The sequence below is a fragment of the Nonomuraea sp. NPDC050680 genome (assembly GCF_040654555.1).
Classification (GTDB): Bacteria; Actinomycetota; Actinomycetes; order Streptosporangiales; family Streptosporangiaceae; genus Nonomuraea.
Map to the genome: position 1 here is coordinate 55,988 of NZ_JBFAIF010000010.1, position 57,671 is coordinate 113,658.

General features: G+C 70.5%; 46 protein-coding genes (2 of these 46 running past the window's edge). 30 read left to right on the forward strand and 16 right to left on the reverse strand.

Annotated elements, in window-relative coordinates; all coding sequences use genetic code 11:
• Both AB0H88_RS29715 and AB0H88_RS29720 read left to right on the forward strand, forming a co-directional pair.
• A protein-coding gene (locus AB0H88_RS29715) for a serine/threonine-protein kinase (protein ID WP_357650114.1) crosses the window boundary here: on the forward strand, positions 1 to 381 show its 3' portion. It extends 2,556 nt beyond the left edge of the window; the window shows 381 of its 2,937 coding nt (coding positions 2,557–2,937); the start codon falls outside the window, past its left edge; it ends in the stop codon at positions 379 to 381.
• Positions 382 to 383: 2 nt separating this feature from the next.
• Positions 384 to 1,391 (forward strand): hypothetical protein, encoded by a 1,008-nt coding sequence (locus tag AB0H88_RS29720; protein WP_357650116.1) that lies wholly within the window; start codon positions 384 to 386, stop codon positions 1,389 to 1,391.
• Positions 1,392 to 1,470: 79 nt separating this feature from the next.
• On the opposite strand, the gene AB0H88_RS29725 is transcribed toward AB0H88_RS29720, so the two are convergent.
• Positions 1,471 to 3,774, reverse strand: coding sequence for a family 43 glycosylhydrolase (locus AB0H88_RS29725; RefSeq protein WP_357650118.1), 2,304 nt, complete (start codon positions 3,772 to 3,774; stop codon positions 1,471 to 1,473).
• Between the two features lie 117 nt (positions 3,775 to 3,891).
• Positions 3,892 to 5,055 carry a sugar diacid recognition domain-containing protein gene (locus AB0H88_RS29730; RefSeq protein WP_357650120.1) on the reverse strand — a complete coding sequence of 388 codons (1,164 nt, stop codon included), beginning with the start codon at positions 5,053 to 5,055 and terminating at the stop codon, positions 3,892 to 3,894.
• 254 nt (positions 5,056 to 5,309) lie between these two features.
• Between AB0H88_RS29730 and AB0H88_RS29735 the strand changes: the two genes are divergently transcribed.
• The 12 genes from AB0H88_RS29735 to clpB all read left to right on the forward strand — a co-directional run bounded on the left by AB0H88_RS29735 (position 5,310) and on the right by clpB (position 20,213).
• Complete coding sequence (locus AB0H88_RS29735; protein ID WP_357650122.1) at positions 5,310 to 6,095, forward strand: transporter substrate-binding domain-containing protein; 786 nt, start codon at positions 5,310 to 5,312, stop codon at positions 6,093 to 6,095.
• Positions 6,096 to 6,108: 13 nt separating this feature from the next.
• Positions 6,109 to 6,822: an amino acid ABC transporter permease gene (locus AB0H88_RS29740; protein ID WP_357650124.1), complete on the forward strand. Its 714-nt coding sequence runs from the start codon at positions 6,109 to 6,111 to the stop codon at positions 6,820 to 6,822.
• Positions 6,819 to 7,559 (forward strand): amino acid ABC transporter ATP-binding protein, encoded by a 741-nt coding sequence (locus AB0H88_RS29745; RefSeq protein WP_357650126.1) that lies wholly within the window; start codon positions 6,819 to 6,821, stop codon positions 7,557 to 7,559. Before AB0H88_RS29740 ends, AB0H88_RS29745 begins: the two co-directional genes overlap by 4 nt.
• Entirely contained in the window at positions 7,556 to 8,818 is a 1,263-nt protein-coding gene (locus tag AB0H88_RS29750) for an FAD-dependent oxidoreductase (protein WP_357650128.1), read from the forward strand. Before AB0H88_RS29745 ends, AB0H88_RS29750 begins: the two co-directional genes overlap by 4 nt.
• 227 nt (positions 8,819 to 9,045) lie before the next feature.
• Positions 9,046 to 9,864: an NAD(P)H-binding protein gene (locus tag AB0H88_RS29755; protein WP_357650130.1), complete on the forward strand. Its 819-nt coding sequence runs from the start codon at positions 9,046 to 9,048 to the stop codon at positions 9,862 to 9,864.
• Between the two features lie 573 nt (positions 9,865 to 10,437).
• The gene (locus tag AB0H88_RS29760; protein WP_357650132.1) at positions 10,438 to 13,206 is read left to right on the forward strand and encodes an AAA family ATPase; all 2,769 of its coding nucleotides are present in this window, start codon (positions 10,438 to 10,440) and stop codon (positions 13,204 to 13,206) included.
• Between the two features lie 142 nt (positions 13,207 to 13,348).
• Positions 13,349 to 13,825, forward strand: coding sequence for a general stress protein (locus AB0H88_RS29765; protein WP_357650134.1), 477 nt, complete (start codon positions 13,349 to 13,351; stop codon positions 13,823 to 13,825).
• Positions 13,826 to 13,862: 37 nt separating this feature from the next.
• Positions 13,863 to 15,761: a molecular chaperone DnaK gene (gene dnaK / locus AB0H88_RS29770; protein WP_357650136.1), complete on the forward strand. Its 1,899-nt coding sequence runs from the start codon at positions 13,863 to 13,865 to the stop codon at positions 15,759 to 15,761.
• 1 nt (position 15,762) lies between these two features.
• Positions 15,763 to 16,371 carry a nucleotide exchange factor GrpE gene (locus AB0H88_RS29775; RefSeq protein ID WP_357650138.1) on the forward strand — a complete coding sequence of 203 codons (609 nt, stop codon included), beginning with the start codon at positions 15,763 to 15,765 and terminating at the stop codon, positions 16,369 to 16,371.
• Positions 16,371 to 17,294 (forward strand): DnaJ C-terminal domain-containing protein, encoded by a 924-nt coding sequence (locus AB0H88_RS29780; protein WP_357650622.1) that lies wholly within the window; start codon positions 16,371 to 16,373, stop codon positions 17,292 to 17,294. The genes AB0H88_RS29775 and AB0H88_RS29780 overlap by 1 nt, the downstream gene beginning before the upstream one ends.
• Positions 17,291 to 17,584: a chaperone modulator CbpM gene (locus tag AB0H88_RS29785; RefSeq protein ID WP_357650140.1), complete on the forward strand. Its 294-nt coding sequence runs from the start codon at positions 17,291 to 17,293 to the stop codon at positions 17,582 to 17,584. The genes AB0H88_RS29780 and AB0H88_RS29785 overlap by 4 nt, the downstream gene beginning before the upstream one ends.
• Before the next feature lie 10 nt (positions 17,585 to 17,594).
• Positions 17,595 to 20,213 carry an ATP-dependent chaperone ClpB gene (gene clpB / locus AB0H88_RS29790; RefSeq protein ID WP_357650143.1) on the forward strand — a complete coding sequence of 873 codons (2,619 nt, stop codon included), beginning with the start codon at positions 17,595 to 17,597 and terminating at the stop codon, positions 20,211 to 20,213.
• A gap of 3 nt (positions 20,214 to 20,216) precedes the next feature.
• Here the strand turns inward: clpB and ppk2 are convergent, their stop codons facing one another.
• Both ppk2 and AB0H88_RS29800 read right to left on the reverse strand, forming a co-directional pair.
• A complete protein-coding gene (ppk2, locus tag AB0H88_RS29795) occupies positions 20,217 to 21,122 on the reverse strand; it encodes a polyphosphate kinase 2 (RefSeq protein WP_357650145.1) in 906 nt (301 codons plus the stop codon).
• Positions 21,123 to 21,315: 193 nt separating this feature from the next.
• Entirely contained in the window at positions 21,316 to 22,212 is an 897-nt protein-coding gene (locus AB0H88_RS29800; protein ID WP_357650147.1) for an acyl-CoA desaturase, read from the reverse strand.
• Between the two features lie 309 nt (positions 22,213 to 22,521).
• Between AB0H88_RS29800 and AB0H88_RS29805 the strand changes: the two genes are divergently transcribed.
• From AB0H88_RS29805 to AB0H88_RS29820, 4 genes are all read left to right on the forward strand, one after another.
• Complete coding sequence (locus tag AB0H88_RS29805) at positions 22,522 to 23,847, forward strand: cytochrome P450 (RefSeq protein WP_357650149.1); 1,326 nt, start codon at positions 22,522 to 22,524, stop codon at positions 23,845 to 23,847.
• 2 nt (positions 23,848 to 23,849) lie between these two features.
• Positions 23,850 to 25,490, forward strand: coding sequence for a peroxidase family protein (locus AB0H88_RS29810; RefSeq protein ID WP_357650151.1), 1,641 nt, complete (start codon positions 23,850 to 23,852; stop codon positions 25,488 to 25,490).
• An 80-nt stretch (positions 25,491 to 25,570) separates the two neighbouring features.
• Positions 25,571 to 27,709, forward strand: coding sequence for a hypothetical protein (locus tag AB0H88_RS29815; protein ID WP_357650153.1), 2,139 nt, complete (start codon positions 25,571 to 25,573; stop codon positions 27,707 to 27,709).
• Between the two features lie 210 nt (positions 27,710 to 27,919).
• Positions 27,920 to 28,159, forward strand: a complete 240-nt coding sequence (locus AB0H88_RS29820) for a hypothetical protein (protein ID WP_357650155.1) — start codon at positions 27,920 to 27,922, stop codon at positions 28,157 to 28,159.
• Between the two features lie 107 nt (positions 28,160 to 28,266).
• Here the strand turns inward: AB0H88_RS29820 and AB0H88_RS29825 are convergent, their stop codons facing one another.
• On the reverse strand, positions 28,267 to 29,730 hold the full coding sequence (locus tag AB0H88_RS29825; protein WP_357650157.1) for a flavin monoamine oxidase family protein: 1,464 nt from the start codon (positions 29,728 to 29,730) through the stop codon (positions 28,267 to 28,269).
• A 250-nt stretch (positions 29,731 to 29,980) separates the two neighbouring features.
• Between AB0H88_RS29825 and AB0H88_RS29830 the strand changes: the two genes are divergently transcribed.
• Both AB0H88_RS29830 and AB0H88_RS29835 read left to right on the forward strand, forming a co-directional pair.
• A complete protein-coding gene (locus AB0H88_RS29830; RefSeq protein ID WP_357650159.1) occupies positions 29,981 to 30,754 on the forward strand; it encodes a hypothetical protein in 774 nt (257 codons plus the stop codon).
• 8 nt (positions 30,755 to 30,762) lie between these two features.
• Positions 30,763 to 30,972: a hypothetical protein gene (locus AB0H88_RS29835; protein WP_357650161.1), complete on the forward strand. Its 210-nt coding sequence runs from the start codon at positions 30,763 to 30,765 to the stop codon at positions 30,970 to 30,972.
• 29 nt (positions 30,973 to 31,001) lie between these two features.
• Here the strand turns inward: AB0H88_RS29835 and AB0H88_RS29840 are convergent, their stop codons facing one another.
• The 5 genes from AB0H88_RS29840 to AB0H88_RS29860 form a co-directional block, all read right to left on the reverse strand.
• A complete protein-coding gene (locus tag AB0H88_RS29840; protein WP_357650163.1) occupies positions 31,002 to 31,607 on the reverse strand; it encodes a Chromate resistance protein ChrB in 606 nt (201 codons plus the stop codon).
• 76 nt (positions 31,608 to 31,683) lie between these two features.
• Positions 31,684 to 32,673, reverse strand: coding sequence for an NlpC/P60 family protein (locus AB0H88_RS29845; protein ID WP_357650165.1), 990 nt, complete (start codon positions 32,671 to 32,673; stop codon positions 31,684 to 31,686).
• Positions 32,674 to 32,957: 284 nt separating this feature from the next.
• Positions 32,958 to 33,371 (reverse strand): peptidase inhibitor family I36 protein, encoded by a 414-nt coding sequence (locus tag AB0H88_RS29850; protein WP_357650167.1) that lies wholly within the window; start codon positions 33,369 to 33,371, stop codon positions 32,958 to 32,960.
• 96 nt (positions 33,372 to 33,467) lie between these two features.
• Positions 33,468 to 33,641 carry a hypothetical protein gene (locus tag AB0H88_RS29855; protein ID WP_357650169.1) on the reverse strand — a complete coding sequence of 58 codons (174 nt, stop codon included), beginning with the start codon at positions 33,639 to 33,641 and terminating at the stop codon, positions 33,468 to 33,470.
• Positions 33,642 to 33,687: 46 nt separating this feature from the next.
• Positions 33,688 to 35,304: a serine/threonine-protein kinase gene (locus AB0H88_RS29860; protein ID WP_357650171.1), complete on the reverse strand. Its 1,617-nt coding sequence runs from the start codon at positions 35,302 to 35,304 to the stop codon at positions 33,688 to 33,690.
• Between the two features lie 182 nt (positions 35,305 to 35,486).
• Between AB0H88_RS29860 and AB0H88_RS29865 the strand changes: the two genes are divergently transcribed.
• The 5 genes from AB0H88_RS29865 to AB0H88_RS29885 all read left to right on the forward strand — a co-directional run bounded on the left by AB0H88_RS29865 (position 35,487) and on the right by AB0H88_RS29885 (position 41,004).
• Positions 35,487 to 37,262 (forward strand): PA14 domain-containing protein, encoded by a 1,776-nt coding sequence (locus AB0H88_RS29865; protein ID WP_357650173.1) that lies wholly within the window; start codon positions 35,487 to 35,489, stop codon positions 37,260 to 37,262.
• Positions 37,263 to 37,360: 98 nt separating this feature from the next.
• Complete coding sequence (locus tag AB0H88_RS29870) at positions 37,361 to 39,013, forward strand: AMP-binding protein (protein WP_357650175.1); 1,653 nt, start codon at positions 37,361 to 37,363, stop codon at positions 39,011 to 39,013.
• Complete coding sequence (locus tag AB0H88_RS29875; RefSeq protein WP_357650177.1) at positions 39,010 to 39,678, forward strand: nitroreductase family protein; 669 nt, start codon at positions 39,010 to 39,012, stop codon at positions 39,676 to 39,678. The genes AB0H88_RS29870 and AB0H88_RS29875 overlap by 4 nt, the downstream gene beginning before the upstream one ends.
• Positions 39,679 to 39,732: 54 nt before the next feature.
• On the forward strand, positions 39,733 to 40,242 hold the full coding sequence (locus AB0H88_RS29880) for a MarR family transcriptional regulator (RefSeq protein ID WP_357650179.1): 510 nt from the start codon (positions 39,733 to 39,735) through the stop codon (positions 40,240 to 40,242).
• A gap of 105 nt (positions 40,243 to 40,347) precedes the next feature.
• Positions 40,348 to 41,004, forward strand: a complete 657-nt coding sequence (locus tag AB0H88_RS29885; RefSeq protein ID WP_357650181.1) for a DUF4142 domain-containing protein — start codon at positions 40,348 to 40,350, stop codon at positions 41,002 to 41,004.
• 96 nt (positions 41,005 to 41,100) lie between these two features.
• Here the strand turns inward: AB0H88_RS29885 and AB0H88_RS29890 are convergent, their stop codons facing one another.
• Positions 41,101 to 41,637, reverse strand: a complete 537-nt coding sequence (locus AB0H88_RS29890) for an NUDIX hydrolase family protein (RefSeq protein ID WP_357650183.1) — start codon at positions 41,635 to 41,637, stop codon at positions 41,101 to 41,103.
• 110 nt (positions 41,638 to 41,747) lie between these two features.
• Between AB0H88_RS29890 and AB0H88_RS29895 the strand changes: the two genes are divergently transcribed.
• Positions 41,748 to 42,617 carry a phenylalanine 4-monooxygenase gene (locus tag AB0H88_RS29895; protein ID WP_357650185.1) on the forward strand — a complete coding sequence of 290 codons (870 nt, stop codon included), beginning with the start codon at positions 41,748 to 41,750 and terminating at the stop codon, positions 42,615 to 42,617.
• A gap of 54 nt (positions 42,618 to 42,671) precedes the next feature.
• On the opposite strand, the gene AB0H88_RS29900 is transcribed toward AB0H88_RS29895, so the two are convergent.
• From AB0H88_RS29900 to AB0H88_RS29915, 4 genes are all read right to left on the reverse strand, one after another.
• Positions 42,672 to 43,934 (reverse strand): M1 family metallopeptidase, encoded by a 1,263-nt coding sequence (locus AB0H88_RS29900; protein WP_357650187.1) that lies wholly within the window; start codon positions 43,932 to 43,934, stop codon positions 42,672 to 42,674.
• Complete coding sequence (locus AB0H88_RS29905) at positions 43,931 to 47,968, reverse strand: Pls/PosA family non-ribosomal peptide synthetase (RefSeq protein WP_357650189.1); 4,038 nt, start codon at positions 47,966 to 47,968, stop codon at positions 43,931 to 43,933. Before AB0H88_RS29905 ends, AB0H88_RS29900 begins: the two co-directional genes overlap by 4 nt.
• A gap of 217 nt (positions 47,969 to 48,185) precedes the next feature.
• On the reverse strand, positions 48,186 to 49,346 hold the full coding sequence (locus AB0H88_RS29910; RefSeq protein ID WP_357650191.1) for a cation:proton antiporter: 1,161 nt from the start codon (positions 49,344 to 49,346) through the stop codon (positions 48,186 to 48,188).
• An 8-nt stretch (positions 49,347 to 49,354) separates the two neighbouring features.
• The gene (locus AB0H88_RS29915; protein WP_357650193.1) at positions 49,355 to 49,837 is read right to left on the reverse strand and encodes a cation:proton antiporter regulatory subunit; all 483 of its coding nucleotides are present in this window, start codon (positions 49,835 to 49,837) and stop codon (positions 49,355 to 49,357) included.
• Positions 49,838 to 49,996: 159 nt separating this feature from the next.
• Between AB0H88_RS29915 and AB0H88_RS29920 the strand changes: the two genes are divergently transcribed.
• A complete protein-coding gene (locus AB0H88_RS29920) occupies positions 49,997 to 50,986 on the forward strand; it encodes a phosphotransferase (protein WP_357650195.1) in 990 nt (329 codons plus the stop codon).
• Positions 50,987 to 51,041: 55 nt separating this feature from the next.
• Here the strand turns inward: AB0H88_RS29920 and AB0H88_RS29925 are convergent, their stop codons facing one another.
• Positions 51,042 to 52,220 (reverse strand): cytochrome P450, encoded by a 1,179-nt coding sequence (locus AB0H88_RS29925; protein ID WP_357650197.1) that lies wholly within the window; start codon positions 52,218 to 52,220, stop codon positions 51,042 to 51,044.
• Between the two features lie 247 nt (positions 52,221 to 52,467).
• On the opposite strand from AB0H88_RS29925, the gene AB0H88_RS29930 reads away from it, so the two are divergent.
• The 3 genes from AB0H88_RS29930 to AB0H88_RS29940 form a co-directional block, all read left to right on the forward strand.
• Complete coding sequence (locus tag AB0H88_RS29930; RefSeq protein WP_357650624.1) at positions 52,468 to 54,459, forward strand: translation factor GTPase family protein; 1,992 nt, start codon at positions 52,468 to 52,470, stop codon at positions 54,457 to 54,459.
• A gap of 250 nt (positions 54,460 to 54,709) precedes the next feature.
• On the forward strand, positions 54,710 to 56,590 hold the full coding sequence (locus tag AB0H88_RS29935; RefSeq protein WP_357650199.1) for a potassium transporter TrkA: 1,881 nt from the start codon (positions 54,710 to 54,712) through the stop codon (positions 56,588 to 56,590).
• Between the two features lie 134 nt (positions 56,591 to 56,724).
• Positions 56,725 to 57,671, forward strand: the start of a protein-coding gene (locus AB0H88_RS29940; protein ID WP_357650201.1) for a CBM35 domain-containing protein. The gene runs 1,963 nt beyond the window's last position; 947 of the gene's 2,910 nt are visible here — the first part of the coding sequence; the start codon lies at positions 56,725 to 56,727; the stop codon falls past the right edge of the window.

Sequence of the window (57,671 nt, forward strand, 5' to 3'; positions counted from 1 at the left end):
TGGGACGGGCTCGGCCGCCGTCAGCTGGGGCGGCTGGCGCCGGGGCGCGGCGAGTTCGACACGGTCATGGCGATCGCCTTCCAGCCGGGCGGCGCCATCCTGGCCACCGGCGGGAGCAGCGGCCGCGTGCAGCTGTGGGACGTGGCGGCCCGTACCTCTCTGGGCGATCCGTTCAAGGCGCACGCAGGCGGGGTGCTGGCCCTGGGATTCTCCGCCGACGGCCGGCGACTGCACAGCATCGCGGCGGACGGCACCATCTACACCGTCCCCGTCGACCCCGCCCTGGCCGTGGCCCGGATCTGCGCCCGCGCGGGCGCCGACCTGACCCCGGCCGAGTGGGACAGGTTCATACCCGAGATCCCCTTCAGAGAGGTGTGCTGAGCATGGCGACCCTGAGGACCACCCCGCGGACGATCCTGTGGAAGCTGCTGCGCGACGACGGGATCATCGAGTCGATCGACATCACGCCGGCCCCGGTGATCTCCGGAGCGCCGCTGGCCGTCGAGGTCGCGACCGCCGGCGTACGCCGCCTCGACGGCCTCCTGTACGGCCCCGGCGGGGAGCGGGAGAGGCTCGCGTTCGAACACGTCGAGAGCGGCGAGCTCGGCGACCTGTGGCGGGCGGAGGCCGTGGTGAAGACCGTGGGAGTCTGGCGGGCGCGGGTCAGCGCGCGCGGTGACGCCGTGGAGGAGCCCTTCACGGTGGCGACCGACGACCAGGCGGGCGTGGTGACGCGGATCGACGGGTTCAGCCTGGCGCCCGATCCGGTGTCCGAGGGCGACGAGCTGACCTTCACCGGCGTCCTGCGAGCAGACGACGCGAGACTCGGCGCTCGGCCGATCCTGCTGGAGTTCCGCGCCGACCAGGAGTTCGCGTGGACCGAGATCACCCGTACGGAGACGGGGGAGGACGGGGAGTTCAGCGCGGTCGTCATCGCCCAGAACTCCGGCTTCTGGCGGGCGGAGTTCCCCGGTTCCGGGACGCTCGACTCCGGAAGGCCTGGCTCCGGGTCGCCCGGCACGGGGAGAGGCCTGTTCGCCGACGCTGAGGCGCTGCGCGGCTCGCGCAGCGCCCAGCAGCACTCGGAGGTGGAGAAAAAGGGCCTTTACCAGGTGTCTCACACGGTCAGCGGCCAGTCGGTCCCGAAGAACACGACCGTCCGGCACACCGGCACGGTACAGAAGCGCGACAGCGTCAACGACCCCTGGAGCACGCTCAACAACGAGACGGCCGAGCTGTTCTTCAAGGGATCCGGCACCAACCGCAAGAACGTCACCAAGGGCAAGGGCAGATACCTGATCAAGGCCAAGGCGGTGAGCAGCGGTGCGTGGGGGGTGAAGATCTCCAGCTCCGCGAACGAGTTCGCGGAGATCAGGGTGACCGTCAACTGAGTCCCTCGCTTACTGACACCCACCCAGGCGGCCCGGTGCAGCCACATCGGCCGCACCGGACCGTCACCGGCTGAGCGGATCAGTCGCGATAAGTCCTGACGTAGTCGAAGCGGGCCACGGCACCTGACTTGTTCATCGAGACCAGCCCGATCTTGAGTCGCTGCTTGGCCGGCAGCGTCCACACGCCGTTGTAGACCCAGTGCTCGCCATCCCTGCTGGTCGCCGCGCGCACCTCGGTCTCGCCGTGCGCGGTGTCGGCGTGGTGGGACAGCCGCAGCCACATCGTGTCAGCGGTTGGGCCGCCGAACATCGGGCCGTTGAAGACCGCGGTCGGCGGGGTGGTCGTCGGCCGCTCCCCTTCCTTGGCGAACTCGCTGAGCTGGACCACCGCCCCGTTGCCCCGCTGCAGCGGGACCACCGAGTGCACCATCTTGAAGTACCGGTCGTCATTCTCGTATAGCAGGATCCCGGCCTGCTGGCCCGATTGCGTGGGCGCGAAGTCGATCTTCGTCTCCACCGTGTAGTCGCCCTCCGGCGCATCCCGCAGCAGCACCGATGCGGTGTTGGTGCCTTGGTACAGCTCGGCGTTCTGGGTCGGCCAGGACAGCGCGCCGCCGGTCATGGTGACGCCGGCCGCCGGGCCGCGTACCCACTGCCAAGGCGAGCCGGGGACGGTGTCGCCGTCGAACTCGTCGCTGTAGGCGGGCAGCAACGGACCTGGCTGGGGGTCGGGCACCCGCTCGGTGACGGGGGTGTACAGCTTCGCGGCACCGACGTTGTCGGCATCGCCGCTGCCACGCGCGACCGCGCCGACCGAGCCGTGACGGGCCGCGGCCCTCGGCAGGCGGCGGGTCTGCTCGGCGACCGGGTCACCGAGCTGGTCGGCGCTCACCTTGACGGCCAGTTCGGTGCCGCGCAGCTCGGCCACCACGGTGTGCCAGGTGCCGAAGTCGAACCCGGCCGGCAGCGCCGTCACCGACCTGCCGCGGCTCCTGCCGCCGATCACCACGTCGGTGACCAGCGCGCGGCTGTCCCGGTCCAGCCAGGCCACGACGTTGTTCTCGCGGTTGGCATAGGCGAGGGTGAGGCCGGCGGCGCCGGCGGTGACGCGCAGGTCCGCCTGCGCTCGTACGTCGGCGGTGGGGGCCTTCTTCGTGGAGACCAGGTAGCCGGTGGCGTTTCCGGCATGGCTCGCGTACCCCCGCGCGTCCTGATCGGTCCGCACCGACCAGCCGCCCTCGGCCCGCCAGCCGGTCAGGGAGCCGTCGTTGAACGTGCCGCCGGCGGCGAAGGAGGTCACCGGCGCGGGCTGGGCGCCTTCGGACGGTCCGGCTCCGGCGCGTACCACCGGCCAGCCGTCGATCCAGTCCAGCCGGTCGATCAGCAGCGGGCGCTTGCTCAGGCCCGCGAGCCGCCCGCCGCCGATCGGCGGGAAATCGGGGTCGGCCGTCGAGATGCCGTGGTAGACGAGCCAGTCCTGGCCGGACAGGTCGGTCTGGAAGCCGCTGTGTCCCGGGCCGGCCCAGCGGTTGCCGTTGGCGCCTACCACGATGGCGCCCTTGCTGGTCAGGTCCATCAGGTTGACGCCCTCGTCGTCCACGAACGGGCCCGACGGGGTGGTGGCCCGGCCGACCTTGACCTGGTAGCCGCTGTAGGCGCCCTGGCAGCAGCCGGCGTCGGAGTAGAAGAGGTAGTAGAAGGCGTCATGCCGGACGACGTACGCGCCTTCCATCCGGCGCCCCCTGGCCACCTGGGTCGCCGCGCCTTCGATGCGGGTGGCGTCGGCGTTCATCTTCGCGACGCAGATGATGTCGTAGCTTCCCCAGTACATGTACGGGGTGCCGTCGATGTCGGTGAACTGCGCCTGGTCGATGTTGCCCGTGGGGCAGGCGGTCGAGGACGGCAGTACGTCACCAGCGTCGGTCCACGGCCCGGTCGGGGTCGGTGCCGTCGCCAGTCCGAGATCACCCCCGTTGGGGGACACCGAATAGTAGAGGTAGTACTTGCCGTTGATGTACCTGACGTCCGGCGCCCAGAGCCGTGCGGCGTTGTGCCAGGCGGGCTGGGTCTCCGGGGTGAAGACCTGCCCGGCGTACTCCCAACGCACCATGTCCTTGGAACGCAGGATCGGCAAGATCCGCTCGCCGTCCTCGCCCTTGCTGTTGAACACCGGGTTCTGGGTGCCGTAGGCGTACCAGAACCCGTCCTTGCCGTGGATCATCGTCGGGTCGGGGAAAGTGTCGACCACGCCCGCCGACACCGGGTTGGCGTACGTGCTCGGCGCCTGCGCCGCCGCTGGTGGGCCGATGACCAGCCCGGACAGCAGGACGGTGAGGCCGAGGGCCCGGCTGAGCCGCGACAAACGATCATGGGGTTGGGGCATGCCGCAGAGTCTGTCGACGCCGTATTTTTCCGTCAATAAACCGGAAAAATACGCATGACGCGGGCCGTAGCAGCGCGCAAGGCCGCCGGAGCGGAAACGTGATCCCGTCCGCCCCGCTCAGGGTTCTATCTGGTCGGCCACGCAGGCCAGGTACAGGGCCAGACGGGCTCGGTGATCGTCCGCCGGCCGGCCTGACAGCTGGGAGATCTTGTCCAGGCGGTAGAGCAGCGTGTTGCGGTGGATGTTCAGGGCGGCCGCGGCCCGGACCAGGTTGAAGCCGCTCTCGCAGTACGCGATGACGGTCTGGCGCAGCATCGGCCAGTCGGGGCGGGCTCTCAGCCCGGCGGTGGAGACGCCGGCGAAGCGCGAGCGCGCCCTGCGCGGCGCGGCGGCCAGCAGCTGGTGGACGCGCAGGTCTCCGATGGCGTGGACCTGGGCGTCGGCATGGACGCGCGGCCCGAGGCGCAGCGCCGTGGCCGCGTCCTCGTAGGAGTCGTGCAGCCCGGGGACCGAGTCGGCCGCGACGCCGAGGCCGATCCCGACCCGCAGCCCGATCCGCTGGCGGATGTGGCCGGCGAGCGGCAGGCAGAGCGATCGGAGGTCGGTCCCGGCGGGCAGGCGGGGGAGCGCGGCGAAACGGCTGGAGGTCATCGCGGCGACGAGGTCCTGGGAGCCGGAGAACGTCTCGCGGATGGCACGGAGCAGCATCGAGCGGATGCCTGATCCGTCGTGGCTGGGTGCGCCCTCCCCGACGTCGACGATCACCGCGGTCCGCTCGGCCCGCAGGTCGTAGCCGAGCTCGCCGGCCCGCGCGACGAGATCTTCAGGGTTGACCACGTCCGGGTCGAACCGCGCGATGTCGCGGAGCAGGTCCTCCACCGTCCGCTCCAGCAACAACCTGGAGCGCAGCCGCATCGACTCCTGCAGCATGATCTCCGTCTGCCGCTTGACCACCAGCCCGAAGCGCTGGACCCGGGCCGGGGAGCCGGTGATGCCGACCGTGCCCAGCGCCCGGCCGTCGATGATGATCGGCAGCGTGATGCCGGGCCGTACCCCCTGCAGCCGGCGGGCCTGTTCCGCGGAGTGCGCCGCGGACTTCAGGGTGCGCATGACCTCCACCGACGCCTCGTGGAAGGAGCCGATGCGGCGGGTGTCGCCGCTGCCGATGACCAGGCCGTCCGGATCGGTGATCAGCACGTTGAAGCCGATGATGTCGCTGGTGTCGCCGGCGATCCCCTGGGCGAGGGTGGGCGTGAGGACCGGTGGCCAGGGTTGGGACATGCACGCCACCTCCATCGTGCGAATCGTACGGCAAAGAAGCGAAATATCCCGCTAAGTATGAATTTATCGTCCAATGACGCTCGGGTGAAGCTCGTCTACGGTGGGCGCAATACGAGTTCTGGGGGACATATCGGAAAGAGGTCGCCATGAGTCGTAAAAGCGGCGTTATAGTCGCATTGATCGCGATTAACGTCCTTGCAGGGTGTGGATCCGACAAACCTGTCGCGAACTCCTACAACACCCTCGAACCTGGCGTGCTCAAGGTCGCCGTCCAGCCGTACATGCCCTACACCGCGGTCCGCGGCCAGGACCTCGTGGGCATCGACAGCGAGATCCTCCAGGCCGTCGCGAAGAAGCTGAACCTGCGGCTCGAACCTCAGGTCACCGACTTCAGCGGGATGCTCGGCAGCGTGCAGGCCCGCAGGGCCGACATCTCCATCGGCGGTATCGCGTGGACGAAGGAGCGGCAGACGCAGGGCCTGTTCACCGACCCGCCCTACTACTCGCCGCCGGCGATGGCGGTGCACGGCGACAAGCAGTACGCCACGGTCGCGAACCTCGAAGGACTCCCGCTCGGCACCGTGACCGGCTACGTCTGGGTGAAGTCGATCCAGGCCATCCCCGGGGCCGAACTGCACGCCTACCCCGACGCGCAGGGCGTGTTCAACGACCTGTCCGCCGGCCGTATCCAGGTGGGCTTCCTCGACCCGCTGCTGATCATCTATACCCAGCAGAAGCGCCCTGACATGCGGTTCAGCACCCGATACCTCACCGCTCCGACCGACGAGGAGGTGAAGAAGCAGGCGGCGTATGAGTATCTGCGGCCGTACATGACCAGCTTCTACATCCCCAAGGAGGAGCCCAAGCTGGAGCAGGCCGTCTCCCAGACGATCAGAGGCATGTACGCCAACGGCGAGATGGCCGCGCTGATCAAGAAGTACGGCGGCGACGCTCAGCAGTTCCTCAAGCCCTCACCGTGGATGGCCCAGCAGCGGCGCGGCGTCGATCGCCCGGCCGGCTGGCAGCCGCCCAGCCTGTAGACGGAGGCGCAACGTGTTCAAGGTTCCCTGGTCCGACTACACCGACACGCTCCTGCAGGGGTTGCTGCGCACCGTGGAGTACGCGGTGCTGGGCTTCGCGGGAGCGGTCGTGCTCGGGCTGCTTCTCGCGCTCATGCGGCTGAGCGGATCGCGCCTGGTGCGGTTGCCCGCGTCGATCTATACCGAGGTCTTCAAGAACATCCCGCTGCTGGCGATCATCTTCGTCACCTACTTCGGGCTGACCTCGATCGGCGTGCGGTTGGGCGCGATCGAGGCGGGCGCGCTCAGCCTGGTGGTCTTCTACGCCGCCTACCTGTCGGAGATCTTCCGGTCCGCGCTGGCCGGGGTGGACGGCGGCCAGCGGGAGAGCGCCCAGGCTCTGGGCATGAGCCCGCTCGGCACGTTCACCCACGTGATCTTTCCGCAGGCGCTCAGGCTCGCCCTGCCCGGCACCAACACGATGCTGGTGGACCTGCTGAAGTCCACCTCGCTGCTGGTGACGATCTCGGCGGCCGAGCTCATGACCCAGGCGCAGCTCATCACGTCGGACACCTTCAGGGCGCTGGAGGTCTACCTCGTCATCGCGGCGATCTACTTCGCGCTCTGCTATCCGCTGTCGCAGGCGTTGCTCTGGCTGGAGCGGCGGGTCAGGGCGGGCTCGCCGCTGCTCATGGGCAGGCGCCGCCGCCTGCGCAAGGCCCGCGCATTGCTGGGAGAGGGTTCATGACACCGCTCGTGAGGATCGACGGGCTGATCAAGTCCTTCGACGAGCGCCGGGTGCTCGATGAGGTCAGCCTGGAGGTACGGCCGGGCGACATCGTGAGCATCCTGGGCCAGAGCGGCGGTGGCAAGAGCACCCTGCTGCGCTGCGTCAACCTGCTGGAACGGCCCGACGCCGGCATCATCGAGCTGGCCGGCGAACGGATCCACCCGGCGGGTGGCGACCTGGCCAGGCTGCGCCAGCGCGTCGGCATGGTCTTCCAGCGCTTCCATCTCTTCCCTCACCTGACCGCGGTGGAGAACGTGGTGCTCGCGCAGATGAAGGCGGCCGGCATCGGCGAGGACGAGGCGGTGGCGACGGCCGTACAGCTCCTGCGCAGGGTGGGACTGTCGCACCGCGCGCTCGCCTTTCCCGAACAGATGTCGGGCGGCGAGCAGCAGCGGGTCGCCATCGCCAGGGCGCTCGCGCTCAAGCCCGCGGTGCTGCTGTTCGACGAACCCACCTCGGCCCTCGACCCCGAGTCGACCGGCGAGGTGCTGCGGGTCATGCGCACCCTGGCCGACGACGGCATGACCATGCTGATCGTCACCCACGAGGTGCCCTTCGCCAGGGAGATCTCCGACTGGGTGGCCTTCCTCGACCGGGGTCGCATCGTGGAGGAGGGTCCGCCGCAGAAGGTGCTCGACGACCCGCGGGAGACGCGGACGAAAGCCTTTCTCACCTCCTATGGGCCGATACGGTGAGCGCGCCGCCCGTGGTCGTGATCGGCGGCGGCGCCGTCGGCCTCTGCACGGCCTTCTACCTGCGGCGGCAGGGCGCGGAGGTGCACGTCGTGGACCGGGGTCCCGTCGGCGGCGGCTCCTCACGTGGCAACGCGGGCTGGGTCTGCCTGAGCCACTCAGCGCCGGTGCCCGCGCCCGGCGTCGTCCGGTACGCCGTCGCTTCGATCGGCCGTCCTGACTCTCCGCTGTACGTGCGGCCACAGCCGACGCTGGCGTTCGCCCACTGGCTGCTGAAGTTCCGGCGGAGCAGCACCAGAGAGGCGTTCCAGCGGGGCTACGCGGCTGTCGCCCGCTTCGCCGAGCCCGCCTTCGACCGGTACGGAGAGCTGGCGGCGGCCGGGGTCGACACGACCCTGACCAGACCTGGCCTGGTACACGCGTTCATCTCGATGGAGGAGGCCACGCGCTTCCACCGCACCCAGCGTGCCATGACATGGGCGGGGTACGACGTGCCCGACGAGATCCTCACTGGCAGGGACCTGCTGGACCTCGATCCCGCGCTCGGCGGCAAGGTCACGGCGGGCTACCGCGTGCGCGGGGAGGGCGTGCTCGACCCGACGGCCTTCGTCGAGTCGCTCGCCGCCCACCTGCGCAAGGCCGGGGTGAGCATCACCGAGCACGCGGCCGTGCGGGGGTTCCGCATGCGCCGCGGTCAGGTGGCCGCGCTGCGCATGTCCGAGGGCGATCTCGACTGCTCCGCCGTGGTGGTGGCCGCCGGGTCCTGGTCGGCGGATCTGCTGCGCGGCCTCGGTATGCGGATGCCGCTCCAGGCGGGCAAGGGCTACAGCTTCTCGGTCCACCTCGACCCCGCCCCTGAGCACCCCATGTACCTCGGGGACAAGCATGTCGCGGTCTCGCCCATCGCGGGGAGCACCCGCATCGCCGGGACGATGGAGCTCAGCGGCAACAACCGGCGTCTCGACTGGCGGCGCGTGGTGGCCATCGCCCGTGCCAGCCGCGACTACCTCGGCCCGTGGTACGACACCCCCGACGACCTGATGGCGCTCATCCGCGACCCCTGGGTGGGTGGGCGGCCCATGCTCCCCGACGGGTTGCCGGTGCTCGACCAGGTCCCTGGCACCCCCAACGCCTACGCGGCCACCGGGCACGGGATGCTCGGCATCACACTCGCCCCGGCGAGCGGCCGAGCGATGGCCGACTACGTCGTCACCGGCCGTCGCCCGGCCGAGCTCGGGGCCTTCCGCGGCGACCGACGATAGGGCACGCACCCACCCGAAGGTTCATTCAATTAATTGATTGAGTAGTATGTGAGGCATGTCGCCAGAGGAACGGCGGCCGGACGAGCGCAGGCAGGGAGTGCAGGGGGCGCGGGAGCGCGTCCTCGCCGCGGCCGTCGCCGAGTGACCCACTGTCACCTGAGACCCGGCAGGTCCAGCAGACCCAGCTCGTCAAACTGCTCACCGAGGATTAGAGGAGACCCCACACCATGGTCACGGTTGTTTTCGGCGCTCGGGGGAGCGTCGGCCGCCATGTCGCCGCAGGTCTGACCGCTTCGAGCGTGCCGGTCCGGCTGACGAGCAGGACGCCGGACACCTCCCACATAGCAGCGGATCTGGATGTGCCGGAAACGTTGCCCGCCGCGCTGGAAGGCGCCTCGCAGGTCTTTCTCTATGCCAAACCCGCGGGCATCGCCGATTTCGTGGCGGCTGCGCGTTCGGCCGGAGTGCGGCGGGTGGTGTTGCTCTCGTCCGGGGCGGTCGTGCAGCCCGGCGCTGACCGCAATCCGATCGCGCGCGAGCATCGCATCGTGGAGTCGGCCCTGGAGGAGTCCGGGCTCTCCTGGACCTTCATCCGGCCGGGGATGTTCGCGACCAACACCCGATGGTGGTGGACGCGGGCGATCAAGGGCGGGGAGGCGGTGCGACTGCCGTACCCGGAGGCGATGGCGGCTCCCGTCAGCGAGCGGGACATGGCCGCGCTCGCCGTGACGGCGCTGACCGAGCGTGGGCACGGGCGGCAGGCGTACACGGTGTACGGGCCGCAGGCGCTCACCCTGCGCGAGCAGGTCGGGCACATCGGCGCGGCCATCGGCAGGAAGATCCCGATCGAGGTGGTCACACCCGAACAGGCGCGGGCCGACCTGGGCAAGACAATGCCCGCGATGGGAGTGGAGGCGATCATGCGCGCGTGGACGACGGGCGCCGATACCGTCCCCGAGACCTCCGTCATCGTCGAGAAGATCACCGGACGCCCTGCCCAGACCTTCGCGGAATGGGCGCGCGACCACGCGGCCGACTTCCGCTGACCGCTCCGGCTCTTCCTCGACTCCAGCTCTTCCTCGACGCTGCGACGATCGCCGCGGCTCGTCCCACGTCGAGATCGTTCGTCCTCGGCTTCGCCTGCGGGCGCCACATCTTGACCCGCTCCTCCCGGTGGCGGGTCAGGCGTTGCCGAGGACGAGCCAGGAAAGCTCAGACGGCGGCCTTGTTCGCGGCGGCGTCGGCCTGGGCGCGTGTCTGGCCGACGAGGCTACCCGGGCGGTGGCGCGGCAGGCGAGCGCGGCGGGCATAGGGCCAAGCGGCCGATCCTCCGGGAGCGGTCAGCGGCCTGTACGGACGGCGGTGAAGAATCCTCCGCTCGATGGTCCGGGGACGGGACGGCCGTAAGAGGCGGCGAGTTCGTAGATCCCGGGTAAGGCGTCGAAGTCAGGTGCCGGGAGCGCCGTACCTGCTGTAGGGCTGGTGCCTGGCGCAGCATCCCTCCCGGCTGATCCTGGACCACAGCCCCGGCTCATGCGGCCATCTACCAGGGGAAGTGCGAAAAATCTCCCCCGGCATGGGGTTCGGAGGCCCCTATCCGGAAAGCCAGGAGTTGGGGGATGCGAATGTGGGAACGCGATCGGGAATGGCACTGTGTCGAGACCCTGCTGCGCACGGTGGAGGGGGGCGCGGCCGGGACGCTGCTGGTGGACGGCGAGCCGGGGGCGGGCCGGACCCGCCTGCTCACTGAAGCCGCCCGCGCCGCGGGTGAGCGCCGCGTCAGCGTGCTCCAGGGCGGCCCGGGGGAGCTGGGCGAGCTGATTCCCTGCGGAATGCTGTACCAGGCTCTCGATCTGCGCTTCGAGCCGGCCGCCGGCGGCGATCCCGGCGACTCGCGGGCGCGTACCCTCGAACGCCTGAGATCCGGCCTCGAGGAACGGGCCACGGGACCGGTGCTGGTCGTGCTCGACGACCTGCACTGGGCGGACCCGATGACGCTGATGGTGCTGCGCGCCCTGCACCACGTGCTCGCGTCCCGGTCCATCGGCTGGCTGCTGAGCCGATCCACCGCCGTGGAACAGGGCCAGGCCGCTTTCCTGTTCGACCTCCTGGAGCGAGAAGGAGCCGCCAGGGTCGAGCTCGCGCCGCTCTCGCCGGAGGCGGTCGTCGGGCTGATGACGGAGACACTCGGGGCGCCACCCGAGCCGGCCCTGCTGGCACTGGCGGGCGGCGCCGGCGGCAATCCGCTGCTGATCAGCGAGCTGCTCGCCGGTCTCCGTGATGAAGGACGGCTGGCAGCCGGGGCCGACGGAATCGTCCTGCCGCACGCGTACGTTCCCCACCGGCTGCGGATGGTCGTACGCCACTGGATCGACGCCCTCAGCACAGGCGCCAGAAACCTGGTGGAGACCGTCGCCGTGCTCGGCCGGTCCTTCTCGCCGGAACAGGCCACGTCACTGCTGGGCACCACACCGGCCGCCCTGCTTCCCCTGGTCGAAGAGTGCATGGCGGCGGGCATCCTGGCCGCCACCCCGCAGGGCCTCACCTTCCGCCACGAACTGGTCAGGCTCGTGGTCGCCACGCGGGTCCCGCAGCCGGTACGGCACGCGCTGCTGGACCAGCTCGGCGTCCGCACCAACGTCGAAACGGCGAGTCGGCCACCGGAGGTCTACGCCGAGCCGGCGAGCCGGCTACCGGACGTCTACGCCGGGGCGACGAGTCGGTCACCGGACCTCTCCGCTCCCGGCTCCGGTGACCTGGTCGCCCTCATTGACGCGGCGATCGCCGGGGGGCGGCTGCAGGAGGCCGAGCGGCTGGTCAACGGGGGTTTGGCCGATCGCGACCCGGCGGGCAACGTGGCCGAACTGCGCTGCCTCCTGTCGGACATCATGTATCTGACCGGCCGGATCGAGGAGGCCCTGCGGCAGGCCGAGACGGTGCTGGCCGTACCCGACCTGCCCGGCCACGTGCGCGATCGGGCGGTCCTGATCCGGCTGTACGCCCTGACGCGCCTGCGGGCTTCGGGCACGCCCGCCCGGGAGTACGCGTGCGAGGTCCTGGAAGGCGGCGCCCGGTACGGTCCGGCGGCGCAGGTCGCGGCCCTGGTGGTGCTCGCGGTCACCGAGTGGGAAGAGGGCCGCTTCACCGAGGCGCTGGCGTACGCCGAGGACGCCCGGCAGCTGGCCGGGACGGAGGAGTCATACGTGCATCGCTACGACTCCCTGCTCGTCTCCGCCGAGCTGCTCATGAACGTCCACCGGCTCGACGAGGCCCGTGCGATCCTCCGGGAGGCTCGTGCGGACATGTCCGCCGACAACCATCTGACCTGGACCGCGGACGCCTCCGCTCTGGAGGCGCGGGCCGAACTCGCCGCGGGCCGTTTCGCCGACGCCGTCACCGAGGCGGAGAAAGCCTTGGACCTGGCAACCGCCTTGGGCACCCCGCTGCCCGCCATGGTGGCCAACGCCGTCCTCGCCACCGTCGCGCTGCGCCGCGGCGACCTGCGCGCGGCGTCGCGGTACGTCGCGGACATCGCGGACTTCGCGGACGTTGCGGATGTCGCTGGCGGTGCAGGCGGTGCCGGCGGTGCGGGCGGTGCGGGCGGAGGAGGCGGTCCACTCACTGGCCATCCACGGCATACGCTGCTGACGGCGCAGGTCGCCGAGGTACGCGACGGGCCGCTCAGCGCGATGACCCTGCTCACGGACCTTCCCGTACCATGCGCGCGGCTGCGCTCGATGCTCACCATGGACCCCACGGCGAGCGCGTGGATGGTCCGCGTCGCCCTCGCCGCCGACGACCGCCCGGCGGCCGAGGCCGTCGTGGCCGCCGTGGAGGCGCTCAGCGCGGCCAACCCGGGGTTCGCCGCGCTGGTCGCCTCGGCCGCGCACGCCCGCGGCCTGCTCGATGGCGACTGCGATGCCCTCGGCCGGGCCGCCGAGCGGACGGACGACGCATGGGCCCGGGCCTCGGCTATGGAGGATCTCGGCACGGCGCTCCTCGCCACCGGGCGGCACGAGGAAGCGGCCGGCAGCCTGGATCGCGCCCTCGCGATCTACCAGGACATCGGCTCTGTCAGGGATTTGGCGCGCGTCCGCCAGAGGCTGCGCGGCATGGGCGTCCGCCACCGCCACTGGAGCTACGCCGAGCGGCCGGTCTCCGGCTGGGACAGCCTTACCGAGACCGAGCGGAACATCTCGCTGCTCGTCGCCGACGGATGGACCAACCGGCGGATCGCCGAGCAGACATTCATCAGCGTGCACACGGTGGCCTTCCACCTGCGGCACGTCTACCGCAAGCTGCAGATCAACTCCCGTATCGAGCTCGTCCGTCTTGTGGTGTCGCAGGGAAGGGTCGAGTCCGGCCCGTCCGGTGTGGCAGGAGCCTGAGCGATGCCAGCCCGTATGAGCAAACAGACGGTGATGACTACACACCTGGGGGATGTGGCGGACGGATGCCCGGAGAAGCCTCGAAAACGTACGCACTCGAAAACGTACGCAGAGGTATCCCGCCTGTAATCGAGGAGGAGCCGTGTCTCTAGCATCACCGGGCCCGATCACCGCGAACCGGGTCCCGGTCGCCAGCTATCCGACGTACGCCGAGGCCGAGAAGGCCGTGGACTTTCTGTCCGACCACGGGTTCCCCGTACAGGGAACGCTCATCGTAGGAGTGGGACTGCGCTCGGTGGAGCGGGTGGTCTCGCGCATGACGTACCTGCGCGCCGCCGGGTTGGGGGCCGCGTCCGGAGCCTGGTTCGGTGTGCTCATCGGCCTGTTCCTGGGGATCTTCTTCGCGCCCAGGCCCTCGGCCATGGTCGGCCTGCTGCTGTGGGGGCTGCTGTGGGGACTGGTCGCCGGAGCGATCTACGGTCTGATCTCGCACTCGGTACACGGCGGCCGCCGGGACTTCGTCTCGGAGAGCGGGCTGGTAGCCGACAAGTACGACGTCCTCGTCGAGTCCGACCACGTGGCCAGGGCCCAGGAACTGCTCGGCAAGACAAGCGGCTAGCACAAGAAGCGAAACAAGCGGCTAGGGGGAGCTCGCCATGGCGAAAGCAGTCGGTATCGATCTCGGTACGACCAACTCGGTGATCGCCGCCACAGAGGACGGTCAGCCCACGGTCATTCCCAACGTGGAGGGGTCACGGACGACACCGTCGGTGGTGGCGTTCACCGACCAGGGCGAGCGGCTGGTCGGCCAGCTGGCCCGCCGTCAGGCCATACTCAACCCCAAAGGGACGATCTACTCCGCCAAGCGGTTCATCGGCCGCCGCTTCAACGAGGTCGAGAGCGAGATCCACGCGGTCTCCTTCGACGTGGTGGAAGGGCCGGACGGATCGGTACGCTTCCAGGTCGGCGACAAGCAGTACGCGCCGGAGGAGGTCTCGGCCCTGGTGCTGAGGAAGCTCGCCGCCGACGCGGCGAAGTATCTCGGCGAGAAGGTCACCGAGGCCGTCATCACCGTCCCGGCCTACTTCAACGACGCCCAGCGCCAGGCGACCAAGGACGCGGGCCGCATCGCCGGGCTCGAAGTCCTCCGGATCATCAACGAGCCGACCGCCGCCGCGCTGGCCTACGGGCTGGACAAGAAGTCCAACGAGACCGTGCTGGTCTTCGACCTGGGCGGCGGCACCTTCGACGTCAGCATCCTGGACATCGGTGAGGGGGTCGTCGAGGTACGTTCGACCTCCGGCGACGGGCATCTCGGCGGGGACGACTTCGACCGGCGGATCGTCGACTACCTGGCCGACGAGTTCCAGAAGGACCAGGGCATCGACCTGCGCCGCGACCCGCAGGCCCTGCAGCGGCTCTTCGAAGCGGCGGAGAAGGCCAAGGTCGAGCTGTCCGCGGTGACCCAGACCACGATCAGCCTGCCGTTCATCACGGCGGATGCGACGGGGCCGAAGCACCTCAACACCACGCTCATGCGCTCCACGTTCGAGCAGATCACCGCCGACCTGGTAGAGCGCTGCGTCCATCCCGTGGAGCAGGCGATGGAGGACGCCAAACTCAGGCCCTCGGACATCGACGAGGTGATCCTCGTCGGCGGGTCGACCCGCATGCCCGCCGTGCAGAACCTCGTGCGCAGGCTCACCGGCGGCAAGGACCCCAACATGACGGTGAACCCGGACGAGGTCGTGGCCATCGGCGCGGCGATCCAGGCCGGCATCCTCAAGGGCGAGGTCGAGGACGTCGTCCTGCTCGATGTCACGCCCCTGTCGCTGGGCGTCGAGACGCTCGGCGGCGTCATGACCAAGGTCATCGAACGCAACACCACGATCCCGGCCCGCCGGACCGAGACCTTCAGCACGGCCGACGACAACCAGAACGCCGTCGACATCGTGATCCTTCAGGGGGAGCGGGAGCGCGCGGCCGACAACCGGGTGCTCGGGCGCTTCCGGCTGGAGAACATCCGCCCCGCGTCCCGGGGAGAGCCGCAGATCGAGGTCACCTTCGACATCGACGCCAACGGCATCCTCAACGTCACCGCCCGCGACAAGGACACCGGTGCCGAGCAGCGGATCACCATCACCGAGAGCTCCAACCTGGACAAGCAGGACATCGAGCGGATGGTCGCCGAAGCCGAGCAGCACCGCACCGAGGACGCCCGGCTCCGGGAGGCGATCGATGCCCGCAACGAGCTGGACTCGGTCGCCTACCAGGTGGAACGGCGCCTGCATGAGCTCGGCGACGGTGTCCCCGTCCACGAGAAGGCGCGTGCGGAGCAACTCGTCCAGGACGCCCGGCAGGCGGTCAAGGAAGAGGCGCCGCTCGACCGGTTGCGCGGCCTCAGCGGCGAACTCCAGCAGGTCTATCACGGGCTCGCGGTCAGCGGCCGGCCGGAGGGGCAAGCCGGCGTACCGCCGCAGGGCAGGACGGAGGCCGCTTCCGGCCGCGACGAGGACGTGATCGACGCCGAGTTCACCACCTCCGACTCGGAGTGACATGAAAGGCCACGAGGACAGAACGGACCAGGCCGAAGCACCGGCTCGGCAGGCACCGGGCGCGACGGACGCGCCCACGCCCACGCCCGCCGACGCGTCCGCGAAGGCGCCTCCGCAGACACCTACGGGGGCGTCCGCGGAGGCGCGCTCCGACTCCTCCGCGGAGACCGACGCGAAGCTCGCCGAGCTGGAGGACCGCTGGCTGCGCTCGGTCGCCGAGCTGGACAACGTGCGCAAACGCATCGCCCGCGACGCCGAACGGCTGCGGGCCGAGGAGCGGGACAGGGTGGCGGCCGAGTGGCTGCCCATCCTGGACAACCTGGAGCTCGCCCTGGGCCACGCGGCCGGTCAGGAAGGTGAGGCGCGCGCCATCGCCGAGGGCGTGCGGGCCGTACGGGACCAGGCCCTGGCGGTGCTGTCCCGCCTCGGGTACGCCCGCCACGACGAGAGCGATGTGCCCTTCGACCCGGTTCACCACGAGGCGGTGGCCACCGTCGCACGGGACGACGTCGCGCCCGGCACCGTCGTCCAGGTGGTGCGTCCCGGCTATGGCGACGGCCGGCGGCAGCTGCGGCCGGCGGTCGTGGTCGTGTCGAAGAAGGCGGAGTGATGGTCGTCCGGCGGGACTTCTACGAAGTGCTGGGCGTCGACCGGAAGGCCGACCAGGACGAGATCCAGCGGGCCTATCGCAAACTCGTGCGCGCCAACCATCCCGACGTCAACAAGGATCCCGGGGCGGAGGACCGGTTCAAGGAGATCTCGGAGGCGTACTCCGTACTGTCCGACCCCCAAACGCGCCGCAGGTACGACGCGTTCGGTCCTGATTTCCGCCAGGTGCCGCCCGACATGGACCCCGAGCAGTACGCCCGCGCACGCGGCGGCGGCAGCCAGTGGCGTTCGACAGGGGGAGCAGGCTTCGAGAGCGGCATCGACATCGAGGACCTGCTCGGCGGCATGTTCGGCGGCCGAGGCGGGCGCGGCGGGCGCGGCTGGGGGCCCGTGCCCGGTGCCGACCAGGAGGCCGGGCTGACGCTCACGGTCGAGGAGGCGTACAAGGGCGGGCGTCGTACCATCACCTTGCCCGGCGGCCGGCGGCTGGACGTGACGATCCCTCCGGGCGTCACGAACGGCCGGCGCGTCAGGCTCGCCGGTGAGGGCGGCCACGGGAGCGGCGACGCGCCGCGGGGCGATCTCTACCTCATCGTCCGGATCGCCGACCATCCCCGTTACCGCGTCGAGGGACGCGACATCCATGCCGTCCTGCCGCTGGCGCCCTGGGAGGCCGCGCTGGGCGCCACGGTCGCCATCGACACGCCGGGCGGCGAGGCGAAGCTCAAGGTGCCGCCGGGCACCCCGACCGGCCGCCGCCTGCGACTGCGCGGGCGCGGCATGCCCGACCCGCGCGGCGTCAGCGCCGGGGACTTCTTCGCCGAGGTCCGCGTCATGGTGCCGCCCCGGCTCACCGAGGAGGAGCGGCGCCTGTTCGAGCAGCTCGCCGCCGTCTCGGCCTTCGACCCGAGGGGGCGTTCATGACCTACGCACTCGTACGGCCGGCGCGCCTGGACCTGAACTCCTACGCGCGCGCCACCGGCCTGCACCCGGAGGCCATCCGCCGGCTCGTGGCGCTCGGCCTGCTCGAACCGGTCAGGGACGTCAGGGGCGAGCTGTACTTCCCGCCCGCCCAGGTGGCCGTGGCCGCCCGGATCCAGCGGCTGCACCACGGCCTGTCGATCAACTACGCCGCCATCGGCCTGGTGATCGACCTGCTCGACCGGATCGAAGAGCTGGAGACGACCCTGCGGCGCTTGTCGGAACGACACTAGGGGGAGTGGAGTGGACCCGAACCGGATGACGCGGAAATCGCAGGAGGCGCTGCACGACGCCCAGACCAAGGCCGTGCGATACGGGCATACCGAGGTCGACGCCGAGCACCTCCTGCTGGCCTTGCTCGAACAACCGGAAGGGCTGGCACCCCGGCTGCTGGCGGCGGCGGGGGCGAACACGGACAGCTTGATCACCGACCTGGAGGCGGAGCTCGCGCGCCGGCCCAAGGTCAGCGGGCCGGGGACGACACCCGGCCAGGTCTTCGTCACCCAGCGGCTGACCCGGCTGCTCGACACCGCGGAGCGGGAGGCGAAGCGGCTCAAGGACGAGTACGTCTCCGTCGAGCACCTGCTGCTGGCCATGATCGAGGAGGGGACCTCGGGCGCCTCGGGGCGGCTGCTGCACGGCCAGGGACTGACCCGGGACCGCTTCCTGGAGTCGCTCACCGCCGTCCGGGGCAACCAGCGGGTCACCTCGGCCATGCCCGAAGTGGCCTACGAGGCGCTGGAGAAGTACGGGCGTGACCTGGTCGCCGAAGCCCGCGCGGACAAGCTCGACCCCGTCATCGGCCGCGACTCCGAGATCCGCCGGGTGATCCAGATCCTCTCCCGCAAGACCAAGAACAACCCCGTCCTGATCGGTGACCCCGGTGTCGGCAAGACGGCCATCGTCGAAGGACTCGCCCAGCGGATCGTGCGCGGTGACGTCCCCGAGGGACTGCGCGACAAGACGATCTTCAGCCTGGACATGGGCTCGCTCGTGGCCGGCGCCAAGTACCGCGGGGAGTTCGAGGAACGCCTCAAGGCCGTGCTGAACGAGGTGAAGGCGGCCGAGGGCCGGATCCTGCTGTTCGTCGACGAGCTCCACACGGTGGTCGGAGCCGGGGCGACCGAAGGCGCCCTGGACGCCGGCAACATGCTCAAGCCGATGCTCGCGCGCGGCGAGCTGCACATGATCGGCGCGACCACGGTCGAGGAGTACCGCCGGCACATCGAGAAGGACGCGGCCCTGGAGCGGCGCTTCCAGCCGGTGCTGGTCGAGGAGCCCTCCGTCGAGGACGCAATCTCGATCCTGCGCGGACTGCGCGAGCGGCTGGAGGTCTTCCACGGCGTGAAGATCCAGGACAGCGCGCTGGTCGCCGCGGTGAATCTGAGCCACCGCTACATCGCCGACCGGTTCCTGCCGGACAAGGCGATCGACCTGGTCGACGAGGCGTGCGCGATGCTCCGTACCGAGATCGACTCCATGCCCGCCGAGCTCGACGAGCTGACCAGGCGGCTCATGCGGCTGGAGATCGAGGAGGCCGCGCTGGCCAAGGAGGACGACCCGGCGAGCCAGGCTCGCCTCGCCGATCTGCGCAAGGAGCTGGCCGACCTGCGCGCCGAGGCCGGCGCGATGCGGGCGCAGTGGGAGGCCGAGCGCTCGGCCCTGCGCAAGGTCCAGGCCCTGCGGCAGGAGATCGAGTCCGTACGGCATGAGGCGGAGCTGGCCGAGCGTAACTACGACCTCAACCGCGCCGCCGAGCTGCGCCACGGCAAGCTCCCCGAGCTGGAACGGCGGCTGCGTGCCGAGGAGGAGCTGCTGGACAGCCGGCAGCACGGGCACCGGCTGCTGCGCGAGGTCGTGACCGAGGAGGAGATCGCCTCCATCGTCGCGCGCTGGACCGGCATCCCGGTGAGCCGGCTGAAGGAGGCGGAGCGCGAGAAACTGCTGCGGCTGGACGAGATCCTGCACGAGCGCGTCATCGGCCAGGAGGAGGCCGTACGGCTCGTGGCCGACGCCGTCATCCGCGCCCGAGCCGGCATCAAGGACCCCAGACGCCCCATCGGATCGTTCCTCTTCCTCGGGCCGACCGGTGTCGGCAAGACCGAGCTGGCCAAATCGCTGGCGGCCGCGTTGTTCGACACCGAGGACAACATGATCCGCATCGACATGAGCGAGTACCAGGAGCGCCACACGGTCAGCCGTCTGGTCGGCGCCCCTCCGGGCTACATCGGTTATGAGGAGGGCGGCCAGCTGACGGAGGCGGTGCGGCGCAAGCCGTACTCGGTGGTGCTGTTCGACGAGATCGAGAAGGCCCACGCGGACGTGTTCAACACGCTGCTGCAGGTCCTCGACGACGGGCGGCTGACCGACGCCCAGGGCCGCACGGTCGACTTCCGCAACACCGTGGTCATCATGACCTCCAACATCGGCTCCCAGTACCTGCTCGACGGCGTCACCTCCGACGGCGAGATCAAGCCCGAGGCACGCGACCGGGTGATGGGGGAGCTGCGCCGCCACTTCCGGCCCGAGTTCCTCAACAGGGTCGACGACATCGTGCTGTTCAAGCCGCTGACCGAGGGCGAGATCGAGCTGATCGTCGAGCTGATGTTCAACGACATCAGGGAGCGGCTGGCGGACCGGCGGCTCAACCTGGAGGTCACGCAGGCGGCGCGGCGGCTGATCGCCAACCAGGGGTACGACCCGGTCTACGGCGCCCGGCCGCTGCGGCGCTTCATCGCCCGCGAGGTCGAGACCAGGATCGGCCGCGCGCTGCTCAGCGGCGACATCCCCGAGGGCTCGACCGTCACGGTCGACGTCGACAAGGGCGAGCTGACCGTCACCTTCCACGGATCAGGGAACTGAGGATCAGTTCGAGGCCCCCGCCGCGGTGTGGTCCTCGTCGTAGATGTCGGACGCCGACCTGACGATGAGCGGGTCCGGGGTGCCGACCACCTCGTGGTCCTTGTTGTCGTAGTCGAACCGGCTCAGCACGTGGCGCATCGCCTCCAGGCGCCCCCGCTTCTTGTCGTTGCTCTTGATGACCGTCCACGGGGCCTCGCGGATGTCGGTGTTGAGGAACATCTCCTCCTTGGCGCTGGTGTAGTCGTCCCAGCGGTCCAGCGAGGCCAGGTCCATCGGCGACAGTTTCCACTGCCGTACGGGATCGACCTGCCGGATGATGAACCGGGTGCGCTGCTCGGAGCGCGTCACCGAGAACCAGAGTTTGACCAGGTGGATGCCGTCGCGCACCAGGGCCCGCTCGAACTGCGGCACCTGCACCATGAACTCCCGGCACTCGGCCTCGGTGCAGAACCCCATCACCCGCTCGACCCCGGCGCGGTTGTACCAGGACCGGTCGAACAGCACGATCTCCCCGGCCGCGGGCAGATGGGCGATGTAGCGCTGCAGGTACCACTGGGTACGCTCGCGCTCGGACGGCTTCTCCAGCGCCACCACGGTCGCCCCGCGCGGGTTGAGATGCTCCATGAACCGCTTGATCGTGCCGCCCTTGCCCGCCGCGTCACGCCCCTCGAACAGGATCACCAGGCGCTGCCCGTTGGCCTTGACCCAGTACTGCAGCTTCAGCAGTTCGATCTGCAACAGCCGCTTGTCGTGGTCGTAATCCTGCCGCTCCAGCCGCTCGGAATAGGGATAGTGCTCACGCCAGGTGTCGACCCGGGTGCCGTCCGGCCGCAACAGCACCGGATCATCGTCGTCGCTGTCGTCCACCAGCAGTCCGGGGGTAGAGTCCAGCAGAGAAACCCGCTCCATAACAACGGACTTGCCCAAAAATCGCCCGGTAACGCGGTATGTGCGAGGCGGATAGTTGAACGCTTGATGTCCGGCCGAGGTCGCCCATCCGGCCGCCGGAAGGCGGCGCCGTCAGGGGCGCGGATCGCGCAGGCCGACGCGGTCGGCGCGCGGTCAGGGACGCGGAACGCACAGGCCGACGCGGTCGGCGCGGTCAGGGGCGCGGAACGCGGCGGGCGCTCAGACGGTCGGGGTCCGGCCAGTGCACGCCGTAGGCCCAGCCCGCCAGCTCGAACCAGCGGATCAGCCGGGCGCTGGGATCGAGCTGGCCGCTGAGCACCCCGTGCCGCGCGCAGGTCGGCTCCACGTGGTGCCAGTTGTGCCAGCCCTCGCCGAGCGTCAGCAACGCCACCCACCGTACGTTCGACGAGCGGTCCCGAGTACGGAACGGGCGCTCGCCGAAAGTGTGCGCGATGGAGTTCACCGACCACGTGACGTGGTGCACCACGGCGTAGCGAACCAGCCCGCCCCAGAACAACGCCGTCCACGCGCCCGCCCACGACATCGACCACAGTCCGCCCACCGCGGCCGGCAGCGCGAACGACAACGCCGCCACGGCCGGATAGGCGGCGTCGAACCGCCGTACGTCCGGGTCGGCCAGCAGGTCGGGCACCCAGTGCCGGCGGCTGGAGCGCTCGCGGGCGGTGTAGAACCAGCCGATGTGGGCGTGTGCCATGCCGCGCAGCAGGGCCAGGCCGCTGTCGCCGTAACGCCATGGCGAGTGCGGGTCGCCGTCGCGGTCGGCGTACTTGTGGTGACGGCGGTGCTCGGCCGTCCACAGGGTGACCGGGCCCTCGACCGCCATGCCGCCGGCCAGCATGAGCGCGATGCGCAGCGGCCGGCGGCACCTGAAGGCGCGGTGGGTGAAGAGCCGGTGGTAGCCGATGGCGATCCCGAAGATGCTGACCAGGTACATCACCACCGCGATCACCACGTCACGCGGGCCGATGCCCCATCCCCAGGCGGCGGGCACGGCCAGGACGGGGAGCAGCACGGGCAGCACCACCAGGACGATCAGGTAGACGGTCCGGCGGCCGGTGGTGGCCGTCACCGTCTCCGCCCTGCCCGTCTCCGCCCGGCCTGAATCCGCCCGGCCTGAATTCGTTGCGCCCGAATCCGGCTGCGGGATGGATGACGAGCTCACGCTACCTCCCATGATCGGCGAGGACGATTGGGCTCCTCATTCAACGGCCGTGTCCCCAGCGCACGGCAATGGCCTGGAAGTAACGAATCCATCACTTAGGGGAATCAAAAGACTCCATACGGTAGTCATCAAGAAGTGGGTATCGCATGCCTAGTTGCGACTACAGAACGTAATGATCTTTATTCGCTCCGGCGTCAGACAGAAGGGCCATACGGCATGGGTGCTGTCGACCAGACAACCACGGGCGACCAGACAACCACGGGCGGCCATCTGGAGAGATACGACGAGGCGCTGGCGCGCGATCCGATCTCCGCGTTCGGCCTGGTCCGGGAGTGGCTGCGGACCGACTGGCGGGCCCTGTTCGCCGAGCTCCGCGAGCGGCGCCCCATCTTCGTCACGCCCGCCTTCACGGTCGTGACCCGCTTCGCCGACGTCACCGAGGTGCTCTCCCGCGAGACGGTCTTCTCGGTACGCGCCTTCGGCCCACGTCTCGACGCCGCGCTGGGCGGTCCCTTCATGCTGGGCCGGGACGCCACCCCGATGAACTGGCGGGACAAAGGGTTGATGCAGGTCATGCTCGACCCGAGCGACGTGGCCGGGGTGCGCGAGCTGGCCGGGCGCCTGGCCGACGAGCGGCTCGACATCGCCGGGCCGTCCGGCGGCGTCGAAGCGGTCCACGGGCTGTTCCGCCCCGTCGCCCTGGGTGTGTCCGCGACCTACTTCGGCTTCCCCGGTCCCGATGCGCAGACCCTGTCGCGGTGGACGCGGGCCATCGTCACCGACGGTTTCGCCAACTTCCTGGGCGATGCGAAGATCCAGGCCGCGTCGGTCCGTGCGGGCGCGGAGATGATCGCCTACCTGCGCGAGCGGCTCACCGAACGCCGGGCCGCGCTGCGGGCGGGACAGCGCCTGCCTGACGACGTCTTCACCCGGCTCGCCGGCACCGTGCTGCCCGCCGAGATCGGCGTGGACGACGAACGCATCCTGATCAACATGGCCGGCCTGCCGCTGGGGTTCGTGGAGAGCGCGCCCGGAGCCATGGTCGAGGCGCTCGAGCAGCTTCTGCTGCGCCCGGAGGTGCTGGCCCAGGCCATCGAGGCCGCCGGCGACCCCGATCCCGCCCGTTTCGACCGTCATGTCTGGGAGGCGCTGCGGTTCAACCCGTTCTTCAAGCTGCTGCCCCGGCTGTGCGAGCGCGACTACGTCCTGGCCGCCGGCACCCCCCGTGCCACGATGATCCCGGCGGGCACGTTCGTGCTCGCCGCGCCGGCCTCGGCCATGTTCGACGCGGACGTGGTGGCCGAGCCCGACGAGTTCCGCCCCGACCGGCCGGGGCACCATCAGCTGTTCTTCGGTTTCGGCCAGCACGCCTGCCTGGGTGCGCATCCGGCCAGGGCCGTCATCTGCGAAGCCGTACGCCGTCTGCTGCTGCGTCCCGGGGTACGCCTGCTCCCACCGCCGGAAGGACAGGTCCTGCGGGCCGGCGGGATCTTCCCCGACCGGTTCGTCCTCGGGCTCGGCGCCGAAGGCCAGGGACGATGACGATGGCGAAGCGCGGGACGACGGCCAAGGGTGGGGCGACGGCCAAGGGTGGGGCGACGGCCAAGGGCGGGGCGAGGGCGCGGAGCATCGCCACCGACGGGGCCGTCAACCGGCTCAGGTTCCTGGCGCTGACCAACGGCCGGCCGTTCTGGGACCTCGTCCAGTCCATCAGGCCCGTACGGCGTCGCCTCAACGCCCTGCTGATCGACCAGGCGGTGCGCGAGATGCCGCCACGGCCGGAGCCGCTGAGCACGATGGCCGACTACACCTCATGGGCCTCGCTGACCGACCGTACCTACAGCGGCAGGCACATACCCCCGCTCGCCGTGCCCGAGAGCGCCCGGCCCACCCCCGAGAAGGCCGCCGACCTGTTCACCCGTGGCGAGAGCATGATCCCGTGCCCGCGCTCCACGGTGCTGTTCGCCTACTTCGCCCAGTGGTTCACCGACGGCTTCCTGCGCGGTGACGTCCACGTCCCGCGCGACCCACGCAAGAACAGCTCCAACCACCAGATCGACCTGAACCAGGTCTACGGCCTGCACGCGACGGCGACGGCGGCGCTGCGTACCTTCCATGGTGGGCTGCTCAAGAGCCAGTTCATCAACGGCGGGGAGTTCCCGCCCTACCTGTGCGAGAACGGCAAGATCAAACCGGAGTTCGCCGCCCTGAGCGTCATCCGCTTCGCCGAGCTCACCGACCAGCAGCGCGACACCCTGTTCGCGACCGGGAGCGACCGGGGCAACATCCAGCTCGGCTTCACCATGCTGACGGTGCTGTTCCTGCGCGAGCACAACAGGGTGGCCCGCCTGCTCGGCCAGCTCTGCCCGCGCTGGGACGACGAGCGCCTGTTCCAGACCGCGCGCAACATCCTCATCGTGCTGCTGATCAAGCTGGTCGTCGAGGAGTACATCAACCACATCACGCCCTACCACTTCCGCTTCACCCTCGACTCGCGGCTGTCGGCGATGCTGGCCCACGTGCCCTGGCACCGCGAGAACTGGGCCTCGGTGGAGTTCAACCTCGTCTATCGCTGGCACAGCCTGATCCCCTCCCAGCTGTCGGTGGGCGGCCACGACCTGCCGATGGCGCGGACGTTGCTCGGCGGTGCGCTGATCCCGGAGCACGGTCTCGGCCGGCTCTTCGAGGACGCCTCCCGCCAGCGCGCCGGCCGCATCGGGCTGTTCAACACCGACCCCCTGCTGAGGGAGGTGGACGTGGCCAGCATCGCCGACTCGCGCACCCTCGGCCTGGCCCCGTACAACAGCTACCGCGAGCACTGCAGGTTCCCCCGGGTGCGCGGTTTCGACCAGGTCTCCGGCGACGAGCGGGTCAGCGGCGCGTTGCGGGAGCTCTACCGTAGCGTCGACGACCTCGACCTGTATGTCGGCCTGTTCGCCGAGGAGCCCGGCAGCCCCGACGCCATCCTGCCGCCGCTGCTCACGAAGATCATCGCCATCGACGCCTTCTCCCAGGCGCTGACCAATCCGCTGCTGGCCCCGCGGGTGTCCAACGCCGCGACCTTCTCCCCGCACGGCATGCGGATCATCGCCAGCACGCGGACGCTGTCGGACGTGCTGCACCGCAACGTCCCGGAAGATCCGAGCCCCCGCTTCGTCAGCATGACGCGACGGACGGCCCGATGAGCGGCCCTCCGGACGGTCCGGTGAGCGGCCCCCCGGACCGTCCGGTGAGCGGCCCGACAGGCGGCCCGCCGAGTGGCTCGGTGAGAGGCGGGAGTGACCCTTCCGCCGGGCCGCTGCGTGCCGCGGCCCGCGAGCTGGTCGACATCGGGGTCACGATCCGGGAGGTGGCGGGCCACGCCACGGCCGCGCTCACCGACGGCGCCCTGCTCCGCGCCCTGCCGCACGCCCCTTCGGCGGGTTATCCGGCCCACCGCGCGCTGCTGGGCGCCATCACCAATGGCGCGGGCCTGGGCTACGCGCTCAGCGGTGGCCGGTTGGGCACCCTGGCGGCCAAGCTCGGTGGCATGGCGGGCGCGGAGAGCCTGGCCGTACGCGTGCTGGCCACCTCGCTGCGGCTGCGGATCGCCGCCGTCGCCCTCGACCACCCCGAGCTGAGCGCCGACCCCATACTCGGCCGGCTCATCGAGGCGGCCGCCGCCGACCGGGACCTGGAAGCCGTGCGTGCGCTGCGCGCCCTGCTCAAGGACCGCGGCGCCGTACGCGCGCTCAGCGCCCTCGCCCCGGTCTTCGGTGAGGTCCTCGCCCTGCGGGCGCTGCTCGACGAGAACCCGCTCAACGACGACACCGCCTGGCTGATCGCGACGGGCAAGGGCTACGCCACCGCCGACCCGATCACCGGCATGAGCAACAAGATGGTCGCCGTCCTCGACACGGGGGAGGGGGCGGCGCGCCGGGTCGAGCTGTCCGCGGCCGAATCCGCGCGGCTCAGCCCGCAGGGGTCGCTGCTCGGCTTCCTGCGCAACATCAGCGTGGTCGGTACGACGGGACGGGTGCTCATCCAGAGCGTGGCGGGTCTCGACGGAGCGGTGCGCCACGTCGTCCAAGCGCCCGGCATGCGGGCGGGACGGCTCGACGGCGACTCGCCCCAGGACCTGCTCGGCGCCTTCAGCAGCGCCGTGCTGGACAGCAGCCCCTACAGCCGCGCGCTGGCCAAGGCCATCGACGACTACGGCCTGCCGCAGGGCGCCGAGCTGGCTCTCATCGGGCACAGCGCGGGTGGCGCGGCCATCATGAACCTGGCCCAGGACGCGGAGTTCTGCGCCCGCTACACCGTCACGCACGCCGTCGCGGTCGGCTCGCCCGTCGACTTCAAGCGGCCCGCCGACCCGCGCACCTGGGTCGCCAGCGTCACCAACCAGCACGACATCGTCCCCACCCTCGACGGGCAGGGCGCGGGCACCTGCTTCGACCCGCATCCCGACTGGTACGTCGTGGACTACTTCGACTCCACCCACCTGTTCCCGCTGTGCCACAGCATCGAGCACTACATCGCCAACATCGCCGACGACCTGCCCGAGGCCCGTCGGCGGATCGACGGGCGGCTCGGGCCGTTCCGGGGTCAGGTCGTCCGCTCGCAGGCGTACCGGCTGTTCGACCGCGCGCCCCGCCCCGCGGGGTCGCCCTTCCTCACGGTGCCCACGTATGCCATGGACGGGGTCGAGCTGCCGATCAGGTGCCACAACGGCAGTGGCCTCACGGCCTACTTCGCCGCGGATCCGGCTGGAGCGGCGGCGCTGCTGCAGGGGACCGGTTTCGGGCCCGCCGTACGGGTCGCGGGGCGAGCCCTGGTCGCCGTGCACGCCTCCTGGGACCGGCGTACCAGCGCGGGCGGCTACCGCGAGCTCCACCTCGGGATCGTCGTACCTGGTCCGTGGCGGTCGAGGTCGCCGCGCGCCTGGCTCGATCTGCTGCGCGGGGCCGACCGGCGGCGCTCGGGCAGCTTCCTGGCCGGCTCCGTGATCGACGCCGCCGCCCTCGGTGCCGTGGCAGCGCGGCTGTGGGGTGGCGAGCCGTACCTGGTGCCGCTGGAGTTCGAGCTGACCAGCGGCTACGCGCGCATCGCCGTCGGCGGCCCCGACGACCGGCTTCTCACGCTGAGCGGGATCCTCGGCCCCTGGCTGCCCGTGAGCGACCGCGACCTGGTCGGCTACGCGCGGGGGGCGGCAGGCACCGCGCTGCGCGCCTGCGTGCGGACCCGCGGGCTGGGCCGCCTGCATCCCATGCCACGGCTCCGGCTGGCCGTCGCGCCGGGGTCGGCGCACCCGCTGGCCCGCCGGCTTCGCGAGCTGGGGCTCGACGGCGCCCGCCCGCTGCTGTGTCTGTCGGCCACCGCCCGCCAGACACTCCGCGACGCCGCCGTCCCGCTACCGACCCTCTGACGGGCTGACGCGCTTGAGCGGCCGACTGCCCGCGCTACCGATGCCCTTGAGTGGCCGACTCCCTGCGCTACCGACCGCCTTGAGCCGCCGACTCCCTGCGCTACCGATGCCCTTGAGTGGCCGACCCCCTGCGCTACCGACCGCCCTGAGCCGCCAACTCCCTGCGCTACCGACGCCCCTGAGCGGCCGACCCCCCCGACCGGAGGACCGATGCCAGCCGATCCCGCGGCGATCGCCGCCCACGCCGCACTTCTGCAGGCCGACATCCGCGCGCTGGCCGACTGCGCCGTACGCCTGCGCGAGATCGAGGCCCGGCTGGCCACCGGCGGGGCGCCGCCATGGCTGCGCGAGGCGATCAACGCCCACGTCGCCGCCTGCGCGGCGGCCGCCGCCGACCTGACGACGGCGGCGGCGCACCTGCGCCACTACGCCGAGCGGACGCGCCGCTGACGCGCCCGCCCGCCGACCCCGCCTCGTGCCTGGCGCGGACTGTGCTCAGCCCGCCTCGTGCCTGGCGTGGATTGTGCTCAGTTCCTCGTGTGCGGCGTGGACCGTGCTCAGCCCGCCTCGTGTATGGCTCGCGCCGCGCTGAGCCCCGACTCCAGGGCGCCCTCGATCCACGCGTGCCACAGTGAGCAGTGCTCGCCGGCGAAGTGCACGCGGCCCTCCGGCGCCATGATCGCGTCATGCAGACTGCTCTGCTGGTGCGGCTCGAACAGGGCGAAGGCGCCGGCCGCGTAGGGGTCGTTGTACCAGGCGTGGGTGACGCCGAACTCGAAGTGGTCGTAGATGTTGGGGTGGATCTTGGCGACGTCCTCGAGGGCCTGATCGATCCGCTTCTGCGAGGACATCGCGCCCCACCGCAGCGCGTCCTGGCCCCAGGTGTAGCTGGCCAGCAGGATCGAGCGTTCGTCGGGGGAGGGATGTGAGGGATAGCAGATGCGCCGGATCGGCAGGTCGGTGACCGTGGTGCCGCCGATGATGCCGTCGGTCTGCTCCCAGAACGGCCGCCGCACCTGGAAGAGGATCTTGGTGGAGGCGTTGTAGTTGAGCTCGCGGATGGCGCGCTGCTTGCGGCGGGAGAAGGCGGGCCGGGTCTCGACGTCACGCAGCACCGAGAACGGGATCGTGCAGATGGCGTAGTCGCCGGTGAGCGTCGTCCGGCCCGATCCGGTCCTGACGTGCAGGGTGACCGAGTGGTCGTCCTGCTCGATGGCGGAGACCTCGTGACCGAACCGGATATGGTTCCTGAGCTCGTGGTAGAAGGCGGTCGGCAACCGGTCGGCGCCGCCCTCGATCTCCTGCATGTCCTCGAACGCGCGCCCGATGATCTCGCGGAACTGCTCGATGACCGCCGCGTTGAGGTTGGCCTCCCGGAAGCTCATGACGCCGTAGAGCTCGATGGCCCCCTCGGAGAATCCGCGCTCGCGAAGGAAGCTGCGAATGGAGTAGCGGTCATACTCGGCGCAGATGCGGTCGAGTGCGTTCTCGCCCTCCTGCGCGTAGAGGTCGTGGATCTCCTGGGTGGCGGTGCGCCACAGGTCCTCGTAGGTGCGACCGCGCTCGTGCTCGGCCAGGCCGAAGTCGATGATGCCGGGGTTGTCGTTGAGCTCCTTGATCGTGGTCCTGATGCCCTGGATGTAGGCCAGGGCGTGGGGGTTGCCCATGACGAACGGCCGCAGGGTCAGCCCGAACTTCTCGCAGTAGGCGAGTGTGAGGTCGTGCACGCGCGGGATCCGCATCGCGCCCGCCTCGGCGTAGAGGCCGGGCGCGAATCCGCGCAGGGTGAGCACGCGCCCGCCGACCCGCTGCTGGGCCTCCAGGACGATGGGCTCGTGCCCCTGTCGCATCAGCTCGTAGGCGGCGACCAGGCCGGCCATTCCACCGCCGATGATCAGTACGCGTTTGTGCGGCCGGCCGCCGGCGGCCAGTCCGTGCTCGGCCGCCTCGACCAGGTCGGCGGGCACTCTGAGGTCGTGACTCGGTCGTGGCGCTCCGGCGGCCACCAGCTCCGCGGGCATGGCCGAACCGAGCGCTGTCGACGGGTTCTCTTCCAGGACGTCACACTCCTTCGTCGTTACCTAAAGCAGCTATATGATCGCTTTAAGTGACGATGATCGCCAGGGGCTGGCGCGTACAGTGTCGGGCGGCCGGTTCGTGGCAGGGCGTTTTCTGTAGACATAGCGCTGGATATCTGGTCAAACTAACAACGGTTACATTTCATGGCGGGTGATGGTTCGCCACGAAGAAGTGACGGAAGGAAGTGGGCCGATGAACGCGGCCGCATGGGGCTTGGGCGCGGCGGTGCTGCTGGCCTCGATCGTGGAGATGGTGGAGGCCCTGACGATCGTGATGGCGATGGGCGTGACGCGGAGCTGGCGCTCCACGCTCGCGGGCGTGGCCGCGGCCCTCGTCGCGCTGGCCGCTTTCACCGCCCTCGCCGGGTACGCGCTCGCGACCTGGTTGCCGAAGGCGGCACTCCAGCTCGCCATCGGCGTCCTCCTGCTGATCTTCGGCCTGCAGTGGCTGCGTAAGGCGATCCTGCGCTCGTCCGGGCGCAAGGCCATGCACGACGAGGATCAGATCTTCGCCGACGAGGTGGCGGCGGCCGAGAGTGCGGGCGCGGTCACGGCCAAGGGTCTCGACTGGTTCTCGTTCATGATCAGTTTCAAGGGTGTCTTCCTCGAGGGCGTCGAGGTGGTCTTCATCGTGATCACCTTCGGTCTGAGCGCGGGCAACATGCCGGTGGCGATCGGCGCCGCCGTCATCGGCGTGCTCCTCGTCCTCGCCGTGGGCATCGCCGTCAGGGGACCGCTGTCGAAGGTGCCGGAGAACACCATGAAGTACGGCGTCGGCCTGCTGCTCGCGGCCTTCGGCACCTTCTGGTCGATCCAAGGGCTGGGCATCTTCACCGGGAGCCACCAGAGTCTGGAGTGGCCGGGCGCCGACCTGGCCATCCCGATGCTCGTCGTCGCGTGGTTCGGGCTGTCGCGGCTGATGGTCCACGCCCTCCGGCGACCCGCCGTCCCGAGCACGTCTGTCTAGGAGTGGACATGGGTTTCATCCGAGGATTCGGGCAGTTCTGGTACGACCTGATCATCGGCGACGACTGGAAGATCGCCGTGGCCGTCGTCACCACGCTGGCACTCGGGACGGTGGTCCTGCTGGCGTTCGCGGTGCCGGAGCTGGTGCTGACGCCGGTGCTCGGCCTGTGCCTCATGGCGGCCTTCGTCATCGCCCTGCGGATCGACGTGCGCGACTAGAAGCCGGCGCTGTCAGAAGATGGCCGCTGTCAGAAGATGGCGCTGTCCTCGGCCTCGTAGACCGAGGTGGCGAACTCCTCCAGCGTCTTCGCGCAGTCCTCCAGCGCCTGGATCACCTCTTTGCCCCGCGAGGCGCCCAGGACGTCACGCGCCTTGACCTTCTCATACCAACCCTTGAGCTTGGTGAGGTCTTCCTCGTTCTCCTCCAGCTCGCCATAGGTGAAGTGCCGCGCGGTCACCTCTTTGGCCACGCCCGCGTGGAAGTCGACGCACTTGTCGAGGATCTCCTCGTATTCGTCGTCGCGGGCGGCGTTGTAGAGGGCGACCAGCTCGGTCTCACCGATGATCGAGGAGGTGCTGACCAGGAACGCCTGGCCCGACATCGACTCGACGATCTCGTTGCGCAGCGCCCGCAGCATCCGTTCGCTCTGCGGCGTGCGCGGTGCGGCAGCCGCGGAGTTCTGCAGGTAGACGGCGCCGAGGTTACGCAGCCGCCGCCAGACCGCCGCCCGCAACCGGGTCGGCTCGCTGGGCACCCGGTAGATCAGCATGAGCCAGGTGACCGGCTTCGCCGGCTCGGCTACCTCCTGGCCTTCGGGAGTGCGGCCGGTCTTCGGCCTTTCGATGCCCGGCACGACCCCGCCTCCTCCGCACAGCTCGACGAGTCGATCGTAGCCGCCCTCACGGCACCCGCGACCGTCCGCGTCGTGGTCAGGGGCGGATGGCGCCGAGGAGCCGGGCGCGCCAGTAGTCGTCGAGGTTGACCACCTTGACGACGTCCCCGGTCTGCGGCGCGTGGACCATCTTGCCGTTGCCCACGTACATCCCCATGTGGCCCAGTCCTCTGCTGAAGAGCAGGTCGCCGGGCCGCAGCTGGTCGAGCGACACGCGACGGCTCGCGCCCCAGCTCCACTGGGTGTACGTCGTGCGGGGGATCCCGACCCCGGCGGCACGCCAGGCGGCCTGGGTGAAGCCGGAGCAGTCGTAGGAGTTCGGACCCGTGGCGCCGTACCGGTACGGCTTGCCGACCTGGGCGAAGGCGAACTGCAGCGCGGCGCGGGCGTTGCCGGAGGCCGGGCCGGTGTACTTGAGGCCGGTGCTGTTGGGGTTGCCGCTCTGGAAGGCGCCCAGTTTCCGCAGGATCTTGGTCTGTTCGGCGATGAGCTTCTCGACCTCCGTCTTCTGCCCGCGTACCTTGTCGCGCGCGGAGTCGGCCTCGGCCAGGACGGTCTTGGCGTCGTCGCGCCGATCACGCAGGTCCTTGGTGGTCGCCTCGAAGGCGAGGAGTTTCGCCGCCCTGTCCTGTGCCATCTGGTCGAGGGCGGCCATGCCGCTCAGGGTCGCCTCGGGGGTGCCCTCGACGACGAATCGCTGCCAGCCGGCGAACTCGCCGAACTGGTAGTCGCTGACCGCCGCCGCGGCGAGGTCCCTGCGCAGGGAGTCGGCCAGTACGCCCTTGCGGCCGACTTCGGCGTTGAGGGTGTCGTACTTCTTCTTGGCCTTCTGGTAGCTCTCGGTGGCCTGGTTGTAGTGCTCGACGACCTTGTCGGCCTGCTCGTTCAGTTTGACCAGCTTGGCCCTGGCCTTGGCCTTGGCCTGGGGAGTGGGCGCCGGTTCGGCGACGGCGCTGCCCGGGGCGGCGGCCCACGCGAGCGACGCCAGCGCCGCGGCCATTGCCATCCGCCCAAGCCCTGTCGGCACGGCCACTACGATGCCTCCTCGTAACAGTCCACCGTTGGCCGGAACCGTACAGAAGCGATGGCCTGTTCGGCGCAGGGACGGCCTGTGTGGTTCCGTACTAACGGCGATAGGGGTATGGTGCGCCGACCCATGAGGAGATACGCGCGCGGACCCCGGGACGTTCAGTGGGCAACCGAGTGGACATGAGTGCGCCCCGGCATCGCGGGTGCGATGCCGGGGCGCACGTACTGCTGTCAGCCTCGTGCCGCTGTCAGCTTGGTGGTGCTGTCAGCTTCGAGGTGCCGTCAGGAGTGGGACTTGACCCGGAAGGTGTCCTCGATGCCGCAGGACGGGCCGTTCTGTCCGCCGATGCGGACGGAGTCGAAGAAGTCGCGGTAGGTGGAGAAGAAGTTGCCCTTGCCGCCCGGAGTCGTCACCGCCGAGCAGCCGCCGTAGTTGGCTTCGGAGTAGAGGTGGATGTAGGAGCTCGTCCGGTTCCAGTCGGACTTGGCCCGGTCAGCCATGTTCAAGGCGGCGAGGTCCGGCGTGTCGTTCTGGATCTCGATGATGTCGCCCGTGCCGTCGAGCCCGGAGAACATGCAGTACTTGCCGTCATGGCACCGGTCATAGCCCGTCTCGGCCTGGGCGGGAATGGTCGGCAGGATGGACAGCGCGACGGCTGCGATCGGTAGCGCGAGCATCTGAAGCTTCTTGCCCATTGCCCCTCTTCACGTGAAACTTTCCTTCGATGACGGGTCGAACATACATGATGCGATCTTCCCGGCGGAAGGGTTGCGATCCAGAGAAAGGCGGTGTCACACAGGCAGGCGCGACTCCGGAGTCACGGGCCGGGGTACTTCCGGGGCCGCGAGGTCGGCCAGCCACCCGGCCAGCAGCGCCACTCCGCCCAGGGCGGCGAGCAGGCCCAGCACGAGCCCGCCGACCGTGGCGAGCACGATCGCGATGGGCGTGGTGGCGGCCATGGTCACCGCGGCCGCGGCTTGCGCCCGGTGGTTGACGAGACGGGGACCGCGCTCAGCCGGGGAAGTCCAGGACGATGTATTCGTACTCGCCCGGCCCCGCTCGTTTGAAGGTCCCGTCTCCGTCCAGGTCGATGAAGACGGTCAGATACAGATCCTTCTGCTGGACGGCCAGGAGCGTCGAGGTGCCGTCCTTGAAGACCGTGGAGAACAGGACCGAGTCCTGCGAGGCGGAGCTGTGCCCGACCCGGTCGCCGATCAGATAGTTGTGGCCGCGGTTGTTGAGATACAGCGTCCCCGAGCCGTGCTCGTAGTCGGCGATGCCGGTCCCCGGTCTGAAGCAGGGATGGTCGGCCACCTTGCCGCCGTCGTCCACGGAGAAGACCGAGTCGTCCGTCCACGCGCAGATCTGGGCAGCCGTGTCCTTGGGGAGGGTGGGGAAGTGCAGTTCGAACGGGCCGCGCTTCATGGTGACGGTGGTGATGGGCCGGTCGAGGTCGGTGATGGCCATCGGGCCGGCCACGTTGTCCTGCCAGAACTCCAGCCCCAGGCGCGGTGAGCGGGCCACCTGCGCCGCGGGCGTGGGTGCGGGCGTGACCGTGGCACTGGCCGTCGCCGTCGGGGACGTTGCCGAAGGCGATGGGCTGGAGGGGGGCTGCGGTGTTCGGTCCCGGGTGATGGCGACGGCCGCGGTCACCGTGAGGGCGATCACGAGGGCCCCCGCGAGCGCCGTGCCGGCGATCACGCCGCCGCGCGCCCGGCTCGGGTTCGTCGGAGCGGGTGTTGCGGGCTGCGGCGTGATCGGCCGAGGACCCTGCGGGGGCGCCGGTGGTGTCCCCAAAGGTGGTGGTGTCCCGTACGAAGGGGGACCCGGCTGCTTGTTCATCAATCCCAGCAGCACCTGCCGGGCGGTCGGCCGCCACGAGGGGTCCTTGTGCAGGCAGGCGGCGACGAAGCCGCGTAAGGTCCCGGTCAGCAGCCCCAGATCGGGCTCGGCGTTCAGGATGCGGTTGATCACAGCGGGCAGCGGTTCGTGCCCGAACGGCGGCCGGCCGTTGGCCGCGTACGCGATGGTGCACCCCCACGCGAACATGTCCAGCGGCGGACCGGCGGGGTGACCGGACAGTTGCTCGGGCGACATGTACGCCGGGGTGCCCACGACCCCGCTGACCGTGGCGGCGGTGGCGTCGATCGGGCGCGCGATCCCGAAGTCGATGACCCGGGGACCGTCGGCGGCCAGGAGCACGTTCGCGGGCTTGAAGTCGCGGTGCACCACCCCCGCCGCGTGGATGGCGCCCAGCGCCGTGGCGGTCGCGATGGCCAGCCGGTCCAGGTCCGCGCCGCCCAGAAGCCCGTTGTCGCGCACCGCCTCCTGCAGCGACGGGCCTTCGATGTACTCGCTGATGACGTACGGAGGGTCGGCGTCGGGATCGGCCGCCAGGACGCGGGCCGTGCAGAACGGCGCCACCCGCTGCAGGGCCGCCAGCTCCCGGTGGAAGTGCCGCCGGGCGTCGAGGTCGTGGCCGAAGGGGGCGTGCAGGAGCTTGACGGCCGCCTGCTGCCCGCTGGGGGACGTACCCAGGAACACCGTGCCCTGCCCGCCCTGGCCGAGCCGTCCCCGCAGGGCGTATCCGGCGACTGCCCGGGGGTCGGTCGAACGGAGAGGCCGCATCAGGCCCTCTCGTGCGTCTGCATAGAGCCGATTGTGCCGGATCACGGGGTTGTGTGCCCATGCACCCTCGGTGCCACGAGATCGGGGGAGTGTCGCGCGCCACATCCACTCGGGAAGTCACTTCCACTTAACCCGCATATGTCATGATCCACGGGATTTGTGGACCTTGTGACAGGAGAAGGATGATCGCACTGGCACGTCGTACGCTGCATGCCGTTCTCGCGGGCGGCCTGGCCTTCGCGGTGGTCTGGACGGCGGGCGCACCGGCGCGGGCGGCAGTGGCCGCCACAGTCTCGGTGGACTTCACCCAACCGATCCGGACGATCGCCCCCACCGACTTCGGCATCGGGATCACCGGGTACGGCGAAGGCTCCTACATCACCAACAACACCCAGCACCGCGACCGGATCCGCGCTTTAGGCGCGGGCCGGATACGGATCGAGCTCCGCTACCAGGAGCCCGGCGACCATGACAGCCCGATCGTCTGCGGCGGCTACAAATGCGCCACGGAGGTCTCGGGAGACGCCTGGATCACCGCCATCCGCGACCTCGGCGCCGAACCCGTCGTCATCCTCCAGGTGGACGGACGGCAGAGCGCGGAGGTGAACCGCGGCGACGCGGTGGCCCTCTACAAGCACTTCGCGGCGACCGGCAAGCCGGTCCAGCGGTTCATTCTCGGCAACGAGCTCAACTGCGCGTGCACTCCCGACAAGCCGGAGATGACGGCGGCGGAGTACAGCGGCCGCTTCAACCTGATCACCGACGCCCTGCGGGCCGAGAACCCCGCGGTCAAGGTGGGCGGCCCGGCCACGGCCTGGGACGACCGCTCCTACATCAAGACGTTCCTCGAAGGCTCCGGCAGCCGCGTCGACTTCGTCGACTACCACGACTACGGCGCCGGCGACGATGACTTCACCGACGAGCAACTCCTCGGCAGCGTGATCCGCACGTACGAGAGCGACATCAAGGAGGTGAGCGCGCTCGCGGAGTCCATACTGGGCCGGAAGATCGACATTCAGATCGGCGAGTTCAACTCCGACCACCTGGACGACGACGGCCACCGTACGCTCACCCACTTCAACACGGTGTGGGGCGCGGCGGCGCTCGGGCAGATCCTGCACGCGGGCGCCAGTGCCTACCAGTACGGCGACAAGAACGGGCAGCTCGGCCTGACCAGCGAGAAGGGTGAGGGCAACATTCCGCGCAACGAGCCCCTGCCCATCTACCACGGCATCGGCATGTACACCGGCGAGGGACTGTTCCGGCCCTTCGGCAAGACCGTCGTCCAAGCGAGCGCGAACAGCGACAAGCTGCACGTCTTCGCCTCGGACCAGAGCAAGAACGTGGTCCTGGTCAACGTCGGCGCCGACCCGATCGACGCCGGTCTCACGCTGACCGGGCTGACGGCGGGGACCGCCGCGATCTGGCAGAGCACGTCGGACGCCTGGACTCCGCACCGGACCGGAACCGCCACCATCACCGGCGGCAAGGCCACGGTGACGCTCCCGGCCGGCTCGGTGACGACGCTGGTGATCGACCAGCAGGGGCTGTCCGCGACGTACTTCGACAACGCCGACCTCACCGGCGCCACGGTCACCAGGATCGACCCCACCGTGAACTTCGACTGGGGCTCGGCCGCGCCGGCCCCCGCCATCGGCGCCGACACCTTCAGCGTGCGCTGGACGGGGAAGGTCGTGGCCGACAAGGCGGAGACCTACACCTTCGTCACCACCAGCGATGACGGCGTACGGCTGTGGGTGGACGGCAAGCCACTCATCGACAACTGGACCGACCACTCCAAACGCGACGACACCGGCCAGATCGCCCTGACGGCGGGGGCGCACGACATCAAGATGGAGTACTACGACAGCGGCTATGACGCCATCGCCGAGCTGCGCTGGGAGAGCCCCACCCTGCCCCGCCAGATCATCCCCACGGAGAAGCTGCTCGCCGGATAACCGGCCCCGCGCCCACCTCAGCCCAGGGGTAGGCCCGAACCGGCTAGACACCCCGATCCGGGGGTAGGGCTTTGTCATCCCGGAGAAGAGGTGCCCGGATGATCACCAGCTTGACCCGGCTCTGCGGTCTCGGTGTCGAGGCCGCGGAGACGTTCGCCCGCAACGGCCTGCTGCGCCCCGTGCCGCCCGCGAACCTGGCGCGCATGGTGGAGGCGTTCCGGCACTTCCACGTCACCCCCGCCACGGGCGTGGCCATGGCCGCCGCGCGCTGGCCGGATCGCCCCGCCCTCCATGACGAGGACGGCTCACTGACCTGCGCCGAGCTGGACGCGCGGGTGGCGGCGCTGGCCTCGGCCCTGTACGGCCGGTTCGGCGTACAGCCGGGCCAGACCGTGGCGATCATGTGGCCCAACCATCGCGGTTTCGTCGAGGCGCTGGCGGCCGTCTCCCGCTTGGGCGCGGACCTGCTGCTGCTCAACACCGGCCTGGCCGGCCCGCGCCTGCGTGAGGTGCTGGAACGCGAGGACGTGCGCACCCTGATCGCCGCGCCGGAGCTGCCATCGGTGGACTTCGCCGGGACCCGCGTCACCGACCTGGACGAGCTGATCGCGGCCACCGACGGGCCCGAGCCACCGGCGCCGCGCCGGCCGGGACGGCTGGTGCTGCTCACCTCCGGGACGACCGGCATGCCCAAGGGCGCGCCGCGCCGGCTGTCGCTGACCGCGCTGGCCGAGCCGTTCACCTCGATGCTGGCCACCGTGCCGCTGCGCAGCGGCGAGCCGATCCTCATCGCGCCTCCGCTGTTCCACGGCCTCGGCCTGCTCTGGTACGGCGTGGCGCTGGTGCTGGGCTGCCCGGTCGTGCTGACGCGGCGCTTCGATCCCGAGACGGTCCCGCGCGTCCTCAGACGCCATCGGGCCACGGCGATGGTGGCCGTGCCCGTCATGCTGAAACGGCTGCTCGCCCGCGGCGGCGTCCCGTCGGCGCCGGATCTGCGCGTCGTGGTCTCCGGCGGGTCGGCGCTGCCGCCGGACCTGGCCACCGCGTTCATGGACGCCTACGGTGACGTGCTCTACAACCTCTACGGCTCCACCGAGGTCGGCTGGGCCACGCTCGCCACCCCTGCCGATCTGCGTGCCGCTCCGGACACCATCGGGCGCCCCGTGCGCGGGACCACGGTCCTGATCGCCGGCCCGGACGGCCGCGAGCTGCCCCCGTACGAGGTGGGCCGTGTGCTCGTGGGCGGCGGCCTCACCTTCAGCGGCTACTCGGGCGGTGGTGCCAGCGGTGCCAGCGGTGGCGGCGGGGAGGCCAGGGCAGGCGGCGCGGGCGGAGAGGCCGGGGCCGACGCGGCCGCCACGGAGACCGGGGGCCTGTTGAGCACCGGCGACCTCGGGCACCGGGAGGGGCGGGGGCTGCTGTTCATCGACGGCCGTGAGGACGACATGATCGTCTCGGGTGGCGAGAACGTGTTCCCGCAGGAGGTGGAGAACCTCCTGGGCAGGCAGCCGGGCGTCGCCGACGTGGCCGTCCTGGGCGTACCGGATGAGGAGTACGGCCAGCGCCTGGCCGCCTACGTGGTCCGGGAGCCGGGCGCGCGGCTGTCGGCCGAGGAGCTCAAGCAGGCGGTCAAGTACGAGCTGGCCGGGTTCAAGGTGCCGCGCGACATCGAGTTCGTGACGACCCTGCCGCGCAACCAGACGGGGAAGGTGGATCGGCGGAAACTCGCCGGTGGCACGATGAGCTCATGACGATCCCATCGCTCGGCCTCGACGAACTGCTCACCACCACCCGCAGCGTGCGAAAGCGTCTCGACCTCGATCGCTCGGTCCCCATCGAGCTGGTGCGGGAGTGCCTGGAGATCGCGCTGCAGGCGCCCAGCGGTGGCAACCGCCAGGGCTGGCACTGGATCGTGGTCACCGATCCCGAGCTGCGGGGGCGGATCGGGGACTACTACGCGCGCTCGGCGCAGGTGTACTTCTCCTCCGGGAGCGTGACCGCGAGCATGTCCCAGGACGACCCGGCCCGCGCCGAGGTGCAGCAGCGCGTCGCGGCGAGCGCCGTCCACCTCGCCGAGCACATGGGGCAGGTGCCGGTGCTGGTGATCCCGTGCATCCAGGCGTCCCGGCTCCCCGAGGGGAACCAGGCCGGGCTGTGGGGGTCGCTGCTGCCGGCGGTCTGGAGCTACATGCTCGCCGCGCGGGCGCGCGGGCTGGGCACGGCGTGGACCACCCTGCACCTGGCCTACGAGCGGGAGGTGGCCGAGCTGCTCGGCCTCCCCGACGACATCCGGCAGGGCGCGCTCATCCCCACCGCCTACTACACCGGGGACACCTTCAAGCCCGCCTCGCGCCTGCCGCTCGACGACGTCCTCCACCTGGATCGCTGGAGCGGGCCGGGCGCCCAGGCCGGCTGACGCGAACCGATCTGACGGGCGTCGCCCTCAGCAAGGGCGTGTACAACAGTGCCTATGTCAGAGGGGCCTTTGCCAGAGGGGAACGTGGAGAACCGGGAGGACCTGTCCGCCGTCGTGGCGGCGGTCCTCACCGGCTCGCGCCTGCTTGTCGCCATCGCGGTCCGCTCGCTCGGCGCGGTCGGGGACAAGGTCACGCTGCCGCAGTTCCGCATGCTCGTGGTGCTGGCCGGGCGCGGGGCGACCAAGCTCGTCGCCATGGCCGAGCTGCTCAACGTCAATCCGTCCACGGCCATGCGGATGGCCGACCGGCTCGCCGCCGCCCGGCTGATCGTGCGCGAGGTCAACCCGCGCGACCGCAGGCAGAGCCTGATGCGCCTGACCGCCGAGGGACAGCGCATCGTGGACCAGGTCACCGCCCGGCGCGGCGAGGAGATCGCCGCGATCGTCTCGCGCATGCCGGCCGAGCAGTGCCGGGCGCTGGTCGCGGCGATGACGGCCTTCACCGAGGCGGGCGGTGAGCCGCCGGAGGGCGCCCTGCACTCGCTCGGCTGGCCGGACGTCTGACAGAAAAACCTTTGCCTAGGGCAAAAGTTGCATCCTGCTATGAACGGCGCCGCTCGCGCCTGCGTACCTCCTTCTGAACAGTCCAGACCCGAAGGGGGTGACGGCGTGCGACTGCGACATCGCCGTCCCGTTCTCGTCATCAGCGGCGCCGTCATGCTCCTGGCTCTCGGCGCGTGCGCCGGCCTGCCCAGCGCCCAGATTCCCAGCGCGACGGTCGTGCCGACCGTCGGCGACGCGCCGCCTGCCGCCGCGGCCGCGGTCGTAGAGGACGACAGTACGTGGGCGACCAAGTGGGGCCCGCTGTCGGCGGCCGACCGGGAGCTGATCACCAAGGTCCGGCTCGCCACCCTGTGGGAGATGACCATGGCGCAGCAGGCCCAGACGCGGGCCAGCAGCGCGCGGGTCCGGCAGGTCAGCAAGATGATCGCCGCCCAGCACAGTGTCCTCGACGAGCAGGTCCTCGCTCTCGCGGCCAAGCTCAAGGTGCAGCTGCCGATCAAGCCGACCGACCTGCAAAAGGAATGGATGGATGACATCTCCAGCCGGTCCGGCAAGGAGTACGACTCGACGTTCGTGAAGTGGCTGCGCCTCGCGCACGGGCAGATCTTCGGCCTGATCGGCGCCGTGCGCGGCAGCACGCAGAACACCCTGGTCCGGCCCTTCTCGGAGAAGGCCAACGCGGCCGTGCTGAATCATCAGCGGCTGCTGGAGAGCACCGGCCTGGTCAACCCCGACGCCTTCCCGTCTCCGCCGGCCACCTGAGCCCCGTCGGGGGAGGCGGCCGCCCTGGGCGAGCGCCTGCCCCGAGCCGGGTCACGGCAGGCGGCCGACCTGGGCCAGCGCCTGCCCCGAGCCGGGTCACGGCAGGCGGCCGACCTGGGCCAGCGCCTGCTTCAGCAACACCCCTTGGCCGCCCATCATCTCCTGCTGGACCAGCGGGGACGCGGCCTCCTCCGGCGTGAACCAGACGAAGTCCAGTGCGTCCTGGCGGGGCCGGCAGTCACCGGCGACCGGGACGATGTAGGCGAGCGACACCGCGTGCTGGCGCGGGTCGTGATAGGGCGTGACACCCGGCGTCGGGAAGTATTCAGCGATCGTGAACGGCTGCGGCGACGCCGGGACCTGGGGCAGCGCCGTGTGGCCGAGGTCCTTCTCCAGATGCCGCAGGAGCGCGTCGCGGACCCGCTCGTGGTGCAGCACGCGTCCAGAGACCAGCGCCCGGCTGACCGTCCCGTCCGAGGCGATGCGCAGCAGCAGGCCAACGCGGGTCACTATGCCGGTGTCGTCAACTCGCACGGGCACGGCGTCGATATAGAGGATCGGCATCCGCCCCCGCACCGACTCCAGGTCCTCCGGAGCGAGCCAGCCGGGCACAGTTTCGGTCTTTTCGGTCATCTGCCGATCGTACGTCCCAGCGTCCCATGATCCACGCGGACCCGCCAAGCTTTGGTAAAGCCTATGGCCGAAGGCGTCAGGCGCGCGACCGTCCGGTAATGAATCAGTCCATGAGCGATGCGTGGCACCGGACCCCGATCAGCGCCGACGGCGTGATCGGCGCCGCCGCCGAGCACCCCGGCCGGTGCGACCGACGTTACCTCGCCCGGCGCCGCGCGTTCGCCGAACTGGCCCGTGGCCACCGGGTGGGGGACCCGTCGCCGCCAGTGGACTACACCGAGAGCGAGCACGCCACCTGGCGCCGGGTCCACCGCGCGCTCGACGGCGCGCACCGGGCGCACGCGTGCCGGGCCGCGCTGGAGGCGCGGGAGGAGGTCGGTGTCCCGGCCGACCGCATCCCGCCGCACGCGGTGGTCGGCGCCCGGCTGCGGCGGTTGACGGGGTTCGACCTCACGCTGGCCGGGGGAGTGGTGGAGAACAAGCGCTTCCTCGGGTCGATGGCCCTGGGCTACTTCCACGCCGTGCAGTTCGTCCGCCACCCGGCCGTGCCGCTGTACTCGCCGGAGCCGGACATCATCCACGACGTCTTCGGCCACGGCATCCACCTGGCCGCGCCGGAGTTCGCCGCGATCTACCGGTTGATCGGCAACGCCGCGACGCGGGTGGAGACGGAGAAGGCCCTCCAGATCATCAGTGATCTGTACTGGTTCACCCTGGAATATGGGGTTCTGGAGGAGGGTGGGCGTCCGAAGGCGTACGGGGCGGCGCTCCTGTCGTCGTACGGCGAGATCGAGTGGATCAGCCGGAGCCGGATCCGCGACCTGAACCCGCTCGACGTGCTGGCCACCCCCTACGAGATCTCCGGATACCAGCCCGTGCTGTTCGGCGCCCGCTCCCTGACGCACGTCGCCGACACCCTCGCGGCCTTCCTCGACACCTTCGACGACGACGCGGCCGCGCGACTGCGACCGCGGAGCTGAGAAGATCCGTCCGCGGTCATCACGGCACCTGTTCGCCGCACGGCCACGCGGTCGTCACGGCAGCTGTTTGTCGTACAGCCACGACGACAACAGCGGCCCGACCGGCAGGGCGGTGTGCCGCCGCATGTGCGCGATGAAAGCCTCGGTGCTGACGTTCCCGTGCCGGTGAGCGGTGGTCCAGTCCCGCAGGTGCCAGAAGAACGTCTGGTCGCCCAGCATCCGCCGCAGCGCGTGCAGGGTGAGGGCCCCGCGCTTGTAGACGCGGTCGTCGAACAGCAGCGCCGAGCCCGGGTCGGCCAGCACGAAGTCCTGGGGGAGCACCTCCAGGCGGCGGCGCCAGCGGGCGGCCAGTTCGTCGGCCGTCTGCCCGCCGGACGCCTCCGACCACAGCCACTCGGCGTACGTGGCGAAGCCCTCCTGCAGCCAGATGTCGTTCCAGCAGGCCACGGTCAGGCTGTTGCCGAACCACTGGTGCGCCAGTTCGTGCGCGACCAACCGCTCGTGCCCGCGCCGGCCGTCGACGTGGTTGCGCCCGAAGATCGCCATGCCCTGGGCCTCGACCGGGATGTCGAGGTCGTCGTCGGCCACCACGACGGTGCAACCGGCGAACGGGTACGGGCCGAACCGGTCGGTGAACAGCGCCATCATCTGGTCCTGACGGCCGAAGTCGTGGCGGGCGCGCGTCCCGAGCCGGGGTGGGTGGGCCAGGCGCGTGCGGCCCACGTCCGTGAACTGGTAGCGCCCGACCTGCACGCTGGCCAGGTAACTCGCCATGGGCTCGGCCTGCTCGTACACCCAGGTCGTGGTGCCCGCCGACCGGGACTTGCCGGCGAGCACGCCGTTGGCGACCACCTGGTACGGCGAGGCGGTGGTGACCGTGATCCGGTAGGACGCCTTGTCGTCGGGCCGGTCGTTGCACGGGAACCAGGAGGGCGCGCCGATCGGCTGACTGGCCACCAGCGCGCCGTCACTCAGCTCCTCCCAGCCCAGACCGCCCCACGGGCTCCGTACCGGCCGGGGACTGCCTGTGTAGCGGACCTCCACCATGGCGGTGTCCCCGGCGAGCAGCGCGGCGGGCAGGCCGACGCGCAGTTTGCCGTCGCGGTGCGTGTAGCGGGCGCCGACGCCGCCGACGGTGACGCCGACCACGCGGGAGGGGCCGAAGTCCAGGTCGAGGCCGTCGAGCGGCTCGTGCGCGACCACCGAGAGCCGGGCCGTGCCGTCCAGCCAGTTGGTCGACACGCGGTACTTCAGCGCCAGTTCGTAGTGCGCGACCCCGTACCTGAGATCGCCGTGCGAGGGAAAGTACGACGTCATCGCCAGGCCGCGATGGGATTGCCGAACCATCGGGAGCCGTCGGGAACGCCCTCGCCACGCATGACCAGCGAGGCGGGGCCGATCGTGGCGTCGGCGCCCACCCGCGCGGCGGGCAGGATCACGCCGTGCGGGCCGAGCGTCGCGCCCCCGTCCAGCGTGACGGTGTCCATGCTCATGACCCGGTCATGGAACAGGTGCGTCTGCAGCACACATCCCCGGTTGACGCTGGCGCCGTCGCCGACGCTCACCAGGTCCGCCTCGGGCAGCCAGTAGGTGTGAAGGGTGACCCCATGCCCGATGCTTGCCCCGAGTGAGCGCAGCCACACGTTCAGGGGCGCTGTTCCCAGCCACGGTTCGGCGAACCACGGCGCGGCCAGCACCTCCACGAAGTTGTCCGCCAGCTCGTTGCGCCAGACGAACGAGCTCCACAGCGGCCGGTTGCCCGCCGCGATCCTGCCCACCAGCGCCCATTTGGCGGCGGTCGCCACGGCCGCCGCGACCACCCCGGCCACGAGGAACAGCACGCCGCCGAGCAGCGCGGCCACCGCGAAGCCGTACGACGCCGCGAACCACTCCACCGCCCCGGCGGTCAGCACGGCCAGCGCCACCGTGCCCATCGCGGGCACCACGCGGCAGATCTCGACCAGCGCGCGGGCCACCTTCAGCCGCGCGGGCGGGTCATAGGTGCGGCTCCGGTCGCCCTCCTCGGTGGTGCGGCGCAGCTCGACGGGCGGCATGCCCAGGTACGACGAACCGGACTTGGCCTTCTTCGGCGTCGCCGACAGCACACCCACCAGGCCGTCCTTGGGCACCTTGCGGCCCGGCGCGGTCATCCCCGAGTTGCCGAGGAAGGCCCGCTTGCCGATGCGCGCCGTCGCGATGTGCATCCAACCGCCGTCGAGCTCGTACGGGGCCACCATCGTGTCGTCGGCCAGGAAGGCGCCGTCGCCGACGGAGGTCATGGTGGGCAGCGCAAGCACGGTCGACAGCTCCACGCCCCGGCCCACCTTCATGCCGAGCGCGCGCAGCCAGGCCGGCGTCAGCACGCTCGCGTACAGCGGGAACAGCCAGACCCGGGCCGCGGACATCAGCCGGCCCGTCGCCCACGCCTGCCACGCCTGGCGGCTGTGCACCGGATGGTGGCCGGGGCGCAGGCGGATGCCGAGCAACCGCACGCTCACCAGCGTGACCAGCGCGAACACCGCCATTCCGACGACCGTCGCGAGGGGCACGCCGATCAGCGCGCCGGTGAGCGCCGCGCCGAGGGTGCGCGCGTCCCCGACGTAGCGGGCCAGGACCGCCAGGCCGGACACGACGGCGATCGCGGGGAACAGGCTGAGCACGACGGCCGACAGGCCGTACACCAGCACCCAGCGCCGGGAGCGGACGGCCCGGTCGGCCGGCCGGGACCGGCGCGACTTGCCCTGCCGGGAGGCCGGGGCCCCGGCCCAGCGCTGCCCGGCCGGTACGCTGCCCGCGACCGCCGAGCCTGGGGCGATCTGGGCGTTTTTTCCGATCTTGGTGCCGGGCAGCAGCGTCGACCGGGAGCCGATCGTGGCGCCCGCGCCGATCCGGATCTCGCCGACGCGCAGCACGTCACCGTCGTACCAGTAGCCGCTGAGATCGACCTCCGGCTCGACCGAGGCGCCGCCGCCCAGCCTGAGCAGGCCGGTCACCGGGGGAGCGGAGTGCAGGTCGGCGTCGGGGCCCACCTGGGCGCCGAGCATCCGGGCGTACAGGCCCATCCATGGCGCGCTGGCCAGGTCGGGGACGCCGAGCCTGGCGGCCAGCTGTTCGGCGAACCACAGCCGCAGGTGCACGCCGCCGCCGCGCGGATGGCGGCCGGGCCGTACGCGGCGCAGCAGCAGGCGGGCCGAGCCCGCGGCCAGGCCCATCCGTCCCGGCGGCGTGACGAACACCAGCCAGCCCAGCGCCACCCACCACCACGACAGGGCAGGCGCCCAAGGCGGCGCGAGCAGGTTGCCGAGCGTCGCCAGCAGCACGATCCAGCGCATGGCGCCCGCCGTGAGCAGCGGCACCATCAGCGCGGCCTGCGCCACCGAGGCCCGCACGGGCATCGGCGCCACCGCCCGGCGCGCCGACTTGGCCGGGCCGCGCGTGGCCAGCAGCTCCGCCAGCGCGGCCAGGGTCGGGTGGGCGTAGACGTCGCCCACGGCCACGTCCGGGTAGTCGATCCGCAGGACCGACACGAGCCGGGCCGCGGCCAGGCTGGTGCCGCCGTCGGTGAAGAAGTCGGCCTCCGGCCCGTCCGGCGCGACGCCGAGGATGTCGCTCCAGCGCTCGGCCAGCCAGGACTCGACCGGGCTCAGCTCGCCGGGTGCGGCGGCCGAGGTGCCCGGCTCGGTCAGCGGCCAGGGCAGCGCATCGCGGTCGATCTTGCCCGAGGTACGCGTGGGGAGCGCGTCGACCATCGCCAGCCGGGGAACCAGGGCGGCGGGCAGTGATTCGGCCAGCAGCTCGCGGGCCTCCCCGAGATCGAACCCGTCGCCCGCCACGAGGTAGCCGATGAGCAGCTGGTGGCCGCCACCGGCGGTCCGCACCGCGGCGGCCGCGCCCGTGACGCCCGGCAGCGCCTGCAGCGCGGCGTCCACCTCGCCGAGCTCGATCCGCCGGCCGCCCAGCTTCACCTGGTCGTCGGCCCGGCCGAGGAAGTAGAGCCCTTCCGGCTCGGCGCGTACGAGGTCGCCGCTGCGGTAGGCGCGTTCCCAGCCGAGTGACGGCAGCGGCGTGTACTTCTCGGCGTCCTTCACCGGATCCAGGTAGCGGGCCAGGCCCACGCCGCCGATGATCAGCTCTCCGGTCTCGCCCATGGCCACCGGGTCGCCCGACTCGCCGACCACGGCCAGATCCCAGCCGTCGAGGGGCAGCCCGATACGTACGGGCTCCGCGCCGGTGAGCCGCGCCGCGCACGCGACGACCGTCGCCTCGGTGGGGCCGTAGGTGTTCCAGACCTCTCGTTCCGGTACGGCCAGCCGCTCCACCAGCTCGGGCGGGCACGCCTCGCCACCGAAGATCAGCAGCCGGATGCCGTCGAGCGACTCGACCGGCCAGAGCGCGGCCAGGGTCGGCACCGTCGAGACGGCCGTGATGCCCTGCGCGGCCAGCCAGGGTCCCAGGTCCATGCCGGTACGCACCAGCGACCGGGGGGCGGGCACCAGGCAGGCGCCGTGCCGCCAGGCCAGCCACATCTCCTCGCAGGAGGCGTCGAAGGCGACGGACAGGCCGGCGAGCACCCGGTCGCCGGGGCCCAGGGGGCGCTCCTGGAGGAACAGGCCGGCCTCGGCGTCGACGAACGCGGCGGCCGAGCGGTGCGTCACGGCGACGCCCTTGGGCTTGCCGGTGGAGCCGGAGGTGAAGATGATCCAGGCGTCGTCGTCCGGCTCGGGCCGTCGCGGAGCGTGATCGTCATGGTGGGCCGGCGACTCGGGCGTCATGGTCCGTACGACCAGTCTGCCGGTCAGCTCGTCCGCCGCGTCGTCGGCCGGGTCGTCACCCGCTCCGTCGGTCAGCTTGTCCGCCGGGTCGTCGCTCGCTCTGCCGGTCAGCTTGTCCGCCGGGTCATCGGCCGGGTCGTCGCTCGCCCTGCCGGTCACGATCGCGGAGACGGCGGCCTCGGTGAAGACCAGCTCGGCGCGCTCCTCTGGGTCGTCGGCGTCGACGGGCACGTACGCGGCGCCGGCCGCGAGCACGGCGAGGATCGTGACGTACAGCTCGACGGTGCCGGACGGCACGCGCACGCCCACCCGGTCGCCGCGGCCGACCCCGGCGGCCGTGAGCGCGTCCGCCACCCGCGCCACCTCGGCGCGCAGCCGCCGGTAGCCGAATCGGGTGGTGCCGTCATCGAGCGCGGGTTCGTCCGGGTGGACGCGCGCGGTCTCGTCGAGGATGTCGAGCAGGGTGCGGGGCGCCGATGCCAGTGGGCCCGCGGGATAAACGGCCCGTGAAGCGATTCTTAACGGCTCGATGCGGTTAATATCATCGATGTGTAGGATATCGGCTGCGTGTGGGCGCAAATACTGCTCCTCAAGTCAGGCGGAGCCGACCCTGCCGCATCCTGCGCCCTTGAAGGGCTCTGAAGGGCACACGCTGCGTCCGCCGCCTTTGTGGCGTTTGCGCCACCGCGATACCAACAGTCGTACATCAGCCGCCTATTCCGATCCAGCGGCGTTTACGGGGGCGCGCGGGCAGAAGTCTACTTTGTAAAGGCGCCGGGACGGGCCGGGCCCGAGATCACGCGCGCCGGGCGATGGCGGTGATCCACGGCTGGACCAGCCGCGCCGCCAGCGGGCCGAACGCGGCCAGGATCAGCACATATGCCGCGGCCAGCGGCCCGAGATCGGGGTGGGCGCCGGCGGTCACCGCCAACCCGGCGATCACGATGTTGAACTCACCGCGGGGGATCAGCGCGATCCCCGCTCTGGCCCGTCCGGCCTTGCCGATACCGGCCCGGCGGGCGGCGTAGAAGCCGGTGAGCAACTTGGTGATCATGCTGACCACGGCCAGCAGCACGGCCAGCCCGGCCACCGGGCCGATCTTCGTCGGGTCGGTCTGCAGGCCGAAGAAGACGAAGAAGACGGCTGCGAACAGGTCACGCAGCGGGGCCAGCAGCGCCTGGGCGTCCTCCGCGAGCTCCCCGGACAGCGCGATGCCGACCAGGAACGCGCCGACCGCGGCCGACACCTGGAGCTGCTGGGCCACGCCGGCCACCAGCAACGCCAGACCGACCACCTTCAGCAGCAGCACCTCGGAGTTGGGGCTGCGGACGAACGCCTCGATGAAGCGGCCGTAGCGCAGCGCGATCAGGAGCACCACGCTGACCGTGCCCAGCGCGATGGCCACGGTGACCGCGCCGCCCACCAAGCTCAGCCCGGCCAGCAGCGCGGTCAGGACGGGCAGGTAGACGGCCATCGTCAGGTCCTCGAAGACCAGGAGCGACAGCACCACCGGTGTCTCCCGGTTGCCGATCCAGCCCAGGTCCGACAGCACCTTCGCGGTGATGCCGGAGGAGGTGGCATAGGTGACCCCGGCCATCGCCACCGCCGCCACCGGGCCCCAGCCCAGCAGTAAAGCGCAGATCGCGCCCGGTGCCGCGTTCAGCACCAGATCCACGAGCCCGGCCCGGGCGTTGCCCTTCAGGCTGGTCACCAGCTCGTCGGCGTTGTACTCCAGGCCGAGAGTGAGCAGCAACAGGATGACGCCGAGCTCGGCGCCGACCGAGATGAACTCCTCACTGGTGGCCAGCGGCAGAATGCCGCCGGTGCCGAACGCCAGTCCGGCGATCAGATAGAGGGGGATCGGGGAGATGCCGACCCGCAGGGCCAGGGCTCCCAAGATGCCCAGCCCCAGCAGAACCGCGCCGAACTCCAGAAACAGAATTGCCGTGTGATGCACTCGCGGCCCTACCCGTTGGTGATGATGTCGGCCACGGCGGCGGTGCTGTCAGCGCTGCCCACCACGACCACGATGTCGCCCGCCGCCAGGACGAAGTCCGGGCCCGGGCTGACCAGGACCTGGCCGGCGCGTACCGCCGCCACGATGGAGGCGCCGGTGCGGGTGCGCACCCGCGCGTCTCCCATCGGCCGGCCCGCGTAGGGCGAGTCCTCACCGATCGGCAGCTTCTCGCTGACCAGTCCCTCGACCTCGCGGTGCAGGTCGTTGAGCCGCTGGATCACGCGCGGCGCGCCCAGCAGTTCGGCCAGCGCGTCGGCTTCCTCGTCGTTCAGCTTGACGGTCTCACACGCCCGATCGGGATCGGCGGGATCGTAGATCACCAGGTCCCGGCGGCCGGTGCGGTGGGAGACGATCCCGATCCGCCGCCCGGACCGCGTCATGAACTCGTGCCGCAGTCCGATTCCTGGCAACGCCGTCTGCTCGATCTCCACCGCTACCCCATCCGGTCAAGATTTCGTTTCCTGGGTCAAACCGTACCAATACTCTGCGTCAACAGCGGGAGTCCGTCGGTCGGGGGAAGCGGGACGGACGGCATCGACACCGTGTTATCGTCCCACCCCTGACAGTGGCCGATCGAGCATTGGGGAGCCATGGAACGCAGGTTCGCCGCGCGCGAGCAGCTGACGGGTGTGGTGCGGGCGGCCCTGGGGGCCGAGCGCCGGCTGGCCGATGTGACGCGCCTTCGCGGTGGCAGTAAGAAAGGTGTGTACCGGCTCCTTCTCGATGACGGATTCACCGCCATCGCCTATGTCTGGGACGCGGACGAGAACTACTGGCCCGGCCTTCAGACCGACGATCACGCGGACCCGTTCTCGCCCGCTTCCGGTCTGGAGTTGTTCGAGGCCGCTCATCGGCGTCTGGACGGCGCCGGGGTGCGGGTGCCGCGGGTCTATCTGGCCGACCGGAGCAGGGCGCTCTATCCGGCCGACATCGCGGTGGTCGAGGACGTGCCGGGTGGGACGTTGGAGACGCTCCTCCAGCGTGATCCGCAGGCGGCGGCTCCGGTCCTCGCGCGGCTGGCCGAGGCGCTCGAGGTGATGCGCGGTCAGGTGGGGCGGCCGGGCTTCGGCAAGGTGGCCTGGGTGGACCGTGGCGGGGTCGCCCCGGGCCGGTCGTGTGAGCAGCTGGTCTTCGACCGAGCGCTCGTCGACCTCGAGGAGGGGGCCGCGCGGGACGGGCGGCTCGCGGCGGCTCGTGATCGGCTGGAGGGCGTGGTCCGGGAGCTGGCGGCGGGCGTGCGGCCGCGGTCGGCGCACGTGCTGGTCCATGGGGAGCTGGGGCCGGACCACGTGCTGGTGGACAGCGCCGGGTGTCCGATGCTGATCGACATCGAGGGATTGATGTACTTCGACGTCGAGTGGGAGCACGCGTTCCTGCGCCTGCGCTTCCACGAGCATTACGAGTCGCTGCGCTGGGACGGGCTGGATGAGCGGCGGTTGTCGTTCTACACACTGGCGATGCGGCTGTCACTGGTGGCCGGGCCGTTGCGGTTGATCGAGGGCGATTTTCCGGGGCGTGAGTTCATGCGGGGGATCGCCGAGCACAATCTGCAGCAGGCGCTGACGTTCATCGGCGAGTGAGATCAGAAGGTTGACGTCAGAGGTTGACGTCAGAGGTTGATGTCAGAGGTTGATGTCAGACGGTCACGGTGAGGGCGGCCAGGCGCCAGGTGCCGGGGTCGGGGGCGCGCGGTGCGGGCTCGGCGAGCGCGAGGCCGGGGTGGCGGCGTAGCAGGGTGGTGAGGGCGACTTCGGTCTGTACGCGGGCGAGGGCGGCGCCGACGCAGAAGTGCGGGCCGTGGGAGAAGCCGAGATGCCCGGGTTGTCCGGCGGGCCGGGTGATGTCGAGGCGGTCAGGGTCGGCGTAGGCGCGGGGGTCGCGGTGGGCGGCGGCGATGGAGGCGGTGACGGCGTCTCCCTTGGCTATGGGGGTGCCGCACAGTTCGGCGTCTTCGCGGGCGTAGCGGGGGATCGTCAGCAGGGTGGGGCCGCACCAGCGGATGAGCTCTTCGACGGCGCCGGGCATGAGGCCAGGGTCGGCGCGGAGCGCGGCGAGCTGCTCGGGGTGGGCGAGTAGGGCCTCGACGGCGTTGGCGATGAGGTTGGTGGGGGTCTGGCCGGCGAGGACGAGATGCCAGATGAGGGTGACGAGCTCGGTGTCGCTGAGCCGGTCGCCGTCCTCCGCCTGGGCCTGGATGAGGTCGGAGATCAGGTCGTCGGCGGGTTCGGCCCTTCGGCGGGCGACGGCCGCCTTGGCGCCGTCGATGATCGCGGGTATGGCGGCGGTGAAGGCGGGTCCGGCGGTGGTGACGACGGTGGCGCCGTACTCGCGCCAGCGGGGGCGGTCGGGCGCGGGGATGCCGACGAGCTCACAGATCACGTCCATGGGCAGCGGCCGGGCGAAATGCGTCATCAGATCGACGGGGCCGTGGCCGGGCAGGTCGTCGAGGAGGGCCTCGACGATGGGCGCGATGCGCGGGGCGAAGTCGGCGGCGCGGCGGGCGGTGAAGGCGGGCGCGGCCAGCCTGCGTAGCCGCAGGTGCTCGGTGCCGTTCATCTCCGACATGGTGCGCATGTAGGGCCGGCAGTCCTCGGGGACGTCGGGCCGCGTGAAGCTGTCGCTTCTGATCTCGAATCGGGGGTCGCCGAGCATCGTCTTGATGTCGGCGTGGCGGGTCACGACCCACATGGGGCCGAAGCCGGGGGCGCCCACGCGGGCGATGGGGGAGATCTCGCGGGCGCGGCCGTAGGCGGTGAAGGGGTCGCGGTGCACGCCGGGGTCGGTGAGGTCGATGTTCGGTACGTCGCTGGTCATGTGTCCTCCACATTCGAATGTTCTCATCATGCGAATGGTGAAGATATCTTGATGATGGATGTTCGGCAAACTCAGAAGCAGGCCCCAGGCGCCGCAAAATCGGTTGCCCGGCCCGGCGGCCGTCTGTTGTACTCCCTCCCGGCAACCAGTCCACCCAACCCAAGGAGCACGCCGATGAGGCCAGCGTTCTTGTCCCCCGCTACGGCAACAGCCACCTATCCAGAGGACGGAACGCTTGAGACGCACGTTGAACTTGGGGATCTTGGCGCATGTAGACGCCGGTAAGACCAGCCTGACCGAGCGGCTGCTCTACGCCGCCGGTGTCATCGACGAGATCGGCAGTGTCGATGACGGCAGCACCCAGACCGACTCGCTGGCCCTGGAACGGCAGCGGGGCATCACGATCAAGTCCGCCGTCGTCTCCTTCGTCATCGGCGACGTCACGGTCAACCTGATCGACACGCCCGGCCACCCCGACTTCATCGCCGAGGTCGAACGCGTGCTGAGCGTGCTCGACGGCGCCGTGCTGGTCATCTCCGCCGTCGAGGGTGTGCAGGCCCAGACCCGCGTGCTGATGCGCACGCTGCGGCGGCTGCGGATCCCCACCCTGCTGTTCGTCAACAAGATCGACCGCCGTGGCGCCCAGGACGAAGAGCTGCTGCGGGCCATCGCCGAGAAGCTGACGCCCGCGATCGTGGCGATGGGCTCGGCGCGCGACCCGGGCACCCCAGAGGCGGCCTTCCTTCCGTACGGACCCGGCGACGCCGCCTTCACCGCGCGGCTGACCGAGCTGCTGGCCGACCATGACGACGCCTTCCTGGCCGCCTACGTTCATGACGAGAGGGCCGTCTCCTACCGGCGGCTGCGGCGCGAGCTCGCGGGGCAGACCGGGCGGGCGCTGGCGCACCCGGTGTTCTTCGGCTCGGCGATCACCGGCGCGGGCGTGGACGCCTTGAGCGCCGGCATCGCGGAGCTGCTGCCCGCCGCCCAGGGCGAGCCCGGCGACCCCGTCTCGGGCACGGTCTTCAAGGTCGAACGCGGGCCGGCGGGGGAGAAGATCGCTTATGCCCGGATGTTCGGCGGAACCGTACGCGTACGGGACCGGCTGCGGTTCCACGACGGTCAGGGCGAGCCCCGCGACGATCAGAAGGTCACCGCGCTGAGCGTGTTCGACCGCGGCGCGGACGTCCAGCGCCCCTCGGTCACGGCGGGCCAGATCGGCAAGCTGTGGGGCCTGGCCGACATCCAGCTCGGCGACACGATCGGCGAACCGCGCGAGGACCCCGGCCGCCACCACTTCGCCCCGCCCACCCTGGAAACGGTCGTCGTCCCCGCCGTCCCCGCCGCGCTGGGCGCCCTGCGCGTGGCCCTCGCCCAGCTGGCCGAGCAGGATCCGCTGATCGACCTGCGCCAGGACGACATCCGGCAGGAGGTCTACGTCTCGCTCTACGGCGAGGTGCAGAAGGAGGTCATCCAGGCGACCCTGGCCGCCGACTTCGGCCTGGAGGTCAGCTTCCGCGAGACGACCACGATCTGCGTCGAACGGCCGATCGGCGCCGGCGCGGCCGTCGAGTTCAACGGCAAGGCGCCCAACCCGTTCCTGGCCACCGTCGGGCTGCGCGTCGAGCCCGCCCCGGTGGGCACCGGTGTGCGCTACCGGCTGGCGGTGTCTCCCGGCGCGCTGCCGCTGGCCTTCCACAAGGCGGTCGAGGACACCGTACGGGAGACCCTGAACCAGGGCCTTTCCGGATGGCAGGTCACCGACTGCACGGTCACCATGACGCATTCCGGCTATTCGCCCCGCCAAAGTCACTCCCATGCCATCTTCGACAAGAGCATGTCGAGCACCGGCGCGGACTTCCGCCACCTGACGCCGCTGGTGCTGATGAACGCGCTGCGGCAGGCCGGCACCAGGGTGCACGAGCCGATGCACCGCTTCACCCTGGAAGTCCCGGCCGACACGATCGGCGGCGTGCTGCCGGAGCTGGCCCGGCTGCGGGCCGTCCCCCGCACACCGGCCATGCGGGGCGCTTCCTGCCTGGTCGAGGGGGACATCCCGGCGGCCCGCGTACACGAGTTGCAGCAGCAGTTGCCAGGGCTGACCCGCGGCGAGGGCGTGCTGGAGTCGGCCTTCGACCGCTACCAGCCCGTCTCCGGCGCGGTCCCGGCCCGGCCGCGCACGGACCACAACCCGCTGGACCGCAAGGAGTATCTGCTGCACGTCATGCGGCGGGTCTGACCGGGGAGCAGGCGGGATGCTTTCGGCGGATCGGTGGGGGCAAAGGGGCAGATGTCGCTATTGTTGTGACGCGCGCCTCAGAGTCACCTCCGGCGCCTCTGGGGACCACGGTCACCGAGGCAGGGCCCGAGGGGCAGGCGGATGGGACAGCCACGGGGAAAGGCGCGCTGTACGGCGTCCCGCCCGTCGAACGGGGATAGGGACCGGGTCGCTTGTCCCATGCGGCGATCCATGAAGGACGGGATTGGTCATGGCCACGCGGCGCGAGCGTCTTCGCTATTGGTTCGACAACACGATGTCGAAGGGCACTCCGGCCCTGATCGGCTGGCTCGCGCTGGTGACCGTGGTCATGGTCGTGGGTTTCGGCGTGCTCGTCATGCTGCTCGCCCAAGACGACGTGCCGCACAAGTCCTGGAGCGAGGCGCTGTGGGGCATGCTCATGCGGGCGATGGACGCCGGCACCGTGGCGGGCGACAACGAGGGCAGCGTGCTCTTCACCGTCCTGGGGTTCACGATCACGATCGGCGGCCTGCTCATCGTCAGCAGCCTCGTCGGTGTGCTCACCACCGGTCTGGACAACAAGCTGACGGAGCTGCGTAAGGGCCGCTCCAAGATCGTGGAGGCCGGGCACACGACGCTGATCGGCTGGTCGGACCAGATCTTCACGATCATCCCCGAGCTGGTGGAGGCCAACGAGAGCGAGTCGAAGTCCTGTGTGGCGATCCTGGGGGACCGCGACAAGCTGGACATGGAGGAGGAACTGCGCTCGAGGCTGGGCAGCACCGGCAAGACCCGGGTCGTCGTCCGCTCCGGCAGCCCGACCGAGCCGACCGACCTCGACCTGATGAGCCTCGACACGGCGCGGGCGGCCATCGTGCTGTCCCCGGCCGGCGATGATCCCGACGCGCACGTCGTCAAGACGCTGCTGGCGCTGACGAACCGCAACTGGCGCCGGCGCCGCCCGCCGATCATCGCCTCCGTCACGGACACGACGAACCTGGTGGCCGCCGAGCTGGCCGGGGGCGGCCACGCGCAGGTGGTCGACACCGACGACATCGCCTCCCGGCTCATCGTGCAGTCCTGCCGCCAGTCGGGCCTGTCGGTGGTCTGCACGGACCTGCTGGACTTCGGCGGCGACGAGATCTACCTGCGGTCCGAGCCGAAACTGACCGGCTTCCCCTATGGCGAGGCGCTGTTCGCCTACGAGACCGCCTCGCTCATCGGCATCCGGCACGGCGACGGGTCCGTGGTGCTCAACCCGCCGATGAACACCGAGATCACGCAGGACGACCAGATGATCGTGGTCGCCGAGGACGACTCCGCCATCCGGCTCGTCCGCAGCTTCCCGCCGATCGTCGAGGGCGCGATCACCCGCCCGGTCCGCCAGGCGACGCCCCCGGAGCGGACGCTGATGCTGGGCTGGAACAACCGCGCCCCGAAGATCGTGCAGGAGCTGGACCACTACGTCTCGCCCGGGTCGTCCCTGCACGTGGCGGCCACCGCCGTCGAGGAGAGCGACAGCCTGGACCGGGCGAAGGTGGCCCTGCGCAACCTGGTGGTGAACGTCAAGGAGTGCGACACCACCGATCGGGTCACCCTGGAAGCGCTGGACGTGGGCACCTTCGACCACATCATCGTGCTGGCCGACAGCAACCTGGAGCCGCAGCACGCCGACTCGCGCACGCTGGTGACGCTGCTGCACCTGCGCGACATGGCCTCGAAGTCCGGGCAGCGGTACGCGATCGTCAGCGAGATGAACGACGACCGCAACCGCCGGCTGGCCCAGGTCACCAAGGCCGACGACTTCGTCGTCAGCGACAAGCTGATCAGCCTGCTGATGACCCAGCTGTCGGAGAACCCGCACCTCGGGCAGGTGTTCCGCTTCCTGTTCGACTCCGACGGGTCGGAGATCTACCTCAAGCCGGCGTCGGACTACGTCCAGCCCGGCGTGCCGGTCAGTTTCGCCACCGTGATCTACTCCGCGCGGACGCGCGGCGAGACCGCGATCGGCTACCGCGTGCTGGCCGAGGCCTCCTCGCCACCCGCCTACGGTGTCGTACTAAATCCTGGTAAGTCGGCCGCTGTCACGTTCGGCCCCCGCGACCTGGTGATCGTCCTGGCTGAGGACTGAAGTCATCGGATGAGTTGACCGTCCGGAGGGCGGTGTTTCTTGACTCTGGGCCATGTCTCGTTTATTCATCGGATGTCTGAGAGATCAGCCTTGTTGGCGTTACCCCCCGTCAGCCCAACGAGAGAGCGATCGCCATGCAGCGCCGCCGCACCCCCTCCAGAGTCTTGTCCGCCTGCGCCGCCCTCCTTCTCGCCCTGACCGCCTACATCGTCGGCGCTCCCGGCGCCGGCGCGGAGGTCGAGCACCCGCGGCAGCAGTGGCTGCGCGACTCGACCGCGGGACTTTTCCTGCACTGGGGCATGTTCACCGCGCCCCGTCACCTCGACTGCGCCGCGTGGGAGCGGGACGTCACAGGTGGTGGCTGGAGCCCTGACTACTGGGTCGACGAGGCCCGCAAACTGGGCGCCTCCTACATCGTGCTGGCCACCTTCCACAGCAGGCTCGGCTACGCCCGGCCGTGGCCGTCGAAGATCCCCGGCAGCTGCGCCACCCAGCGTGACCTGCTCGGTGAGCTGGTGAAGGCGGGCCAGGCCAAGGGCGTACGGGTCATCCTCTACATGACCGACGACCCGCAGTGGCACAACGAGCAGGGCGTCGAGACGCTCGACTCCGCCGCCTACTCCGCCTACAAGGGCCGCTCGGTCGACCTGACCACCAGGAACGGGTTCGGCCAGTTCAGCTACGACCTGTTCTTCGAGGTCATGGCGAACTACCCGGACCTGGCCGGGTTCTGGATCGACAACGACAACGAGTACTGGGAGCAGAACCAGCTCTACGAGCAGATCCGGCAGAAGCGCCCGTCCTGGTTGCTGAGCAACAACAACGAGGACACCCCGATCATGGACACGGTCAGCAACGAGCAGAAGACCGGCATGACACCGGCCTACGACTACCCGCAGGCCGCCTTCACTCCGATGCCGCGCCTGACCGAGGCCGACTACAAGCTCCCGACCACCGGTGACTGGTGGTACGACGGCGGCAGTCACCCCGTCGACTTCCGGCTCAGCACCGGCCGCTACGTCACCAACGCCGGCTCCTCGATGAAGTCGCTGATGGCCGAGACCCCGATGGTCAACGGCAG

Bases quoted from the DNA above. Each gene is read 5' to 3' on its own strand.
- AB0H88_RS29720 (WP_357650116.1), top strand. From the start codon at position 384: ATGGCGACCCTGAGGACCACCCCGCGGACGATCCTGTGGAAGCTGCTG.
- AB0H88_RS29725 (WP_357650118.1), bottom strand. From the start codon at position 3,774: ATGCCCCAACCCCATGATCGTTTGTCGCGGCTCAGCCGGGCCCTCGGC.
- AB0H88_RS29730 (WP_357650120.1), bottom strand. From the start codon at position 5,055: ATGTCCCAACCCTGGCCACCGGTCCTCACGCCCACCCTCGCCCAGGGG.
- AB0H88_RS29745 (WP_357650126.1), top strand. From the start codon at position 6,819: ATGACACCGCTCGTGAGGATCGACGGGCTGATCAAGTCCTTCGACGAG.
- AB0H88_RS29755 (WP_357650130.1), top strand. From the start codon at position 9,046: ATGGTCACGGTTGTTTTCGGCGCTCGGGGGAGCGTCGGCCGCCATGTC.
- AB0H88_RS29760 (WP_357650132.1), top strand. From the start codon at position 10,438: ATGCGAATGTGGGAACGCGATCGGGAATGGCACTGTGTCGAGACCCTG.
- dnaK (WP_357650136.1), top strand. From the start codon at position 13,863: ATGGCGAAAGCAGTCGGTATCGATCTCGGTACGACCAACTCGGTGATC.
- AB0H88_RS29775 (WP_357650138.1), top strand. From the start codon at position 15,763: ATGAAAGGCCACGAGGACAGAACGGACCAGGCCGAAGCACCGGCTCGG.
- AB0H88_RS29780 (WP_357650622.1), top strand. From the start codon at position 16,371: ATGGTCGTCCGGCGGGACTTCTACGAAGTGCTGGGCGTCGACCGGAAG.
- AB0H88_RS29785 (WP_357650140.1), top strand. From the start codon at position 17,291: ATGACCTACGCACTCGTACGGCCGGCGCGCCTGGACCTGAACTCCTAC.
- ppk2 (WP_357650145.1), bottom strand. From the start codon at position 21,122: ATGGAGCGGGTTTCTCTGCTGGACTCTACCCCCGGACTGCTGGTGGAC.
- AB0H88_RS29805 (WP_357650149.1), top strand. From the start codon at position 22,522: ATGGGTGCTGTCGACCAGACAACCACGGGCGACCAGACAACCACGGGC.
- AB0H88_RS29810 (WP_357650151.1), top strand. From the start codon at position 23,850: ATGGCGAAGCGCGGGACGACGGCCAAGGGTGGGGCGACGGCCAAGGGT.
- AB0H88_RS29820 (WP_357650155.1), top strand. From the start codon at position 27,920: ATGCCAGCCGATCCCGCGGCGATCGCCGCCCACGCCGCACTTCTGCAG.
- AB0H88_RS29825 (WP_357650157.1), bottom strand. From the start codon at position 29,730: ATGCCCGCGGAGCTGGTGGCCGCCGGAGCGCCACGACCGAGTCACGAC.
- AB0H88_RS29830 (WP_357650159.1), top strand. From the start codon at position 29,981: ATGAACGCGGCCGCATGGGGCTTGGGCGCGGCGGTGCTGCTGGCCTCG.
- AB0H88_RS29835 (WP_357650161.1), top strand. From the start codon at position 30,763: ATGGGTTTCATCCGAGGATTCGGGCAGTTCTGGTACGACCTGATCATC.
- AB0H88_RS29850 (WP_357650167.1), bottom strand. From the start codon at position 33,371: ATGGGCAAGAAGCTTCAGATGCTCGCGCTACCGATCGCAGCCGTCGCG.
- AB0H88_RS29860 (WP_357650171.1), bottom strand. From the start codon at position 35,304: ATGCGGCCTCTCCGTTCGACCGACCCCCGGGCAGTCGCCGGATACGCC.
- AB0H88_RS29865 (WP_357650173.1), top strand. From the start codon at position 35,487: ATGATCGCACTGGCACGTCGTACGCTGCATGCCGTTCTCGCGGGCGGC.
- AB0H88_RS29870 (WP_357650175.1), top strand. From the start codon at position 37,361: ATGATCACCAGCTTGACCCGGCTCTGCGGTCTCGGTGTCGAGGCCGCG.
- AB0H88_RS29875 (WP_357650177.1), top strand. From the start codon at position 39,010: ATGACGATCCCATCGCTCGGCCTCGACGAACTGCTCACCACCACCCGC.
- AB0H88_RS29880 (WP_357650179.1), top strand. From the start codon at position 39,733: ATGTCAGAGGGGCCTTTGCCAGAGGGGAACGTGGAGAACCGGGAGGAC.
- AB0H88_RS29890 (WP_357650183.1), bottom strand. From the start codon at position 41,637: ATGACCGAAAAGACCGAAACTGTGCCCGGCTGGCTCGCTCCGGAGGAC.
- AB0H88_RS29895 (WP_357650185.1), top strand. From the start codon at position 41,748: ATGAGCGATGCGTGGCACCGGACCCCGATCAGCGCCGACGGCGTGATC.
- AB0H88_RS29900 (WP_357650187.1), bottom strand. From the start codon at position 43,934: ATGACGTCGTACTTTCCCTCGCACGGCGATCTCAGGTACGGGGTCGCG.
- AB0H88_RS29920 (WP_357650195.1), top strand. From the start codon at position 49,997: ATGGAACGCAGGTTCGCCGCGCGCGAGCAGCTGACGGGTGTGGTGCGG.
- AB0H88_RS29925 (WP_357650197.1), bottom strand. From the start codon at position 52,220: ATGACCAGCGACGTACCGAACATCGACCTCACCGACCCCGGCGTGCAC.
- AB0H88_RS29935 (WP_357650199.1), top strand. From the start codon at position 54,710: ATGGCCACGCGGCGCGAGCGTCTTCGCTATTGGTTCGACAACACGATG.